This window comes from Acinetobacter sp. GW821-FHT01E09, from assembly GCF_059422385.1.
In genome coordinates, this window is the sequence record NZ_JBWKWU010000001.1 from 2,479,877 (window position 1) to 2,537,547 (window position 57,671).

General features: G+C 36.9%; 53 protein-coding genes and 1 pseudogene (2 of these 54 running past the window's edge). 28 read left to right on the forward strand and 26 right to left on the reverse strand.

Translation table 11 applies throughout. The annotated features are described in order from the left end of the window. From AC07U8_RS11385 to AC07U8_RS11395, 3 genes are all read right to left on the reverse strand, one after another. A protein-coding gene (locus tag AC07U8_RS11385; RefSeq protein ID WP_151803513.1) for a YheT family hydrolase crosses the window boundary here: on the reverse strand, positions 1-582 show its 5' portion. The gene continues 501 nt to the left of window position 1, outside the view; the window shows 582 of its 1,083 coding nt (coding positions 1-582); the start codon lies at positions 580-582; the stop codon falls past the left edge of the window. Between the two features lie 90 nt (positions 583-672). Next, positions 673-1,083: a nuclear transport factor 2 family protein gene (locus AC07U8_RS11390; protein ID WP_004821860.1), complete on the reverse strand. Its 411-nt coding sequence runs from the start codon at positions 1,081-1,083 to the stop codon at positions 673-675. 138 nt (positions 1,084-1,221) lie between these two features. Further along, positions 1,222-3,246, reverse strand: coding sequence for an NADPH-dependent 2,4-dienoyl-CoA reductase (locus AC07U8_RS11395; protein ID WP_151803512.1), 2,025 nt, complete (start codon positions 3,244-3,246; stop codon positions 1,222-1,224). Between the two features lie 168 nt (positions 3,247-3,414). Between AC07U8_RS11395 and AC07U8_RS11400 the strand changes: the two genes are divergently transcribed. Together AC07U8_RS11400 and AC07U8_RS11405 are read left to right on the forward strand one after the other, a co-directional pair. Then, positions 3,415-3,966 carry a PadR family transcriptional regulator gene (locus tag AC07U8_RS11400; protein WP_004719902.1) on the forward strand — a complete coding sequence of 184 codons (552 nt, stop codon included), beginning with the start codon at positions 3,415-3,417 and terminating at the stop codon, positions 3,964-3,966. 8 nt (positions 3,967-3,974) lie between these two features. Further along, the gene (locus tag AC07U8_RS11405) at positions 3,975-4,886 is read left to right on the forward strand and encodes an alpha/beta fold hydrolase (RefSeq protein WP_270382466.1); all 912 of its coding nucleotides are present in this window, start codon (positions 3,975-3,977) and stop codon (positions 4,884-4,886) included. 492 nt (positions 4,887-5,378) lie between these two features. Here AC07U8_RS11405 and AC07U8_RS11410 read toward each other — a convergent pair whose 3' ends face one another. The 3 genes from AC07U8_RS11410 to AC07U8_RS11420 all read right to left on the reverse strand — a co-directional run bounded on the left by AC07U8_RS11410 (position 5,379) and on the right by AC07U8_RS11420 (position 9,520). Further along, positions 5,379-6,644, reverse strand: a complete 1,266-nt coding sequence (locus AC07U8_RS11410; protein ID WP_151803072.1) for a DcaP family trimeric outer membrane transporter — start codon at positions 6,642-6,644, stop codon at positions 5,379-5,381. A 113-nt stretch (positions 6,645-6,757) separates the two neighbouring features. Further along, on the reverse strand, positions 6,758-8,131 hold the full coding sequence (locus AC07U8_RS11415; RefSeq protein WP_151803073.1) for an MFS transporter: 1,374 nt from the start codon (positions 8,129-8,131) through the stop codon (positions 6,758-6,760). Positions 8,132-8,593: 462 nt separating this feature from the next. After that, positions 8,594-9,520: a LysR family transcriptional regulator gene (locus AC07U8_RS11420; RefSeq protein WP_004821871.1), complete on the reverse strand. Its 927-nt coding sequence runs from the start codon at positions 9,518-9,520 to the stop codon at positions 8,594-8,596. Positions 9,521-9,802: 282 nt separating this feature from the next. Between AC07U8_RS11420 and catA the strand changes: the two genes are divergently transcribed. From catA to benE, 6 genes are all read left to right on the forward strand, one after another. Next, positions 9,803-10,723, forward strand: coding sequence for a catechol 1,2-dioxygenase (gene catA, locus AC07U8_RS11425; protein WP_004719897.1), 921 nt, complete (start codon positions 9,803-9,805; stop codon positions 10,721-10,723). A gap of 82 nt (positions 10,724-10,805) precedes the next feature. Continuing rightward, entirely contained in the window at positions 10,806-12,206 is a 1,401-nt protein-coding gene (gene benA, locus AC07U8_RS11430) for a benzoate 1,2-dioxygenase large subunit (protein WP_151803074.1), read from the forward strand. Beyond that, entirely contained in the window at positions 12,203-12,712 is a 510-nt protein-coding gene (benB, locus tag AC07U8_RS11435; protein ID WP_004821879.1) for a benzoate 1,2-dioxygenase small subunit, read from the forward strand. The genes benA and benB overlap by 4 nt, the downstream gene beginning before the upstream one ends. A 106-nt stretch (positions 12,713-12,818) precedes the next feature. After that, on the forward strand, positions 12,819-13,835 hold the full coding sequence (benC, locus tag AC07U8_RS11440) for a benzoate 1,2-dioxygenase electron transfer component BenC (protein ID WP_494737900.1): 1,017 nt from the start codon (positions 12,819-12,821) through the stop codon (positions 13,833-13,835). Between the two features lie 32 nt (positions 13,836-13,867). After that, positions 13,868-14,653, forward strand: a complete 786-nt coding sequence (benD, locus tag AC07U8_RS11445; protein WP_151803076.1) for a benzoate diol dehydrogenase BenD — start codon at positions 13,868-13,870, stop codon at positions 14,651-14,653. Positions 14,654-14,713: 60 nt separating this feature from the next. Next, positions 14,714-15,940: a benzoate/H(+) symporter BenE gene (benE, locus tag AC07U8_RS11450; protein WP_209826055.1), complete on the forward strand. Its 1,227-nt coding sequence runs from the start codon at positions 14,714-14,716 to the stop codon at positions 15,938-15,940. A gap of 136 nt (positions 15,941-16,076) precedes the next feature. Here the strand turns inward: benE and AC07U8_RS11455 are convergent, their stop codons facing one another. Beyond that, positions 16,077-16,241 carry a hypothetical protein gene (locus tag AC07U8_RS11455; protein ID WP_171497902.1) on the reverse strand — a complete coding sequence of 55 codons (165 nt, stop codon included), beginning with the start codon at positions 16,239-16,241 and terminating at the stop codon, positions 16,077-16,079. Positions 16,242-16,560: 319 nt separating this feature from the next. Here AC07U8_RS11455 and AC07U8_RS11460 point away from each other — a divergent pair, with 319 nt between their 5' ends. Then, positions 16,561-17,859, forward strand: a complete 1,299-nt coding sequence (locus tag AC07U8_RS11460; protein ID WP_494737901.1) for an MFS transporter — start codon at positions 16,561-16,563, stop codon at positions 17,857-17,859. Between the two features lie 109 nt (positions 17,860-17,968). Next, a complete protein-coding gene (locus tag AC07U8_RS11465) occupies positions 17,969-18,304 on the forward strand; it encodes a hypothetical protein (RefSeq protein ID WP_494737902.1) in 336 nt (111 codons plus the stop codon). A gap of 138 nt (positions 18,305-18,442) precedes the next feature. Here the strand turns inward: AC07U8_RS11465 and AC07U8_RS11470 are convergent, their stop codons facing one another. Beyond that, on the reverse strand, positions 18,443-20,473 hold the full coding sequence (locus tag AC07U8_RS11470; RefSeq protein WP_494737903.1) for a DUF4034 domain-containing protein: 2,031 nt from the start codon (positions 20,471-20,473) through the stop codon (positions 18,443-18,445). Next, on the reverse strand, positions 20,470-22,365 hold the full coding sequence (locus AC07U8_RS11475) for a DUF1266 domain-containing protein (protein ID WP_494737904.1): 1,896 nt from the start codon (positions 22,363-22,365) through the stop codon (positions 20,470-20,472). Before AC07U8_RS11475 ends, AC07U8_RS11470 begins: the two co-directional genes overlap by 4 nt. Before the next feature lie 170 nt (positions 22,366-22,535). On the opposite strand from AC07U8_RS11475, the gene AC07U8_RS11480 reads away from it, so the two are divergent. Further along, positions 22,536-23,237 (forward strand): SIR2 family NAD-dependent protein deacylase, encoded by a 702-nt coding sequence (locus AC07U8_RS11480; protein ID WP_151803079.1) that lies wholly within the window; start codon positions 22,536-22,538, stop codon positions 23,235-23,237. A gap of 54 nt (positions 23,238-23,291) precedes the next feature. Here the strand turns inward: AC07U8_RS11480 and AC07U8_RS11485 are convergent, their stop codons facing one another. Together AC07U8_RS11485 and aspA are read right to left on the reverse strand one after the other, a co-directional pair. After that, entirely contained in the window at positions 23,292-24,293 is a 1,002-nt protein-coding gene (locus AC07U8_RS11485) for a DUF4349 domain-containing protein (RefSeq protein WP_494737905.1), read from the reverse strand. 145 nt (positions 24,294-24,438) lie between these two features. Further along, on the reverse strand, positions 24,439-25,890 hold the full coding sequence (aspA, locus tag AC07U8_RS11490) for an aspartate ammonia-lyase (protein WP_494737906.1): 1,452 nt from the start codon (positions 25,888-25,890) through the stop codon (positions 24,439-24,441). A 374-nt stretch (positions 25,891-26,264) separates the two neighbouring features. Here aspA and putP point away from each other — a divergent pair, with 374 nt between their 5' ends. Then, positions 26,265-27,770 carry a sodium/proline symporter PutP gene (gene putP / locus AC07U8_RS11495; protein ID WP_096734276.1) on the forward strand — a complete coding sequence of 502 codons (1,506 nt, stop codon included), beginning with the start codon at positions 26,265-26,267 and terminating at the stop codon, positions 27,768-27,770. 51 nt (positions 27,771-27,821) lie between these two features. Here the strand turns inward: putP and AC07U8_RS11500 are convergent, their stop codons facing one another. Next, the gene (locus AC07U8_RS11500) at positions 27,822-28,319 is read right to left on the reverse strand and encodes an Lrp/AsnC ligand binding domain-containing protein (RefSeq protein ID WP_004821915.1); all 498 of its coding nucleotides are present in this window, start codon (positions 28,317-28,319) and stop codon (positions 27,822-27,824) included. A 120-nt stretch (positions 28,320-28,439) separates the two neighbouring features. Here AC07U8_RS11500 and putA point away from each other — a divergent pair, with 120 nt between their 5' ends. Beyond that, the gene (gene putA, locus AC07U8_RS11505; RefSeq protein ID WP_151803082.1) at positions 28,440-32,195 is read left to right on the forward strand and encodes a trifunctional transcriptional regulator/proline dehydrogenase/L-glutamate gamma-semialdehyde dehydrogenase; all 3,756 of its coding nucleotides are present in this window, start codon (positions 28,440-28,442) and stop codon (positions 32,193-32,195) included. Between the two features lie 140 nt (positions 32,196-32,335). Here the strand turns inward: putA and AC07U8_RS11510 are convergent, their stop codons facing one another. From AC07U8_RS11510 to AC07U8_RS11530, 5 genes are all read right to left on the reverse strand, one after another. Beyond that, complete coding sequence (locus tag AC07U8_RS11510) at positions 32,336-32,902, reverse strand: TetR/AcrR family transcriptional regulator (RefSeq protein WP_151803083.1); 567 nt, start codon at positions 32,900-32,902, stop codon at positions 32,336-32,338. Between the two features lie 29 nt (positions 32,903-32,931). Further along, on the reverse strand, positions 32,932-33,276 hold the full coding sequence (locus tag AC07U8_RS11515; RefSeq protein ID WP_004821920.1) for a DMT family transporter: 345 nt from the start codon (positions 33,274-33,276) through the stop codon (positions 32,932-32,934). Between the two features lie 915 nt (positions 33,277-34,191). Beyond that, positions 34,192-34,416 carry a hypothetical protein gene (locus AC07U8_RS11520; protein WP_151803534.1) on the reverse strand — a complete coding sequence of 75 codons (225 nt, stop codon included), beginning with the start codon at positions 34,414-34,416 and terminating at the stop codon, positions 34,192-34,194. Positions 34,417-34,493: 77 nt separating this feature from the next. Further along, a complete protein-coding gene (locus tag AC07U8_RS11525; RefSeq protein ID WP_151803535.1) occupies positions 34,494-35,489 on the reverse strand; it encodes an alpha/beta hydrolase in 996 nt (331 codons plus the stop codon). Positions 35,490-35,624: 135 nt separating this feature from the next. Further along, positions 35,625-35,834: a hypothetical protein gene (locus AC07U8_RS11530; protein ID WP_151803536.1), complete on the reverse strand. Its 210-nt coding sequence runs from the start codon at positions 35,832-35,834 to the stop codon at positions 35,625-35,627. 338 nt (positions 35,835-36,172) lie between these two features. Between AC07U8_RS11530 and AC07U8_RS11535 the strand changes: the two genes are divergently transcribed. Beyond that, positions 36,173-36,454, forward strand: coding sequence for a hypothetical protein (locus AC07U8_RS11535; RefSeq protein ID WP_004719854.1), 282 nt, complete (start codon positions 36,173-36,175; stop codon positions 36,452-36,454). A 273-nt stretch (positions 36,455-36,727) separates the two neighbouring features. Here the strand turns inward: AC07U8_RS11535 and AC07U8_RS11540 are convergent, their stop codons facing one another. The 3 genes from AC07U8_RS11540 to AC07U8_RS11550 form a co-directional block, all read right to left on the reverse strand. Continuing rightward, positions 36,728-37,954 carry an acetamidase/formamidase family protein gene (locus AC07U8_RS11540; RefSeq protein WP_494737907.1) on the reverse strand — a complete coding sequence of 409 codons (1,227 nt, stop codon included), beginning with the start codon at positions 37,952-37,954 and terminating at the stop codon, positions 36,728-36,730. Positions 37,955-38,369: 415 nt separating this feature from the next. Next, a complete protein-coding gene (locus AC07U8_RS11545; RefSeq protein WP_004719841.1) occupies positions 38,370-38,750 on the reverse strand; it encodes an MliC family protein in 381 nt (126 codons plus the stop codon). Positions 38,751-39,694: 944 nt separating this feature from the next. Further along, positions 39,695-39,820 (reverse strand): hypothetical protein, encoded by a 126-nt coding sequence (locus AC07U8_RS11550; RefSeq protein ID WP_004719837.1) that lies wholly within the window; start codon positions 39,818-39,820, stop codon positions 39,695-39,697. A 210-nt stretch (positions 39,821-40,030) separates the two neighbouring features. On the opposite strand from AC07U8_RS11550, the gene AC07U8_RS11555 reads away from it, so the two are divergent. Continuing rightward, positions 40,031-40,495, forward strand: coding sequence for a DoxX family protein (locus AC07U8_RS11555; protein ID WP_494737908.1), 465 nt, complete (start codon positions 40,031-40,033; stop codon positions 40,493-40,495). 93 nt (positions 40,496-40,588) lie between these two features. Here AC07U8_RS11555 and AC07U8_RS11560 read toward each other — a convergent pair whose 3' ends face one another. Beyond that, entirely contained in the window at positions 40,589-40,990 is a 402-nt protein-coding gene (locus AC07U8_RS11560) for a hypothetical protein (RefSeq protein ID WP_494737909.1), read from the reverse strand. Positions 40,991-41,485: 495 nt separating this feature from the next. Here AC07U8_RS11560 and xseA point away from each other — a divergent pair, with 495 nt between their 5' ends. Beyond that, positions 41,486-42,748 (forward strand): exodeoxyribonuclease VII large subunit, encoded by a 1,263-nt coding sequence (gene xseA / locus AC07U8_RS11565; RefSeq protein WP_494737910.1) that lies wholly within the window; start codon positions 41,486-41,488, stop codon positions 42,746-42,748. After that, positions 42,741-42,935, forward strand: coding sequence for an exodeoxyribonuclease VII small subunit (xseB, locus tag AC07U8_RS11570; RefSeq protein ID WP_034615548.1), 195 nt, complete (start codon positions 42,741-42,743; stop codon positions 42,933-42,935). Before xseA ends, xseB begins: the two co-directional genes overlap by 8 nt. A 114-nt stretch (positions 42,936-43,049) precedes the next feature. Here xseB and pepN read toward each other — a convergent pair whose 3' ends face one another. After that, a complete protein-coding gene (gene pepN / locus AC07U8_RS11575; RefSeq protein ID WP_494737911.1) occupies positions 43,050-45,659 on the reverse strand; it encodes an aminopeptidase N in 2,610 nt (869 codons plus the stop codon). A gap of 240 nt (positions 45,660-45,899) precedes the next feature. Here pepN and AC07U8_RS11580 point away from each other — a divergent pair. The 5 genes and pseudogenes from AC07U8_RS11580 to dsbG all read left to right on the forward strand — a co-directional run. After that, positions 45,900-46,106, forward strand: a pseudogene (locus tag AC07U8_RS11580) (DUF7660 family protein); the annotation flags it as partial. A 27-nt stretch (positions 46,107-46,133) separates the two neighbouring features. Beyond that, positions 46,134-46,565: a hypothetical protein gene (locus AC07U8_RS11585; RefSeq protein ID WP_151803429.1), complete on the forward strand. Its 432-nt coding sequence runs from the start codon at positions 46,134-46,136 to the stop codon at positions 46,563-46,565. Between the two features lie 68 nt (positions 46,566-46,633). Continuing rightward, complete coding sequence (gene dsbD / locus AC07U8_RS11590; RefSeq protein WP_494737912.1) at positions 46,634-48,664, forward strand: protein-disulfide reductase DsbD; 2,031 nt, start codon at positions 46,634-46,636, stop codon at positions 48,662-48,664. An 11-nt stretch (positions 48,665-48,675) separates the two neighbouring features. Continuing rightward, the gene (locus tag AC07U8_RS11595; protein ID WP_151803427.1) at positions 48,676-49,506 is read left to right on the forward strand and encodes a TlpA disulfide reductase family protein; all 831 of its coding nucleotides are present in this window, start codon (positions 48,676-48,678) and stop codon (positions 49,504-49,506) included. 57 nt (positions 49,507-49,563) lie between these two features. Then, positions 49,564-50,313: a thiol:disulfide interchange protein DsbG gene (gene dsbG / locus AC07U8_RS11600; RefSeq protein WP_004821961.1), complete on the forward strand. Its 750-nt coding sequence runs from the start codon at positions 49,564-49,566 to the stop codon at positions 50,311-50,313. A gap of 231 nt (positions 50,314-50,544) precedes the next feature. On the opposite strand, the gene hpaR is transcribed toward dsbG, so the two are convergent. The 3 genes from hpaR to AC07U8_RS11615 all read right to left on the reverse strand — a co-directional run bounded on the left by hpaR (position 50,545) and on the right by AC07U8_RS11615 (position 52,404). Continuing rightward, a complete protein-coding gene (gene hpaR, locus AC07U8_RS11605) occupies positions 50,545-50,976 on the reverse strand; it encodes a homoprotocatechuate degradation operon regulator HpaR (RefSeq protein WP_096734289.1) in 432 nt (143 codons plus the stop codon). A gap of 689 nt (positions 50,977-51,665) precedes the next feature. Continuing rightward, positions 51,666-52,046, reverse strand: a complete 381-nt coding sequence (locus AC07U8_RS11610; protein ID WP_004821964.1) for a hypothetical protein — start codon at positions 52,044-52,046, stop codon at positions 51,666-51,668. A 19-nt stretch (positions 52,047-52,065) separates the two neighbouring features. Further along, complete coding sequence (locus tag AC07U8_RS11615; protein ID WP_151802385.1) at positions 52,066-52,404, reverse strand: immunity protein Imm33 domain-containing protein; 339 nt, start codon at positions 52,402-52,404, stop codon at positions 52,066-52,068. 137 nt (positions 52,405-52,541) lie between these two features. Here AC07U8_RS11615 and AC07U8_RS11620 point away from each other — a divergent pair, with 137 nt between their 5' ends. Together AC07U8_RS11620 and AC07U8_RS11625 are read left to right on the forward strand one after the other, a co-directional pair. Then, positions 52,542-53,081 carry a LexA family protein gene (locus tag AC07U8_RS11620; RefSeq protein ID WP_151802384.1) on the forward strand — a complete coding sequence of 180 codons (540 nt, stop codon included), beginning with the start codon at positions 52,542-52,544 and terminating at the stop codon, positions 53,079-53,081. Positions 53,082-53,188: 107 nt separating this feature from the next. Beyond that, positions 53,189-54,391, forward strand: a complete 1,203-nt coding sequence (locus AC07U8_RS11625) for a winged helix-turn-helix domain-containing protein (protein ID WP_151802383.1) — start codon at positions 53,189-53,191, stop codon at positions 54,389-54,391. A gap of 100 nt (positions 54,392-54,491) precedes the next feature. Here AC07U8_RS11625 and AC07U8_RS11630 read toward each other — a convergent pair whose 3' ends face one another. After that, positions 54,492-54,710, reverse strand: a complete 219-nt coding sequence (locus tag AC07U8_RS11630; RefSeq protein WP_244012782.1) for a hypothetical protein — start codon at positions 54,708-54,710, stop codon at positions 54,492-54,494. A 351-nt stretch (positions 54,711-55,061) separates the two neighbouring features. Between AC07U8_RS11630 and AC07U8_RS11635 the strand changes: the two genes are divergently transcribed. The 4 genes from AC07U8_RS11635 to accC all read left to right on the forward strand — a co-directional run. After that, a complete protein-coding gene (locus tag AC07U8_RS11635; RefSeq protein WP_494737913.1) occupies positions 55,062-56,378 on the forward strand; it encodes a Y-family DNA polymerase in 1,317 nt (438 codons plus the stop codon). Between the two features lie 235 nt (positions 56,379-56,613). After that, on the forward strand, positions 56,614-57,069 hold the full coding sequence (gene aroQ, locus AC07U8_RS11640; RefSeq protein ID WP_494737914.1) for a type II 3-dehydroquinate dehydratase: 456 nt from the start codon (positions 56,614-56,616) through the stop codon (positions 57,067-57,069). A gap of 17 nt (positions 57,070-57,086) precedes the next feature. Then, on the forward strand, positions 57,087-57,506 hold the full coding sequence (locus tag AC07U8_RS11645; RefSeq protein ID WP_004719790.1) for an acetyl-CoA carboxylase biotin carboxyl carrier protein: 420 nt from the start codon (positions 57,087-57,089) through the stop codon (positions 57,504-57,506). 16 nt (positions 57,507-57,522) lie between these two features. Next, positions 57,523-57,671, forward strand: the start of a protein-coding gene (accC, locus tag AC07U8_RS11650) for an acetyl-CoA carboxylase biotin carboxylase subunit (RefSeq protein WP_004719789.1). The gene runs 1,216 nt beyond the window's last position; 149 of the gene's 1,365 nt are visible here — the first part of the coding sequence; it begins with the start codon at positions 57,523-57,525; its stop codon lies beyond the right edge, outside the window.

A 57,671-nucleotide genomic window follows, 5' to 3' on the forward strand; every position in this document is an offset into this window, starting at 1 on the left:
ACCAAGATAACGCACAAGTAGGCCTGTACCAGCGGAAGAACCTACTGCATAAAGATCAGATTGTGGAAATGTGTCTTGAATCGAAGCCAATTGCTCTTTTAAATCAGAAGTTGAACCAAAAATCGACATTAAAGGAACAGGCATAGGTAAGCCCGCATGCCCACGGCGCAAACATAATGCAATACGCCATCCCGTATATTCATGGAGATCTTTGACCAATTCACGCATACTGTCAGGTGTGCCTGTAATCGTATGCATAATCACGATAGTTGGGGTTTCTTGTGGTAAATCGTAGCCATACCAAGCAATTGCCGTAACACCGCCATCTTGCATGGTCAGCTGATCAATTCGATCATAGTCCAGCTTAACGGATTTTTTCTTAATTAAATCAAAATATAACAGGTGAGCATGGGTATTGCTGAGCCATGGTGTAGGACGATATTTATCCTGTAGTTGAGGCAGTTTCTTGATAATCTCAGACATTTTCCCTTGCTGATTAAAATAAAGCTTTGGTAATTCAGCACCTGTCACTTGATCCAATAAATCTTGGCTAATCTCAGTAAACTTATGTAATACAGACATTTTCCACCTCAACTCTTTTATCACTCATCATCATTTTAAAAATTAAGAAATTTTTCACGCTTAATTTTATTTATTGCAGTATATACGTAATTAGGCTTTAGGTATAAAGCTGGCCATACGTTGCCCCATTTGAGCTGCCAATGCTTCCAAACCACTTTTTGGTCGAATCATCACTTCAAAATCAACAATTTGACCCTGTTCATTAAAACGAATCATATCAATGCCTTTTAATTTTTTTTCACCAACATTGGCAGAAAATTCTAAAACTACACTTTGCTCATCTTCTGTAAAAAATTCTCGATGGTAAGTAAAGTTTTCAAAAATTTGAATCACGTTACTTAAAATGAAAAAGACCACTTGCTTACCTTCATAGGGGTTATAAGCCACAGGTGAACGAAAAACCACATCATCTGCCAGTAATTCATTTAAAAGACTCATGTCTCGACTTTCCAGCATGTTGTGCCATTTTTGGATTGCAGGTTTTGTATTTGTATAGCTCATTTTTATATCCCTTTGATTTGAAATACTTTGAATTCATGTCCATCATTTTTAAAGATCATTCATAAAATCCCTTCTCTCGCAGCATGCTTCGCACTACACATGGCTTAAAGAGAAGGAGTTCAAACAGCGTTAATCCTTTTAAATCACAGCTGCTAATTCAGCACCTTGGCGAATTGCACGCTTCGCATCTAACTCGCCCGCTTCTTTCGCACCACCAATCAAATGTACAGATTTTCCATCAGCTTGGAGTTGATCAAACATTGCTGTATAGGGTTCTTGACCTGCACAAATCACCACATTGTCGACATCTAAAATCATGGTTTTGTCGCCAACCGTAATATGTAAGCCCTGATCATCAATCTTGTCGTAACTTGCGCCAGGAATCATATTGACATGACGATGTTTTAAACCTGTACGATGAATCCAACCTGTTGTTTTGCCTAAACCAGCACCAACAGATTTGGCTTTACGTTGCAGTAAGTAGATTTCACGAGGAGATTGTTCGATCTCAGGTTGTTTCAAGCCACCCACATGTTCATAGGATGTATCAATTCCCCATTCATCATAGAATTTTTGTGGATTTAAGCTGCCACTCTCGCCTTCATGGGAAAGATATTCAGCAGTATCAAAACCAATACCGCCTGCACCAATAATTGCTACTTTCTTACCGACAGGTTTACGCTCACGTAAAACCTCGATATATGACAAAACTTTTGGATGATCGATACCTTCAATATTTAAATGCCGAGGTGTTACACCTGTAGCCACCACAACATCATCAAAGTCACCTGTCGCTAACTCTTCATAGCTTGCAGTATGGTTAAGTACCAGTTTGATATTCGGTTGTAATTCAATTTTACGTTTAAAATAACGTAAAGTTTCATAGAACTCTTCTTTGCCAGGAATGGTTTTTGCAATATTAAACTGACCACCAATCTGATTAGATGCTTCAAAGATTGTGACTTTGTGTCCGCGATCAGCTGCATATGTTGCAAAACTAAGTCCCGCTGGACCTGCCCCAATCACAGCAATATTTTTAGCAACTGGCGATTCTTTGAAAATAAGTTCAGTTTCATAGCATGCACGTGGATTGACCAAGCACGTTGCAATTTTCATTGAAAAAATATGATCTAAGCAAGCTTGGTTACAACCGATACAGGTATTGATTTCATCAGCACGGCCTTGTTCAGCTTTCAATACAAAATGCGAATCTGCAAGCATTGGGCGCGCCATCGAAATAATATCGGCATCGCCTTGAGCCAAGACATGCTCAGCCATTTCAGGTGTATTGATACGGTTTGAGGTCACTAAAGGAACTTTGACCGAACCTTTTAATTTTTTGGTCACCCAAGTAAATGCGGCACGCGGTACTTTGGTAGCAATGGTTGGAATACGTGCTTCGTGCCAACCAATTCCAGTATTGATAATGGTTGCACCAGCTTTTTCAATTTCTTTCGCAAGTTGAATCACTTCTTCAAGTGTAGAACCACCCTCAACCAAATCCAGCATAGATAAACGATAGATAATGATGAAGTTTTCGCCGACTTCCTGACGTGTTCTTCTGACAATTTCAATCGGGAAACGGATACGATTTTCATAACTTCCGCCCCATTCATCATCACGGTGATTGGTACGTGCAGCAATAAACTCATTGATCAGATAACCTTCTGATCCCATGATTTCCACACCATCATAACCTGCGATTTGTGACAATTTTGCACAATTGGCAAAGTCTGCAATGGTTTGATGAACTTCTGCTGAAGTTAAAGCATGCGGTTTAGTTGGATTGATTGGCGCTTGTATCGCAGATGGTGCAACATTTTCAGGCTGATATGAGTAACGACCTGTATGTAAAATTTGCAGTGCTATTTTACCGCCAGCATCATGCACAGCTTTGGTAATGACCTTATGTTTTTCTGCTTCTTCTAAATGATCCAGTTTTGAACCACCAAAGAATGTTACCCCATGATCATTGGGCGAGATACCACCCGTCACAATTAAACCAACACCACCTGCTGCACGTTCTGCATAAAATGCAGCCATACGTTCATATCCACCTTGGACTTCTTCTAGTCCAACATGCATTGAACCCATCAATACACGGTTTTTTAATGTGGTAAAGCCTAAATCTAAAGGCGCAAGTAAATGCGGATAATTAGACATGTGAACTCCCTTGGCGTGCTCTCGCTAGCTATCAATCTGTTAAATGACACTTCATATCTGTTTAATGCAACAAGTTGCATAGTGTGAGTATTTATAATCGAGATTTGATTTTTATGCAACATGTTGCATAATGACTTTATATTCATTTTGTTGATGTGATATTACACAATGTCATTAGCCCATGTTTTATTGACCAGTCTGATAGAGAAGCCAAGTACAGGTTTTGAATTGGCGCGACGCTTTGACCGATCTATGGGATTCTTCTGGAATGCAACGCATCAACAAATCTACCGTGAACTTAACGGCATGCAAAAGAAAGGCTGGATTTCCACCCTTGAAGATCAGTCTGATCATGGCCGTAAAAAAACTTATCAAGTTGAGCAACTTGGACGGGTCGAACTGGCAGACTGGATGGTCAAACAAGGCCAGCCTGCCCAGCTTCGTGAAGAAATTATGGTTCGCTTACGGGCAGAAGCACAATTTGGTGGAAATACTGTTTTACCTGAACTTGAGCGTCATTTAGAATTACATCGTGAAAATTTAAAACTATACCGCCAGATTTTTTCCAAAGATTTTGAACAAATCGAGCAACTGGATCGAACTTTATATATTCACAAAATGATTTTACAATTGGGTATAGACTTAGAAATGGGCTGGATCAATTGGCTCGACCAAGTCATTCCACAGCTTAAAGCGTTTGAGAATAAAGAGAATTCATAGGAAACTGCATGCCACACTATACAATGCCAGATGGTGAAAAATTATTTGTCCGTGAAATTGGTCAGGGTGAACCTGTACTGGTCCTGTCTGGTTTAGGTATGCATAGTTGGCAATGGCTTCCCTTTTTACTGCCTAATATCAAACATTATAAATTTTATATCCCAGATTGGCGTGGCTTTGGTGGCTCTAGAACCTGTAAGATCCCTCAAGAAATCGATGCGATTAGCAACCATTGGCGTGATCTTGAAAGCTTAATTGAGCAGTTAAATTTAGATCATTTTATCCTTATGGGTTATTCCATGGGAGCAACCACTGCCATGCATGGGATGCAATATGGCAATTTGGCTGAAAAACTCAAAGCTTATCTACACATTGATCAAACCCCTAAAATCCCAACGGATGAAACATGGGAATTTGGTTTATTTGGGAAAAAGTATTTTAAAATTAAAAGATTGCTAAAAGACTTCTCTGATTTTTTACATCAATATTCAAACTATCGTTTTGTTGATGAATTACCGATTGAGCCACGAACTGAACTGATTCAAATTTGGTTAAATTTTATTAAAATTCAAGGCAGTAATAAATTAAGCCCATTTATGTTTAATTTGGCGCTTAAACATCCACAATTACAAAAACATTTATTGCCTATTCGTCGAATGGATTATTTAACTTGGTATATCGATAATTATCTCAACCATGATGAAGATTATCGTCAGGCAATTTCACAATTGGAATGTCCGACTACATTCTTTATTGGGGAAAAGTCATCACTCTATCCTGCTGAAGGTCAAATGCAAATTTCTGACAGTTTAGCCAATGCGAAAAATATTATTTTTAAACGTTCAGGGCATACGCCGCTTATTACAGAACCCGTGAAATTTAGCCAAGCAATCCGTTTATTTTTAAAAGAATCCGCTTAATTTAAACGAATAACGAACAATATAAAAACCTCGTTTAAATCAAATTAAAAGAGGTTTTTCACCAAATTACTCATGTTATTTTTAAAAAATGCTTTTAAAGTCATTATTTAATAAAATTTTGTGTTAGTTAAAATGAATATTTAACATCAATCCATAAATTGATCATCATATAAATTAAACAGCTTTATACATTATTGAACCATACATGGTCATTCTATCGTGAGGCGACATGGATGTCGCCGTTGGGTGGGGGTACAGGACGTACCTCTCACCCAACAGAGGATTTTTGTCCCTTTTCATCCCTGAAAAGGGAGGCATCGCCTACGCAAATATATTTAAACTTTAAATGCAAGGTATGGCCGTACAAACTTTATCACCATATGAATTAACGTTTATAGAATGGTATAAGTTTGATATTTTTTTTAAAGACTTCACCTCATTTTAATATCCTCTAAAAGCCTACTTTCGTAAGAAGACTAATAGAAGTATTTATCAAAAATTATACATCGCAACCGCATTAAAACGATTGTCCTCACCTGTATCCTGTCCATTAGGCGCTGCAACAAAGGCTTTACGCTCACCATAAACATATTCCAGACCAAAACTTAACGGCTTTTTCGGGCTATAAAATACATTGGCCCAAGCTTGCCAAAGTGTTTTATTGGCTTTAGTCGGATCACTCAAATATCGAATATAATCCTGATTTTCATCCGCTTTCATATAGCCATATCCCAATGTTCCTCGCCATTGTGAGTTAAACTGTTGCGTCACCCCCACAGTGATTGAGTCAAATTGATTCAGCGCCATGATATTTTTATTGGCATCTATAGCAAAGCCTTGGTTCGTCCATGACACTAAACTGGAATCACCTTTAACATGATAATAATCTGCTTTAAGTGTGGTTTTTGCAGAAATATCGTATTTTGCTCCAAGTCCAACACCCCAAGCGAGTTCATTATCTGCCACAGTTCTCTTTTCACTAACCATGCCTCGCAAACTCAATGCACCCGCTCGATCAGCAAATGATTGATTTAGTCGAGTTGATAAAACCGGGATCCGCATATTCGATAAGGCATCTTTGGAATCTTCCAAAGCCGTTACCAGCTGTGTTTCTGCATTAAATTTATGGGTATAACGAATTTGTGCATCACGTTTAACAGCGCCCCCCACATAACCCAAAGCATCAATTGTTTCTGGCATATAATCGGGAACTGCAAAGTTAGACCATGTTTGACCAATCAACCATTGACCATAATTAAAATAGGCATGGCGAATTCTAAGTCCATCATTCGCGCCCAAGAAATCAACTTCAATTTTTCCCGAAATATCTTTGTCAGTAGTTTTAAAATCTAAACCTAAACGTGTCGCTGCAAGAGTCGATTTTAATTGATCACTACTTTCATTATGGCCTTTAAGCGGTACGCTATTGATCTGATTATACAGTCGATCGGCACTTCCACCTTCCGACTGATACAATAGATCCGCACGAATATTCCCATATAGTGTTACTTCTGCCCCTGCTTTTGTTCGTGCAAAGCTTTGATCCTTTGCCTGCGATACAACCTGTGCCGCTTTAACATTATTTTCCAATGCCACAATTTGCTTATTTTGCACCTGTTGCTGTTGTTCAATCATTTCACGTAATTGTTTAACTTCATTACGTAACTGTTCAACTTCTGTCATCGAATCTGCATGCGCCATGTTTAGGCTAAGTAATCCCATTGACACCAAAATGATGTTGTATTTAAAAATATGCATTGTAGAAATCATCCTATTCTCTACGGTTTAATTTTCGTACTTATTGAGCAGCCGTCATCCTCATGATTCGGGCTGAAATACCAAGTTAGTTTGTGTGAGTTTGGTTTACGAGCTTAGTTAATTGTATTTCCAACAATATTTTGTTGAGTTGTTGGTGCTTCTGCCGTTTGAGTTTTTTCTACTGAAGCATTTAAATTCACAAAGAATATCGCCAGTGCTGCAATAAATCCTGGAACAGCAATCACAAGGAAATTCATTTGGTGAGGTAACTCTAGGGTCAGCAATGCACCCGTTAATACTGGCCCAACAATGGCACCAATTCGTCCAATGCCTGATGCCCACCCCATGCCTGTAGAACGTACTGTTGCTGGATAAAATTGTGCAACAAAGGTATAGAGTAAAATTTGCGAACCAATGGTTGCTGCACCAGCAATTGCAATTAAGGTATAGAGAATGAATTGTGGGCTTTTAAAACCAAGGAAAATGAGCGCAATCGCACCAACCGTAAACATGATGGTCAATACGGGTTTAATATGAAATTTATCCGCCAAAGCACCACCACCAATTGCACCAACCATGCCACCAATATTTAATGCAAATAAGAAGATCATACTTGCACCCAGTGAATAGCCTGCTTGGATCATTAGTTTAGGCAACCAACTTCCGAGTGCATAAACCATCAATAAACACATAAAGAAAGCAATCCAGAACATTACTGTGCTTGATCGGCGACCTTGCTGAAACAATGCACGTAACGGTGCTTCATCACCAGCAGTGACTTCATTTAATTCAAATTGAGTCGATGCATGAATCTGTTGCTGTGGTGCAATTTTCTGTACCACTTCTCGTACTTGATCGGTCTTGCCTTGGTGAGTTAGAAACATCAATGATTCAGGTAAAAACTTCCAAATAAGGGGTAAAGCCAAGAATGGGATAATGGCGATATAAAACATGATTTTCCAACCATAATCGACCACCAACCAAGCACCCAGTAAGGCAGAGCTCATACCACCAATGGCATAGCCACTAAACATAACAGCGACCAGTGTGCTACGTATACGTTTAGGCGCATACTCAGTCATTAAAGCCACCACGTTCGGCATCACACCACCAATACCAAGTCCTGCTAAAAATCTGAGAATTCCAAATTCAACGGGTGTTGATGCAAATGCACCGAGAAAAGTAAATCCACTAAAAATAGCCACACAAATCATGATGGTTTTTTTACGGCCCAACTTATCAGACAGTGTTCCAAAACTCATTGCACCAAACATCATGCCAAAAAGTGCTGTACTGGCTAGCAAGCCTGCTTGTACAGCAGTTAATCCCCACTCTTGCATCAATAAAGGTAAAGCTACGCCATAAATAACCAGATCATATCCATCAAAAATAATAATTAATAAACACCACAATAGAACGCCCCAATGAAAAGGGGTGAATTTTGCTTCATCCACGATGCGATTAATATTTAGTTTGCTCGTTTGCACTTTTGCCTCCTGCGGTGAAACGCTACGAAATTTTTTCAAACAATGAGGCAGCTGTTATTTTTTGTCCAAAACCGATTGAATATATATCCATACCTTAAAAGTCGGTTTAATATTTTTTATTGAATAAACAAGGGATTAAAAATAATTAATAAAGAAATCGGGCTTTATATTTTCAATGATTTATTTTTTATTTTAATAATTATCTCGATATTTTTAGAGTATCAGAACAAATCAATCGACTTTTTCTGATTTTTCAATATGTTACTTTTCACATAAAATAACATCTATAAATAACTTTTTATTTAATGATTGAACTTAATGGATTTTTCATAAATCGAAAAAATGATCATATGAAGTGAATAAAATTAGTATTCAAAGTCCCTTCTCCCTTGGGGGGAGAAGGCTAGGATGAGGGGGATTTTATGTTGATTTATGATTTTAAAAAGAACTTAGGAAACAAGCCTAATATATCGTCGTAAAGCTCGCACGATCATATTGAAAGCCTTCTAAATCATAAACCTGATAAATACAATCAAATAAAGACCGAATATTTTCACTTTCATCCATACAACGTATTGCCATAAAAATTGGACTTTTTGCAGAGCTATCTAACAATGGGATATAGATTAAATTCGGCAATTGAATGGTTTTTGCACTCTCAGGCACAATACAAACGCCTTCACCAGCAGCAACTAATCCCAAAGCCAGTTGAATTTCTCGGACTTCTTTTAGATTTTTAGGATCTAGGCCATGCTCGGAAAACAGATGACGTACTTGAGTGGAAAAATTAGGCTTAGGGTGACTTGGGTAAAGGAATAAGTTCTCATCTTCAATATCGGCAAAATAAGTGCCTTTAGAATCTGTAGCGAGATGATGACTGATATGGACAGCCAACATTAACGGCTCCTCTCGTAACAAAACTCGCCTAATGGCAGGATCAGAAATTCTTAAACGTCCAAATCCAACATCAATACGCCCCTCTTTAAGCGCCTGAATTTGATCTTTGGTGCTCATTTCAATCAGCTCAATTTTTAAATGTGGCTGCTGTTGGCGGAACATATAAACGATTTTGGGTAATAAACCATACAATAAAGACCCCACAAACCCCATGGTTACGGTTTTTTCGATCAAGCCAATTCGCTTGGTCATAGACTTTACTTCTTCGGCATTAGACAAAAGTTTAACAGCGTGTTGATAAAAAAATTGTCCCGCTTCTGTGGTTTTTAACGGACGGCTTCCACGTTCAAAAAGCGCGATACCCAATTCACCTTCAAGGTTTTGAATCTGTCTGCTCAGTGGAGGCTGAGCAATATAAAGCTTTTCTGCTGCTTTGGTAAAACTTTGTTCTTCTACAACAGCAACAAAATAGCGCAAATGCCTGAGTTCCATCTCAAACTCCATACCTTTAAGATATAAAAAAATGCAAATTTGATCTTAGACAGCGATCATTCATTCTTTTAAGGTATATCAAAAGCAAGATGTAAAGCAAGACTGTAAAACTTTTGATATTCACAGCCAGCCAAAGAATCTCATTCTGTTAGCCCAATGAATCACTTTGATCAGTCCAATCTTTAAATCTCGCATATGAAAAACATGGAAAGTGGGCAGCAAAGTTTCAAACGATTTTTTTCGTATGCAATGCCAAACCACGCATACTGCAGGAGATCTAGTATGAACCGTCAAGAAATCGATACTTTGGTCAAACAAATGAATGTGGACACTGCAACAGGTGCAGTCGATACACGTGTACAACAAGTAGTGGTCCGTTTATTAGCTGACTTGTTTCAAGCCATTGAAGATTTAGACATTTCACAAAGTGAATTATGGAAAGGCCTAGAATATTTTACCGATGCAGGTCAAGCCAATGAACTTGGTCTTTTAGCAGCGGGTTTAGGTTTGGAACATTATTTGGATTTACGTGCTGATGAAGCAGATGCTAAAGCAGGTATCACAGGTGGCACACCACGTACCATTGAAGGTCCATTATATGTCGCTGGTGCGCCTGAGTCCGTCGGCTTTTCTCGCATGGACGATGGTTCAGAGAGCGATAAAATCGACACCCTATTTATTGAAGGTACAGTAACAGACACAGATGGCAATCTTATCCCAAATGCTAAAGTTGAAATTTGGCATGCCAACAGTTTAGGTAATTACTCTTTCTTTGATAAATCACAGTCAGATTTTAATCTACGCCGTAGCATATTGACTGATAGCAATGGTCAGTATGTTGCACAAACAACTATGCCCGTTGGCTATGGCTGTCCACCACAAGGGACGACTCAGTTTGTACTGAACAAATTAGGCCGCCATGGTAACCGCCCATCTCATGTGCATTATTTCGTATCTGCACCCGGCTATCGCAAATTAACCACACAATTCAACATCGAAGGTGATCAATACCTTTGGGATGATTTTGCTTTTGCAACACGTGATGGCTTAGTGGCAACAGCTATTGATATCAGTGATGAAGCTGAAATTGCTCGTCGTGGTCTCAACAAACCATTTAAACGCATTTCATTCAATGTAGCACTGGTAAAAGAACAATCTAAAGCACCATCTACAGAAGTAGATCGTCGTCGCGCAAGCGCTTAAACCCACACGCACGGAACCGAAATGTTTGCACTATTGCAGCACTTCGGGGACTTCCTCTCATTTGGAAAGTCGGAGAACCCATATGCCACGTATTCCTGTTATAAACACCAGCCATCTTGATCGAATTGACGAACTCTTAGTCGATAATTTTGAAACGGGTGAATTTAAACTTCATCGTTCTGTTTTCACAGATCAAGCCCTTTTTGACCTAGAAATGAAATACATCTTTGAAGGCAACTGGGTTTACTTGGCACATGAAAGCCAAATTCCAAATAACAACGATTATTACACCACCACTATGGGGCGTCAGCCCATTATGATTGCGCGTAATCGCAATGGTGAATTAAATGCCATGATCAACGCGTGTTCACATCGTGGTGCACAGCTTTGTCGGCATAAGCGTGGTAATAAAGCGACTTATACATGCCCATTCCATGGATGGACATTTAATAACTCTGGGAAACTACTCAAAGTTAAAGATCCAAGCGATGCTGGTTATTCAGACTGCTTCAATAAAGAAGGTTCACATGACCTGAAAAAAGTAGCACGTTTTGAAAGCTATAAAGGTTTCTTATTTGGCAGTTTAAATCCAGATGTACCAAGTTTAGAAGAGTTTTTAGGTGAAACAACCAAGATCATTGACATGATTGTTGATCAATCTGAGCAAGGCTTAGAAGTTTTACGTGGTGCTTCAACCTATACCTATGAAGGCAACTGGAAGCTGACTGCTGAAAATGGTGCAGATGGTTATCACGTTTCGGCTGTACATTGGAACTATGCTGCGACCACACAGCAACGTAAAGAAAAACAGCAAGAAAATGACAATGTCCGTGCAATGAGTGCAGGTGCTTGGGGCAAACAAGGCGGCGGTTCATACGGTTTTGAGCATGGACATATGCTGTTATGGACTCAATGGGCAAACCCTGAAGATCGTCCTAATTATCCAAAAGCTGATGAGTATACTGAAAAATTCGGTGCGCCAATGTCGAAATGGATGATCGAACGTTCACGTAACTTATGCCTTTACCCAAATGTCTATTTCATGGATCAATTTGGTTCGCAGATTCGTGTATTACGTCCAATTTCAGTTAATAAAACTGAAGTGACGATTTACTGTATTGCACCTGTAGGTGAAAGCCCTGAAGCACGTGCACGACGTATTCGCCAATACGAAGATTTCTTTAATGCTTCCGGCATGGCAACTCCTGATGACCTTGAAGAATTCCGCGCCTGTCAAGCCGGTTATGCTGGTATTGAGCTTGAATGGAATGACATGTGCCGTGGTTCAAAACACTGGATTCAAGGACCTGATGATGCGGCCAATGAAATTGGCTTAAAACCTAAACTGAGTGGTATTAAAACAGAAGATGAAGGCTTATATCTTGCCCAACATCAATACTGGTTAGAAATGATGAAACATGCCATTCAATCTGAAAAAAATCTTGCTCAACAAGAAACACCTCAGCAAGGAGCAACAGCATGAATGCAACTGCAAACATCGATCAAGTTTCTTTAGAAAATATTGCACAATTTCTCTATCGCGAAGCACGCTTTTTAGATGATGAACAATGGGATCAATGGCTCGCCTGCTACTCACCCTCGGCATGTTTTTGGATGCCTGCTTGGGATGATGACGATCGTTTAACCGAAGATCCTCAGTCTGAAATTTCCTTGATTTATTACCCTGACCGTCAAGGTTTGGAAGACCGTGTTTTTCGGATTAAAACTGAACGTTCTTCAGCAACCATGCCTGATACACGCACTTGCCACAATATTAGCAATATTGAAATTATCGAAAGAGATGGTGACAAAGTCACAGTCCGCTTTAACTGGAATACCCTGAGCTTTCGTTACAAAAACAGTTATAGCTATTTTGGTATGTCTCGTTATGTCATCGACTTTTCAGCTACACAACCACAAATTCTGAATAAATATGTGGTGTTAAAAAATGACTACATCAACCAAGTCATCGATATTTACCACCTCTAATTTTTTATCTCGAATTGTGTAAAAAATATGAGGTGTTTGCTTTAGCCAAATGGAAAGTTGGCTAAAGCACTCAAAAGTTTTAAAGATTTTTATAGGATTTTCAGCCATGTCAAACCACAATGTTGCTCTTCAATTTGAAGATGGCGTAACGCGTTTTATCTCAGTTACACAAGGTGAAACTTTATCTGATGCAGCATATCGCCAGAAAATCAATATTCCTTTAGATTGCCGTGATGGTGCTTGCGGTACATGTCGTGCTTTTTGTGAATCTGGTTCGTTTGACATGCCTGAAGAAAGTTATATTGAGGATGCTTTAACACCAGAAGAAGCTGAACAAGGCTATATCTTGGCCTGCCAATGTAGACCTACTTCTGATGCCGTATTTCAGATTCAAGCTTCATCTGAAGTATGCAAAACCGAAATTCATGCATTTCAAGGTACATTATCTCGTGTGGAAAAGCTCTCTGATTCCACCATCACTTTTGATATTCAATTAGATGAAGGCCAACCCGATATTCATTTTCTTGCAGGTCAGTATGCCAATGTGGCAATTCCACAAACCACTGAAACGCGTTCTTATTCATTCAGTTCAAAACCTGGAAATCGCTTAACAGGCTTTGTGGTACGTAATGTTCCAAATGGAAAGATGAGTGACTTTTTAAGTGCAAATGCCAAAGCGGGCGACAAAATGACCTTTACTGGTCCATTTGGAAGTTTTTACCTTCGTAATGTGGTTCGCCCTGTTGTTATGTTGGCAGGCGGTACAGGTATTGCACCATTTATGTCGATGTTACAAGTGCTTGAAGACAAAGGCTCACAACACCCTGTACGCTTAGTATTTGGAGTAACCAATGACTTTGACCTTGTGGCACTTGAAAAGCTCAATGAACTGCAAAATAAACTGCCATGGTTTGAATACCGTACAGTCGTTGCACATGCTGAATCAACACATGAACGCAAAGGCTATGTGACAGGTCATATTGACAATGACTGGTTAAATGGCGGTGACGTCGATGTTTATTTATGTGGTCCTGTTCCTATGGTTGAAGCTGTTCGAGGCTGGTTGGATACTGAAGGGATTAAACCTGCAAACTTCTTATTTGAGAAATTCTCTGCAAACTAAAATCGTACTGTACTGTTCAGGAGCTGAGAAGAATGTCAGATCGCCAAAGATTTAAAAATAAAGTTGTCATTGTTACCGGCGCAGCACAAGGTATTGGTCGCGGTGTCGCCCTACAAGTGGCAGCAGAAGGTGCGCATGTGGTTATGGCCGACCGTTCAGAATATGTCGAAGACGTGCTTGTTGAAATTAACAAAACTGGCGGTGATGCAATCACCGTCAATGCAGATCTGGAAACTTTAGCGGGTGCCCAAGCTGTCGTTGCTAAAGCTATTGAACGCTATAAGCGTATTGATATTTTGATTAACAATGTCGGTGGTGCAATTTGGATGAAACCGTTTCAAACGTTTTCTGAAGAAGAAATTATCAAAGAAGTGCATCGCTCACTATTTCCAACCTTATGGTGTTGTCGAGCAGTCCTGCCCGAAATGATCAAAAATCAAAAAGGTACCATTGTTAATGTATCCTCTATTGCAACATGTGGGATTCATCGAGTGCCCTATTCAGCCTCAAAAGGTGGTGTAAATGGTCTAACCACAGCACTTGCATTTGAACATGCCAAAGATGGTATCCGGGTTAATGCTGTTGCGACTGGTGGTACAGAAGCACCTCCACGTAAAGTCCCGCGCAATACTACAGCATTGACCGAAAATGAAAAACAATGGATGCAAGATGTGGTAGATCAAACCATTGATCGTACTTTTATGGGCCGTTATGGTTCGATTCAGGAACAGGTCAATGCAATATTATTTCTTGCGTCTGATGAATCCTCTTATATGACAGGTACTATTGTCCCTGTAGGTGGTGGTGATCAGGGTTAAAACTGGTCTCTTTTTTATGTAGCAGGATCATTGAAATTCAATGCATGGAGGCTTTGCCCAATGGCATCCCTGTTCAAAATGTTAAAACAAGATTGGTCTTTATCAGCGACAGTTGCAGGATTTTTAGCTGTACTGATTTCTTATGCAGGACCAATGATTATTTTTTTTCAGGCAGCTCAACAAGCCAATGTTTCCTCAACCATGATGGCATCATGGATCTGGGGGAGCTCTATTGGTGCAGCAATCACTGGAATCATTTTATCCATTAAGTTTAAAACGCCGATTATTACCGCATGGTCAGCACCGGGAACGGCGCTCTTGGTGGCTTTATTTCCGCATATTTCTCTCAATGAAGTCGTTGCAGCCTATATTACTTCTGCAATCATTATTTTTATCATTGGGATTACTGGTTCTTTTGACAAACTTTTAAAATGGATACCACAAGGGCTGGCAGCAGGAATGATGGCCGGAATTCTGTTCCAGTTTGGTTTAGGTCTGTTTAAAGCTACCGACACAATGCCCTATGTGGTTTTTGGTATGCTGATCTGTTTTTTACTGGCAAAACGCTTTTCACCTCGCTATGCCATAATTTGGGTATTATTTTCAGGGATTGCGCTCAGTTTTATCTTTGGAAAAATCAATCCAGTACCAATGGATTTTTCATTGGCAGTTCCTGTTCTGATCAGTCCAGAATGGACCTGGTCTTCTACATTGAATCTTGCAATTCCACTTACAATTGTCAGTTTAACGGGTCAGTTCTTGCCGGGTATGGCTATTCTCAAACTGAATCATTACGATACACCTGCTAAACCGATTTTAAGCATAGCCAGTATCACCTCTATTGCTGTAGCGTTTACCGGTGGAATCACGATTGTGTTAGCAGCGATTACTGCTGCACTTTGCACGGGTAAAGATTCACATGAATTGAAAGAAAAACGCTATATCGCAGGTATTGCAAATGGCATCTTCTATATTCTAGGAGGATTATTTGCAGGCAGCTTGGTGATGCTATTTAGCATACTTCCCAAAGAGTTGATTGCGGCACTTGCTGGATTGGCCTTACTCGGAGCAATTACCACCAATCTTGGTATTGCAATGAAAGATGAAACACAACGAGATGCTGCCATCATTACTTTTCTTGCCACTGTATCAGGTATGCATTTTTTAGGATTTAGTTCGGTTTTCTGGGGAATTTGTATTGGCATGATCGCACACTTGATTTTAACTCGACAACAATCAAAGGCTACCATTCCAACTCCAGTACATGACTCACCGCAAAGTCAATAAACCAGCATATTCACTTAATAATCAGCATAAAATCCCATGCAGTTCGATGGGGTTTTTATGTAATAAGACATTCTGGAATATAGCCAAGTTTCACTTTATGAAAGCACTATTTCTTGCGGTTAAATCTTAAAATATTTCACTGTAGTTTATTGGTGATTTCTAAATACCAAATCGTTTCACCCCAATCACTATTTTCAATTTTTGGAAAAATTTCTCCTTGTTCAAAATAACGAGATTGAGATTTGTTTGCTGGGCCTTCCCAAGCGTATAATTTTTTACCTTTTGGAACAGTGTATTCCAAATATTCACCATTACTATTCCAACTTGCCCATACAGCAAATCTATCTAAACCCAGTTTGATAATTGATTATTTTTTTCATTTTCACAATATGCAATTAACCAATAAATTCTCATATTACGCAAATTAAAACAAGAACATTCGTGCATTAATTTATAGATATAGCTGTATTAAGCTGTGTATTTTTTGTACCAATTTCGCATTTGTATAATCGTTTAATCTTAAAATCAAAATGCAAAATCCAAACAGTTTGAAATGCAAAAAATTTGATTTTTCACATTTTCAAGACATAAAAATCGCAGCAGCATAATAAGGATATTTTATGACTGAAACACATATATATCAGCCACATGAAAAACGTAATCGTGTCATGGCCATCGTTGGGGCTGCTTCTGGTAACTTGGTGGAATGGTTTGATTTTTATATTTATGCAGCATTCGCAACCTATTTCACCCACGCATTGACCGCTCCAGATATGGATGATTCCACAAAAGCAATTTATGTGTGGGGTGTCTTTGCTGCTAGTTTTTTCATGCGGCCCATAGGCAGTTGGCTCTTTGGCTGGATTGGCGATACCTATGGACGTAAAAAATCCATGATCATTTCTATTACCTTAATGGCAATCAGCTCATTTTTATTTGCAGCACTCCCGACTTACGATCAAGTCGGTATGGCAGCACCATTTCTATTATTGGCTGTACGACTGTTGCAAGGACTTTCAGTAGGTGGTGAGTATGGTACTGTTGCAACCTATATGAGTGAGGTTGCTTTAAAAGGTCAACGTGGTTTTTATTCCTCTTTTCAGTACGTGACACTGTCGGGTGGGCAACTTTTAGCAAGCCTTTTAGGTGTGATTATGTTGGCTCTGATGTCCAAAGAACAGTTAATGGACGGAGGCTGGCGTATTCCATTTATTATCGGTGGTATCGTTGCCATTCTTTCATTCTTTGCACGTCGACATTTAAAAGAAACCTTATCTGAAGATGATAGTGCAAAAGAAGGTTCAGGCAGTTTAAAAGAATTACTCAGCAAAAACTGGAATACTTTCCTACTGGTTGTTGGTTATACCTCTGCGGGCTCATTGTGTTTTTATATCATCACAGTATATTCAAAAACCTATATCACCAGTCTTGGTTTCGCCGACAAAACGGTCGGCTATATGATGACCATTGCCCTATTTGTATTTATGTGTGCGCAACCTTTGTTCGGGATGCTGGCAGATCGAATTGGTCGTCGTGCTTCAATGATGCTCTTTAGTAGCAGCTGTGCCATTTTTATCTATCCTGTCATGGTCATTGCAATGCCGTACTTTAGTGGTTCAGCTTTTATCGTGACATTATTACTGATCTTCTTAATGATGTTACTCAGTTTCTACACCTCGATTAGTGGTTTAGTTAAAGCAGAAATGTTCCCACCACATATTCGAGCCTTGGGTGTTGGTTTTGCTTATGCAGTCGGTAATGCAATCTTTGGTGGTTCTGCTCCGGCTGTTGCACTAAAGTTAAAAGATCTTGGTCATGAGAATAGCTTCTTTGTTTACGTGATTGTCATGCTGATTATTTGTCTTTTCTGTAGCATGCAACTCCCTAAACAGCCGAAATATTTACATCATGATCATTAAGCTCAGTATTTTAAGGTCTGTTTTTACAGACCTTTTCTTTTAATACATGCCATTTGTTGTAAAATAACCGCGTATATACAATAAAGTCTTATTAAATCTTGAGGAAAAGATGAAAAAAATATTGTTTGTTCTTACCTGTATTTCAATCAGTCATTTTGCCAATGCTAAAACACAAAACTATATACTGGCCAATGGTGGTGGTGTTGATGACAACGGCTTGCTGTTAAAAAATACCCAAGGCAAAACCATTTACGCATATTGCAATCAAAAGTGCGGGCCATGGTTTGACCATGATGAAGAAACAGGCGGTCAAATTTTAAAAAAGCAATATATTGAAAAAAAGGTCCAAGCAGATATTCAATTTGAAAAAAATGCAGATCGAGTTGCTGGTCCTAGTGCAGATGAATCTTTTTATTTCATTAAACAAATCAAATTTATCGAATAATTTAAAAATAAATCATGACATTAGAATCCACTCACCCTTCTAAATGTCATGCACTTTATGCCCTTATTTTGATACTCTAAATTTAGAGGGATCAAATCCTTAGACTTTATGTGTTAATAATAAATCAATAGAAATCGACTAAATTAAAACATCTTGGCGTCCAGGTATGTCTGAAGCAGTAATATTGGCAATTGTTTGGTTATACTTTTTGATACTGCGCTTGGTATTTCCCATGATTTCATATAAAACCTCTTTGACAAGGTCATGCTCTGGATCTTGTAAATAAGCCGCCTGACACCATTTAACTGCTTCAGCATAGTCATAATAATGTGGGCGATTTTTAAGATCAAAATGCAGTCTTGCTATCGCGCACATTGCAGCAATGTGGCGTTTATGCGCTTTTGTTTTTAAAACTGCAATCATTTGCTTTGCAATTTCAGGGTAATAGCTAAAATTAAACAAGCGCGTTACATAAATATCAATCAGATCATTCAGTAAATCAGAATTAATATAACGATGATCTTGTTGCGACTTTTCTAAGCCTAATCGACTCTGTTCAAAATACCCTAAGCTCTTTTTTAAATATTCTTTAGGTTGAGATTGGTTTTCATCCATACTTAAATTTAGATAGTGTATGCCCATATTATACATAGCAATATAATGACCTTGGTCTGCTGCTTTTTTTGCATAATACAGTTCTTGATTTACATCATATAAGGCATGCTCAGCCAAAGCGTGAATATAACCTGCATTAAAACAACAATATACAAAACCTAAATCTGCACCTTGATGTAATAAATCAATGATAAAAATATAGCCGAGATCATCATCAAAATTGTTTGCGACACGGTAAAAACAACAGTAGCGCCCTTCAGGATAAGCTTTTGGTGCTTCCAATAATTTTGCCTGTTCATACCAAGATTGAGCAACCAAGGGATTTTTTTCAACACTTGACCAACCATGTTGACATAGAAAACCATAAAGAACAGCAGCACTGGCAAGATGCTTCCGATTGGACAACGCAATTCGGCCTAGAAAGTCTGAATCTTGAGCATTATGTCGCCAAAAATAAACTGCTCGATCAAGATCATACTCATCGAATACTGGGTAATCTGCAGCATTTTGAAAACAAGATAAAATTCTTGGATCATTTTCATCTAACAGATAATAGAAATATGCCAATTTTAAATAGATGACTGCTCGATTACGTTCCGTTAAGGGGCGTTTTAAGATTGCTTGGGCTTTTTGAATATATTTTTTTATTTCAAGCATTTGATCTTTATCAAAACTTGTATCAAGCGTATCAAACCACACGATATAATTTAATTCACTTTTTTCGATTTCACTAAAATGTTGACACCAATCCGACTGAGCAAAATCAATAATGGCCTGATGATCGTGTCCCCATCTTGGCAAGAGATACCAACAATAATCTCTTACTGCAAGCAAGCCAAAACCTGATTCTTCTATAAATATTTTTAACCAAAAAGCGGCATCAGCTTGTGGTAAATCAATTTCTTCTTTCAAATTTAGATATTTTTGTAAAAGCTGAGGTACGTCTTGGGGCAAATCAATTTTTAAATCTTGATTTAAGCCACTTTTTTGCGCCATTGCTTGGGCTAAGGGCTTTATTTTATGGACTAAATTTGAAGGATATCGACGCTTAAGCATCCACTCAGCAAACCATTCAGGTTCATCCAAGTGAACTGTCGAATTTAATAAATGCAATGCAATTGTCCATGTCTCCGTACTGAATGCAAAAGCTTGCATTGCAGAAGCATACAACTGCTTTTGCGCCTCTCTTGCACAATCCCACATTTCATCAGTAACATTGCTAGACCATTCTTGCCCACGATATTCAGCTGCCCAAAAAGCCCAATAACGCACACGAACAATATAAGGGAAAAAGCTTTCTGGAAAAGCCAAATGCCATTCATTGATATGTTTTAATGCTGTTGTGCCGTGATTAAAGAATATGTCCTTAAACATTTGTTTGGGCTGATCAAACCATTCATTTTCCCAAAGCTGCTGCGATTTATGACTTCGACTTTGCCATAACACATTGAAAAATTTTTCCAATTCTGCATAGTTTTTATTTTCCAATAAACCTTGCGGGCAATGGATATCTTTACGAAATACTTCATGGGTATATTCAGATTTAATCATCATTCAGCTACTTTGTTTTTATTATGGGTTGAGAATAAATCAATATTCCATGAATAACGTGACCAATTATTGGGATATATGGATTGATATAACTGTAAGTCTTGCTTTGCAGAGCGATCATAATTTTCAAAATCTGAATGTTTAAACATCAAATACAGCTCACGCCCTGCGACATATTTCTCGCCCATATCCTGCCAGCTAGAACAACAATCTTGAATAATATTCGATGAGGCAATAATGTATTGCCATGCATCATATTCCTGTAATTCATAGAACTGCACCAATAACCGTATAGTAAATATTTTTTGAATATGGCTAAACACCAAAATATCTCTTAAATAACTTGCAGTACCAAATTCACTACTTGAATAAAGATTTTCTAATTGAGCAATTTGAAAATATTGATTTAAAAAATAACGAATCTGTTTCTCTTTAGAGCCGGCTTTTTTCTGTTTAATATTTAGCAATTGATTTAAATGATTTTTATATATTTCTGGATACTGTTCAAAATGCGCTAAGGTTAAGCTATCCACCTGATACCATTGAATATGATTACGAAAATAAATCAGATCACCAGTTGCAAGCATCCATTGCTTACGATTGTCCTGCTTTAAATTTAACAACATCCAAGGCAAAGCAATGATATAGACGATAATTTTAATCATCCAGCCAAGCAATGGAATCTTGCTTAAACCATATAAAGTCTGAATCAACCAGAAATAAGGCCTAAAGATCACGCTCCACAGCGATTTCTTTGACTTTACTTGACTTAACTCAACCTTTAAATCAAATTTTTTCTCAGTTTGCTTTTGATTTGTATAAGCAACGATCTCTTCTATATATTTTTCTGATGGGTGCTTGATATGTTCTGGACGATTTAGTCCCAGTAAGAGATGCTGAATCACATGGGTTTGATGATCATATTGCGCCAATAGATGCTGATTTTTCATCAACAGCGTTTCAATTTTACAAGGATCATCCAATTCATGAAAATAGAAATACAAGGCTTGATTGACATGATCTGTTGAACCCTCATTTATCTCAGGTTGATAGACGATCCCCATACTTAAACAATCTGGGTTATGATTATTATTTGGTTGAATATGATTTAAAAATAATAAGACATCATCTGCATATTTTTTAACTGGTGCTTGATTCTGCTTACCTTTAATCTGCTCAATACACCACGCCTCACCATCCCATTCTAAACTGATGGTAACATGTGGCTTATTGCTTGAATCCCTTAAGCTAAAATAACGAAATATTCCCTGCTCTTTTTGCGTTACATAGTATTCACCATAGCCATCTTTCAATTCAATCAGGTTGCTAAACTGCCCTAAACAGTGCTGCATATAACGTGATTCAAATGCCATTTCCTTACGCAACAACATTCCTGTTGCCGTAATTTCAATAAACTTACCTGTATGTACAGTTAAAACTTCATCAATTGCCTGTTCACTGCTGTCCCATTGCCCTTTTTCTAGGCGCTTTTTCATTGCTTCATGATCTTTATGCCAAGCGTCTAACACTTGCTCATAGGTCATTTTCATGAATTTGCCTTTTAAATTGCTTTTTAAACGCGAATTAAAAAACTCTAAAATGGGTTTTTCCAGCTCCAAAATCTGTTCATGTAAAGGATCAACATACAACATCTGATGTTCTGGCTGTTGTTCAAGCTTGTTCAAAAACCATATAGGAATGGGCTGCGGAAGTTGGCAAATTTTCCAAGCGGAGACCGAATTTACATGAAAAACTGGATTGAATTGTTTAATCACATATTCAAAGAATTTTTTTTCAAACCACTGAGTAATTTCTGGATCATCTTTACGGCGTTGACTACGCTCTACAATTGTTTTTTTCACTTCAGGGGCATTGACAATATCACGTGTTTCCATGCTGTTCCATTTTGACTTATTTCTAGTGCATTTGATTTTTATAAAAAATTTCGAAATGATCGAAGTATGACTTGCTGTTATTTTATAACAAATTAATTCCAAGAAAATACGTTTCACTCATATTTCACAATATTTATGTTAGGATTTTAAAAATTTTAATTTTTTATGCTATGAAAAAAATTGTAGTTTTCTCAGGTGCAGGAATGAGTGCAGAAAGTGGAATCAGCACTTTCCGAGATAGTAGTGGCTTATGGGAGAATTATGATATTCAAGAGGTAGCTACACCTGAAGCTTGGCGGCGTAACCCTGCCTTGGTGCAACGTTTTTATAATGAACGACGTCAACATATTCTCAAAGCCCACCCCAATCAAGCACACGATATCATTGCTCAACTCGAACAACATTTTGATGTCATTGTAATTACTCAAAATATTGATGATCTACATGAACGTGCAGGAAGCCAACAGGTTATTCATTTACATGGCAATATCCGACTTGCTAAAAGTTCTAAACCCAATGCGCAGTACACGACTGAGTTTTATTCTATAGATGGTTGGCAATTGGACCTAGAACAACATAAATGTCCTGAAGGGTATCCACTTCGACCTCATGTGGTTTGGTTTGGTGAAGCTGTTCCTGCTTATGATGAAGCCGTACAGACGATCCGCGATGCTGATATTTTTATTGTTATTGGCTCCACATTGACCGTCTACCCTGTGGCAGGTTTGATTCACGAGATTCCAGAACACTGTGATGCCTATTATATTGACCCGCAAGCCAGTTATGAGCGTGTTCCCCAGCAATACCAATGTTTAAAAATGAATGCGACTGAAGGGATGCAACAGCTTTTAGAAAAACTGACAACACATTAAAAAACCAGTGCAATTGCACTGGTTTTAAAAATTACAGCATAGCACTAAGCAAAATCATTCATTGTCATCTGTTGAATCAATCTGATCTTTTTTTACATCTTTAGGTGCTTTAGTCGATAATGAATCATTAAATAATTTGTTCATTACAGGCTTAACCACTCGATAGATAATCAAGCCAAGAAATACCAGTAAATAAAGTGGCCAAATGGTGACTAAAATAACCAATAAATCCAAAATAAATTGCCAGCCATATTGAATACCTTCCCAAGCACGCTTCCAAAAACTATCACCGTTTAAGCGTGCCACAGCAGCAACATCAACATCCAGACTTTCTCTCACCATCGCAGGTTGCTTAATGGTAAGACTAATCGTGCTAAAACGTACCCGATCTTGAACTTCAAGTTGAGTTAAACGGGAAATTTCATTCAGCTGTGATTGTTTGGTATCACTTGGTACAGTTTGAGTTTGTCCAATTTTTTCTTCTAAAAGCTTTAACTCAAAACGCTTTGCAGAATATTGTTGTTGATTTAAAAAATACATCAATGGCAATAACTGATTGACATATACCGCAGCTTTATCACTTGGTACTCTGACAATGATCTCTGCATGCGGATCAACTTTTTCAAAAACTCGGATTTTACCATCCGCAATTTTTTGTGTTTTTACATCGAGTACATCAAAACTGATATTTTTCTGTTCGATAAAGCCACCCGCTTGAAAAGTAAGCTTATCAATTTCTAAAGCAGTCTTCACCACATCTTTGGCTGTGAAATTAACCTGAGCTTCACGCACCATACGACGTGCTTTTTCTGCTTGACTGACATCGGTACTTAAAATAGTTTCAGGCTTTTGTTCAGTCACAGGTGTGGTATCAACAGAATTTTCAGCAGCTTGCTCAGCACTTTTTTCTGCTGCATCAGCCGCTTGTGCAGCATCCGGAGCAACGACTTGTGCATCTTGAGCAGACGCAGAACTTTCAGCAGCCTCTTCTGACTTTTTCGCACATCCAGAAAGAAGGACCAAACTTAAGGCGAGAATTAAATGTTTATTATTCATAGATTATTGACTTTTGTTGGTGATTTTAAATTTTGTTGAATTATAAAGAAACTTTACTTTTTTTACCATGCATAAAAATACAGCATCGAAATGCTGTATTTATCAAATTTTTTTATGCATGAATTAATAGGTCTGATGTAAACAATTAGCCCGCTTTACCAATTTCTTCATAGGGTTGTACTGCAATTTCTGAAATCATATTTTCAAAAGAGAAAATTTCATCTAGACGTTCTTGGCTCAATAAACCTTGTTCAAGTACAACCTCTTGAATGGTTTTATTTTCAGCAATACATTGCTTCCCAATTTCATCACACTTTGCATGACCTAAAATTGGATCAAGTAAGGTAATAATTCCCACACTACGCATCACTGCATCAAAACAGGTTTTTTCATTGGCAACCACACCTTGAATACACTTCTCATCCAAGGTTTGAATCGCATTGATCAGTAATTCAATTGATTCATTCATAGTAAGCGCAATCACAGGCTCCATCACATTTAACTGTAATTGCCCTGCTTCTGCTGCAAAAGTAATGGTTAAATCATTGCCAATCACTTTAAATGCAATTTGATTGACGACCTCGGGAATTACAGGATTGACTTTCGCTGGCATGATCGATGAACCAGCTTGTAATTCAGGTAAGCGAATTTCCCATAAACCTGTTCTTGGGCCAGAACTTAATAGACGTAAGTCATTACAGATTTTAGAGAGTTTTACAGCCAAACGTTTCAAGGTGCTTGAAAGAATAATAAATACGCCACAGTCACTGGTCGCTTCAACATAATCTTCTGCACCAATTATATTTAAACCAGTTAAGGCTTTTAAGTTTTCATTGACCTGCGCAACATAACCATGTGGCGTATTTACCCCAGTACCAATCGCAGTAGCGCCTAAGTTAATTTCTAATAAAAGTTCACGGGTCTTTTTAATTAGACGAACATCTTCTTTGAGTAATGTCGCAAAGGCATGAAACTCTTGTCCTAATGTCATTGGGACAGCATCTTGTAACTGGGTCCGTCCCATTTTTAGCACATACTGAAACTCAGCAGATTTTAATGTCAGTGAACTAATCAAATTATTGATTTTTTCAAATAACAAATCCAATGAATAGTAAGTTGCTAAACGTAATGCAGTGGGATAGACATCATTGGTCGATTGAGATTTATTAACATGGTCATTTGGATGGATGATGTCATAACGTCCTTTCGCATAACCTAAAGATTCTAATGCGATATTGGCAATGACTTCATTGGTGTTCATATTAATTGATGTCCCCGCACCACCTTGGTAGACATCTGATGGAAATGCATCTTTCCAATTTTGCGGATTTTCAATCAGTTCATCACTTGCTTTTTGAATCGCTACACTGATTTCTTCAGATATCTTATTAAATTGCAAATTGGTTTGTGCCGAGGCCTTTTTTACCTGAGCCAAAGCGCGGATAAAAAAGCTTTGCTCACCGACGCTATGTTTAGAAATATTAAAATTTTCTAAAGCTCGGATTGTATGAATGCCATAATAACTGTTTATAGGAACTTCTTTACTTCCCAATAAATCTTTTTCTATTCTTGTAACTTCAGGTTGAACCGTTTCCATGTGATCTGCTCATTATATATTTATGCACTATAGTTGTGCAGTTATAATAATATTCCTTCTCATCTGCTTTTGTACTAGCAAAATATGTCATTTCGATAAACAATTTTATGGAATTATCAATTAAACGTTAACAATGTAACTTTGCGTAAAGTATAATCCCGCAGTCACTAAACACTCCCAGTAGAATTTTTTTGGATATAAATTGCTGATTTTTTGCATTTGTATCTAAAGTTACAATCGGATACATAAATCTTGCACAATCACCTTATAAAAATCACAGCGATATTTTTTAGTTGTGTGAAAGAATTCGCTCGTGAAACTTATGCGATAAAAAATAAAACTTGGAGATTTACTCCACAAGGACTGAATTAAATATGGACTCACTCAACCCCACAGTTGTCACGTTTATCTTTTATATCATTGCAATGGTTTGTATAGGCTTATATGCCTATAGAAAAACCACCGATTTCTCAGATTATATTTTGGGAGGTCGAAGCTTAGGGAGTTTTGTCACTGCACTTTCAGCAGGTGCATCGGATATGAGTGGCTGGCTACTCATGGGTCTCCCCGGCGCAATTTACCTGACTGGATTATCTGAATCATGGATCGCAATCGGGCTCATTATTGGTGCTTGGCTCAACTGGTATTTAGTTGCAGGCCGTTTACGTGTGCATACTGAAATACAAAATAATGCATTAACATTACCAGATTATTTCACTAGCCGTTTTGGTGATAAAAAGAAAGTGATCCGTATCATTTCTGCACTGGTCATTTTAATCTTCTTTGGTATTTACTGTGCTTCAGGCATGGTGGCAGGCGCGCGTTTATTTGAAAGTATTTTTTCAATGAACTACACCACTGCACTTTGGGTCAGCGCAATTGCAACCATCAGTTATGTATGTATCGGTGGCTTCCTTGCGATCAGTTGGACAGATACATTTCAAGCGGGCTTAATGATTTTTGCATTGCTGTTGGCGCCAATTATGACTTTCTTGGCAGTCGGTGATTTGCAACATGTCAATCAATTGATTGAAGCCGCACGTCCACATGCAGCAAATATGTTCCAAGGGGTTAGTTTTATCGCCATTATTTCATCAATGGCATGGGGCTTAGGCTATTTTGGACAACCGCATATTCTAGTCCGTTTTATGGCAGCAGATTCAGTGAAAACCATTCCTAATGCTCGTCGTATTGGTATGGCGTGGATGATTCTATGTTTAGCGGGCGCTGTTGCTGTCGGTTATGTGGGTATTGCTTATTTCCAAGCCAATCCTGACATTCCATCAGCTGCAATTGTGGCAAAAAATCCAGAAACAGTGTTTATGGAGTTAACCAAAATCTTATTTAACCCATGGGTTGCTGGTGTTGTCCTAGCCGCTATTTTAGCCGCTGTCATGAGTACCTTAAGTTGTCAGCTTTTGGTATGCTCAAGTACCTTAACTGAAGATTTATATAAATCTTTTCTTCGTAAAAAAGCCTCACAAAATGAATTGGTTTGGGTGGGTCGTTTAATGGTTTTAGCCATTTCGGTACTTGCGATCATTTTGGCATTTAACCCAGAAAGCAAGGTACTTGGCCTAGTGGCTTATGCATGGGCTGGTTTTGGTGCAGCATTTGGTCCGCTTATTATATTGTCTGTGTTCTGGAAACGTATGACTTTAAATGGCGCATTGATCGGTATTATTGTCGGTGCTGTAACGGTAATTGTTTGGAAAAATACTATGGCACATACGGGTTTATATGAAATCGTGCCAGGCTTTGTGCTTTCTTTCATCAGCATCATTGTGGTCAGTTTAATGGACAAAGCGCCTGAAAAAGAAGTAATTGATCGTTTTGAAAATGCTGAGCAAATTTATAACCGTGAAATGAAAAATATGTAAATTCACATGTTTGAATAAACCATTAGCGTTGGGGGCATTCATGCCCCTTTTCTATTTCTTTACTTTCGCTTTAAAATTTAAATGTAATTGTGAGCTGTCTTTAATCACTTCCATCACTGGATAACTACGCGTTTCCTTTACCCCAGGCAATTGCCACAGTACCTGCCCTGAAATACGACGAAACTCCTCCATATCAGCACATCGAATTTTCACTAAAAAATCAAAACCGCCACTGATCATATGACATGCCATGATTTCTGGATATTGTACGATGGCATCTGAAAAAGCATCTAAAGCATTGGGTGTGGTTTTGTCTAAAAGAATCTCAACAAATACCACAAAATTAGCGCCTAACATTTTCGGATTTAGTTTTGCTTCATAGCCCAAAATAAATCCTTCACCTGTTAATTTCTGCACCCGAGCAAGTGCGGCTGTGGGCGATAAATTAACTTTTTCAGCCAGCTTAATATTGGAAATTTTTCCATCTTTTTGCAAAATGTCCAAAATCCGAATATCTATACGATCTAAGCTTAAATAAGCACTTTCCATAGAATAATTCTCTAAATATTATTCAAATTATAGTGAGTTATTCACCAAATATTCTGTAATCATAAATTATATAAACCCATCTGCTCAACAAAAATATTTGCTAGTCACAGGACGTTGACAATGAATATGGATTCACCTCAAGTTTTAAATGCAAACCTACCTCCAAGTTTGGATTACATTACCGAATTTAAAGACAAAACTGATTTTGAAGAAGAAATCAATAACGCGTGGCGTCGTGCTGAATCGGAATGTGTTGAAAACTTACTTGAGCACAGTCAAATTTCTGAAGAAATGAATCAGAAAATCTATGACATTGCATTTAACTTAGCGCATAGCTTACGTGACCGTAAAAGTTCGTCAGGCAAAGCAGGTATCGTACAAGGGCTACTACAAGAGTTTTCATTGTCTTCACAAGAAGGCATCGCATTGATGTGCTTGGCTGAAGCATTATTACGTATCCCTGATAGTGCGACTCGAGACTTATTGATTCGCGATAAAATTAATCAAGGTAACTGGAAAGATCATTTAGGCCAAAGTAATCTCATGTTTGTCAATGCTGCTGCATGGGGTCTGATGCTGACTGGCAAACTGATGGAAACACCTAAACAAACCAGCCTTTCTGGGATTCTCACTTCGCTTTTAGCACGTACCGGTAAAGGCATCATCCGTAAAGCAGTTGATGCAGCAATGCGTATGATGGGTGAGCAATTTGTTACTGGCGAAACCATTGAAGAAGCTTTGGATAATGCCAAAACCCTTGAAGATAAAGGTTTCCGTTATTCTTATGACATGCTTGGTGAGGCAGCACTGACTGAACACGATGCAGATCGCTATTTCGAAGACTATACACAAGCGATTCATGCCATAGGTAAAGCGTCTGAAGGTAAAGATGTTTATACCGGTCCAGGAATTTCAATTAAACTTTCGGCTTTACATCCACGTTATCAACGTTCTCAAACCGAGCGTGTGCATCATGAACTTTATCCTCGTATTTTAAATTTAGCACTTTTAGCAAAGACCTATGACATTGGTCTTAATATTGATGCTGAAGAAGCAGATCGTTTAGAGCTGTCTTTAGAATTACTTGAGCGTTTATGCTTTGAGCCACAACTGGCAAACTGGAAAGGTATTGGCTTTGTGATTCAGGCCTATCAAAAGCGTTGTTTCTATGTGGTGGATTATATTATTGATCTGGCCAAACGTAGTCAAAAACGTTTAATGATTCGTCTGGTCAAAGGTGCTTACTGGGACAGTGAAATCAAAAAAGCGCAAATCGATGGTATGTCGGACTATCCAGTCTTTACCCGTAAAGTACATACAGATTTGTCGTATATTGCTTGTGCAAAAAAACTATTGGCTGCGCCTGATCAAGTGTATCCACAATTTGCAACCCATAATGCGCAAACCCTTGCCACAATTTATGAATTGGCAGACCCACAAAAATATTATCTTGGTCAATACGAGTTCCAATGCTTACATGGCATGGGTGAACCACTTTATGAACAAGTAGTAGGCAAAGTTTCAGATCAGAAATTAGGGATTCCATGTCGTATTTATGCGCCTGTCGGTAATCACGAAACCTTATTGGCTTATTTGGTCCGACGTTTATTGGAAAATGGTGCAAATACTTCATTTGTTAACCGTATTGCTGATAAAAATATTAAAATTGAAGACTTGATTGAAAATCCTGTTCAAGAGATTTTACATACTGCAGAAAAAGAGCATGCAGTCGGGCTAAAACACCCTGCTATTCCGCTTCCTCATGATTTATATCAAGGCATACGCCAAAACTCTCAAGGTTTAGACTTAGCCGATGACAGTAAATTAAAAGATTTAAATCAAACTGTTCAGCACTATTTAAAACACCAGTGGAACAGTTATAGCCTTGTCGATCAGCTTGATTTACAAGACTTAGCTGAAATAAATTCGCAAGAAATCCGTAATCCAGCTGATCATGCAGATCTAGTTGGTTATGTGATCGAAGCAGAAACAGCACAAGTCGATTTGGCCTTAGATAACGCTCATCAAGCTTTTGAAAATTGGAAAAATGCATCTCAAGATTTTCGTGCAGAGTTATTGCTCAAAGCTGCTGCGATTATGGAATCGCGTATTCAGGAACTGATGGTTTTACTGTGCCGTGAAAGTGGTAAAACTTATAGCAATGGTATTGCTGAAGTACGTGAAGCCGTTGATTTCCTTAGATACTATGCAGCACAAATGCAAAGCATTGAAGAAAATGGTGCACTCAGCCCACTGGGTACAATTTTATGTATCAGCCCTTGGAACTTCCCGCTTGCAATTTTTACTGGACAAATTTCGGCAGCACTTGTTGCAGGAAATACCGTAATTGCTAAACCTGCTGAACAAACCCCATTAATTGCAGCACAAGCAATTCAAATCTTATGGGAAGCAGGAGTTCCAAAATCAGTTGTACAATTACTTCCTGGTCGTGGTGAAACAGTTGGGGCAAAACTTAGCCAAGACGAGCGTATTCAAGGCATTATGTTCACAGGTTCCACTGAAGTTGCTAAGATTTTACAAAAAACCGTGGCACAACGTCTGAGTCCAACAGGTCAACCGATTCCGCTGATTGCTGAAACAGGTGGTCAAAATGCGATGATCGTAGATTCTTCTGCACTGACAGAACAAGTTGTGATTGATGCAGTAAACTCAGCATTTGATAGTGCTGGTCAACGTTGTTCTGCCCTCCGAGTATTGTGCGTTCAAGAAGACAATGCAGCAACCTTGATTAAGATGCTTAAAGGTGCCATGCAACAGCTCAATATTGGACAACCTATTTTGCTTAAAACAGATATAGGTCCAGTGATTGATTCTGAAGCACAACAGAATATTGAAAAACATATCGAAATGATGCGTAGCAAAGGCTATGCAATACATCAACTTGCTTATGAAACGCCAACATCTGATCTAAATGCAGGCACATTTATTGTTCCGACGGTGATTGAACTTCCAAATCTGAATGATTTAAAACGTGAAGTTTTTGGACCTGTATTGCATGTCATTACCTATAAATATGGTGAATTAAAGCAATTGTTAGAACATATCAATGCAAAAGGATATGGCCTAACCATGGGTTTACATACGCGTATCGATGAAACCATTCAAACCACCATTGAACATGCAGAAGTGGGCAACTTATATATTAATCGTAATATTGTAGGTGCTGTTGTCGGCGTGCAACCTTTTGGTGGTGAAGGTTTATCAGGAACAGGCCCTAAAGCTGGCGGTCCGATTTATTTATATAAATTGATGCAGCATACAGCGCTACCCAATCGCCCTTTTGGTACTGTAAAAAATATCTCTGAACAGCTCAATTTAAAGCCATCTGAAATTCAAACAGAATTTCAGACTTGGGCAAAACAGCATTATTCGCAATGGGCTATGCATCAGTATCAATCACCGATTGCTTTATATGAACTTCCGGGTCCTACAGGTGAATTGAATCAATACCATGTTGTATCACGTCATCGGATATTGGCAATCGCAGCGCAAGAACAGGCTTTACTGAATCAATTTAATGCAATTTTGTCTCTCAATGCGCAAGTGTGTATTTTAAGTGACGATGCGATTGCTTTAAAAATGATTCAAAGTATGCCAAAAGCGTTGCAACAGAAATTTTCGATGATCAATGATGTGGCTGTTGGAGAATTTGATGCCGTTTTACATCAAGGTGCTGGTCTAAAAGAATTACAGACTGTGATTGCGCAACGTGAAGGTGCAATTGTTGGTATTACTCATTTAGCGGATGCCAATACAATTATTCCACTTGCACCATTACTTATTGAACGTGCGATCAGTATCAATACTGCTGCTGCGGGCGGAAATGCAAGTTTGATGACTTTAGGCAGTGAATAAATCATAAGCCAATGATTTAATCCAGTTTAAAGAAAGTTTTCCATTCCAAGCCAATATCATTTGGCTTGGTTTTTTTATTTAGGATCTTTATATTAGTTTACAGCTATTGAGTTCGCTTAAAAATCTAAACAAATGAATCACTATTCAGGATAAGTCCTCAACAACAATTGCTGTTTAATTTCCTCATAATCATCCTGCATTTTTGGGGAGAGGCTTTCAACAAACCATGCCCCATCGGCTGCATAACGTAATATTTTTAATGTGACAGAATAATCCGTTTCAGCATGTTGAGATAACCGCCGTGTCAGCCATTGATCCCACTTCTCACTATAAGATTTATCTGTCATCAACGTCATGCTTAAAGCACTCCATACCGTGTTAACCCCAAATGAAGAACTTAAGGTGACATCAATATATGCACGAGTAAAACAGCCATAAGTAACTGGATCTTTTTCAATTGCCAGACTAACTTGCTGGTCTAATTGCTGGATTAATTCTTCCAACATGGCCTCAATCAAAACCTGTTTATTGGCAAAATGATGAAATACACCACCTTTCGTTACACCTGAACACGTTGCAATACTTTGAATAGATACGCCATTTACACCATGCTCAGCAACTAAACTCATCGTGTTAGCTAAAATTAATTTTTTAACACCTTCAGGATCTTTTTTACGTTGATAAGCATTTTCTACAATTTTATCCATACTCAAATCTTACCTGCTGAGTGCTTTTATCAATGTCCTGCTGATGTTGAAAATAAGTTAATCACCAATACACCTGAAATAATTAATCCAATGCCTGCAATTGCAGCAAAGTCTAAGCTTTGTTTGAAAATGAAGTACCCCACCAAAGCAGTGAGGATAATACCGACACCTGCCCAAATTGCATAAGCAATACCTAATGGAATTGTTTTAATTACTTGAGAAAGTAAATAAAACGAAATCACATAAAAAAATACCACCAGTAAACTCGGGACTAACTTGGTGAAGCCTTGCGATTTCACGAGGAATGTTGAACCAGTGACTTCAGCAATGATAGCGACCGCCAATAAACTATAGGCAAAAAGGATAGAATTCATAAATCCAACAAAAGATACCAGTTGGTTGGTATGTTATATAAATTCAATTTACAATACAATCTTTGACTATACAAAATCTCACGCATTAAATTTGAACACTAAAAAAGCAACAGCAGTTGAATAAAAATTATTCTTATAATAAAAAAAGGCGAGTTATCAATATGATACTCACCTTTTTTCTTCAATTTTCCACCCAATCAGGTAGGATGAATAAAGTAGAAAAATGAAATTATAAACAACAAGGCAATTATCGCCAAAATTAAATACGTGTTTACAGTGTTGAAACTCTTTATGAAGTTTAAAATTTCCATTATTTTTCGTCACAAAATAAACCAGCATTTATTTTAATATATCTTGTCACAATTTGTAAGATCATTAAGCCTGATTAAATTAAAAAATACTTAAAAAATGAGTCTAAACGACTACTTTTACAGCATGAATAACTATTTAAAAGATATACCCCTAAATGAAAATTATTATCATCTGATTGTTTTTATTCAATTATTCCTTATATTTTGATACCTATATCACAATAATCAGGTCAGCACCCTATTGATTAAAAAACCCCCAAACTCATTAGATTATCTTAATAAATTATGTTTTTAATGTTTTAAACACATGGTAAAAAAATTCAAAAAAATGAAACATTTAGATACACCATCAAAAAAAAATGGATAAAAAATGAAGAAGCCGGAAAAAAATGTTACAAGTTGTGTTTAACAATGGACGCACATATCAATATTCTATATGTGCTAAATTTTGATTTTAAAAGGCAAAAAAGATCACTAAAGGATCAAAAAGTGTTTTAAAGATATATTACTTTTTCTCTAGAAATATAATAAAAAATTTACACTCATTCCTTGAGTTGTAAATCTTAAAATATCAACAATATTATTATTCTATTTATAAAAATGCTTACTTCACCTCAAAATAATGTTTTTCTGTGACCAATTTAATTTTTATATCTTTATAGTAACGAACCATTGTATTGTTTGGATCTTTTTTGAGTGCATCTGCAAATTTATCTTCATTCATTAACTTAGCATAGGTTTTATAGCCAATTTCTAAAGTTGATGCTTTCTTACTTGATTCTTGAAATTCATCTATACGCTTGTTGATTTGCTTTACACTGATTTCCATCTTACATTTCTCGCTACAATTTTATTTTTTATAACACGCTTTTATGACAATTCAGTTTAAATCATGATTTTTTGAGTTTATTTTGAATCAGCATTTTTCTTCAAAAACAAAATAGTTTGATCAAACGTTTGCTGACTCGCCTTTTTGCCCAAGAAAAATTGATATTCATGGACCAACCATTCTTTTGATTCGGGGTAGAAAACAGCTTGAACAGGGATTTGCTTTTCTTGCAAGGCTTTTACAAAAGGAATGGACTGCGTATCTGTGAGAAAATCTTTATTCCCCCCACTGATAAAAACAGGCGGATAGTTCTTGGTAAGATGTTGTATCGGTGATAAACGTTTTAAATATTCAGGATTATCTTTTTGATTACCTGTATAAGCTTGAACAAGGTTATTTACCCCCCATTCAATGAGTTTGATTTCATCTGGTGCTGTATTGATAAAGGCATTCATATCATAAATTCCGCAATGCAGAATTAAACCCTTAAGTTGTGAAGCTTGAATCGAGGCTGTAAATCCAGATTGCATTGCGAAATTTGGGTTAGTGAGCAGTGCTGCATAATGACTGGCTAAATTGGCGCCAGCCGAATCCCCTGCTAAAAATAATTGATCAGCATCTATATGGTATTGTTTTGCATTTTGCTGGATAAATCGCAGTGCGTTATTGATTTGATACAACTGCGTTGGATAAGTTGCTTGCGGTGCAAATTGGTATTGCACCGAAACAACATTATAACCTTGTGCTGCAAGCAGTTTAAAATATCCTCTAGCATTATCTTTAGCACCTGAAATCCAACCACCACCATGAATCCAAATCACTGTGGGGCGTTTTTCAAACTGTTGAATATCTTTTGGCTGATAGAGATCTAAACTGAGTTTTGGTTGTTCTTGGTAAATAATATTATTGCTAACAATGACATTGTCTGGTGCATGTTTATCCATCAGATAGCGTTGAAAATGTGTTGAAGTATCAAATGCCTTGGCAATGACTTTGCTATTTTTTTGCACATTTTGACAAGCAGATAATGAGAATAGTGAAAGTGTACAAATAAGAATTTTCAGTTTATGCATTTTGCCCTCAAAATGTTCAATCATTGTGATTTTCACATTATCGACACATTCTAATATGAGCCTAATATAGCCTAAAAATGAAGTCCTTTTCTTTTAATTTTAATGCAAAAATAACTAAAAAACTTTAATTTATATTTACGCAATTTGTTGATGTAGACTTTGCAAAAATAGATCCGCTTCAGCTTTGGTTTGGCACTTTTTATGATATAGGCCATTGGCTTTTTGATTATGCGGTGTATATTCTATATTTATATAAAAATCTTTTGTAATCATATTTTTAGAAACATGTATCGCAATAATATGCAGTGAATTTAGATAAAAACCATCTTCTATTTTAACCAGCATTTTAAGCCTCAAACTTTATAACACAGAAAGAATAAGATAAAAAATCCAATCTTTTGATGAACTTATTGTTTAAATATTTTAAACTTAATCATACTTCAATTTAGCCAATATTTAAAATTTTTGGTTGTTTATTATGTAACAAAAGGAATATCCACTAGGAATTTTCTTGAACAATACAATAAAAAAATCTAACACATCATCAAAATTCAGCTTTAGATTGTCCGACATTTTTTCAATTGATCAAAATACTTTGATGTTAGATTGAATAAATCGTGATACTTATCACATTTCATAATAAAAGTTATTTTATCGAAATCTCTTTTATGGAGGTTGTTAATATGAATTATTTGATTATTCTAAATTCCTCACAAGTACATCATTTAGATGAAGTCCATAAGCTCATCTGTGACTATGATGCTTCAATTCGGGTGAACCCTTCCACTTGGCTGATCAACACAAGCTATGAAGCCAACATCATTCGCCAACATTTAGCGAGTATTATTAGCATTCATGACTCTCTGTTAGTCTTTAAGATTGATGGTGAACATTCTTTTACCAACGATTTGGATTTAAATGACTGGATGGAGGATATAAACAGTAAAAGTATGATTCGTGTTTAAAGCTCATTCCGCTAAATTGCTATAACTAAGGCTTAAATAAACATGATTTTTCATGTTTTAAGCGCTTTAGCATTGATGTCACATATCGAAAGCCACGATAACAAACGACTAAATATCGTTTGAAAACATAAATGAATAAATTGCAGGAAAACAATCAACACGAATAAAGACGAAAAGATTATAGCTTTATATCATTTCAAAGATAATGATGAATCCTTGAAAGCTGAATACACGACCTCACTTTCAAGGATATTTAATTAAGCAGCTTTAGTTTTACTTGGCGTCTTCAACAAACTCTTTAAAGTCAGCTTTACGTATTTTTGCATGGATCCCCTTGGTCTTATCGACCACTTGCGATACTTCAAAATCAGTAGCAGCGCTCAGATAAGCATAAGCGATCGCTTCATCAATACCATATTCTTGATTTAAAAAACGAATCGCGTCACGTGTAGATTTTTTCATTGCTTCGTCTAAATCTTCATCTAATCCTGGTGTAATCCAAAATTCAGCATTCTCTGCTAAGGGCTGTACAATTTCTTTACCCGGGATCTTATCTTTGCCTGTTTTTAATAAAGTGAATTTGAGTGTTGCTCTTGCTGAAGCCTCTAATGCAGTTAATGCAACTTCACCATCACCTTGAGCAAAATGACTATCACCGGTATAGAACAATGCACCGGGCACTTGTACTGGGTAATATGCAGTTGATCCTGCACCTAACTCATTAATATCAATATTACCGCCATACATCGCTGGTGGTACTGAATGAACTGGCTGTGATGTATTCGGTGCGACCCCCATAATGCCCATAAACGGACTTAGTGGGAAACGAATCGATTTACCTGATTGTGTTTTTAGTACCCCCTCATATTCACCCTTGGCATTTTTTTCTATTGGGGTAAAGACTGAAACATTCCCGTATCGCTCAGGATGTTCAGCCGAAGCATTTTCTTGTTGAGGTCTTTTAGGAAATTCGCCCACTAAAGCACCTTTACCATGACGATTTGAAATGACGCCATAGGGCACACGAGGCTCTACTTTAATGACTTCTACTTTTAAAATATCACCAGCTTGTGCACCTTGAATCTCAATTGGGCCAGTCACAATATGAGGTCCATCTTTATGAAAATCATGTTTTAGAGAAGATTTTGTAATATTTTTTGCTTCATCTAAAATGTATTCATCTTTCACCCCTTTTGATTTAAAGAATTTTTCCGCATCCCGCCCTTGATCTTCAAGTAAACCTTCATGTGAAACTGTATCAAAAGTCACCACACTCCCCGACGGAACAGAAATCACAGGCTTGGCATCTTTATTCGGTAAGTAACCCCAAGTAATCGTGTTTAAAGTCGAAGGTACATAATAATTGCCTTTGTATTCACCGTCTTTTAATTGAACTGGCTTATTGGATAATTGCTTAAGGACATTAAAACTTTCAGCATGAACGACTGAAGTACTGATAGCACTGAAAATAAACAGTGAAAGAACCGTGTGCTTAAACATAAAAATACCTTTAATAATTGAAAAATAAAAATATTGCAAAGGTGTTTTCAGCAAATTTCATGCCACGGTAAAATTACTTTAATCTGTTCATTTCAATAGCTATTGCGCCAATTGTTTACAATTAGTCGGTCTATTCAAGTGCATAAATAATGAAATGCCCATAAATATCTTATTTTTGAGTGGGTTTTAAAGTGTTTAATTTTAATCTGTACAGTTTTCTCTCAACCTATTCGGCTTCTTTCATAAGTCCTTTTTAGAATGATATGCCAACATAAATACCCCCTCATCCTCGCCTTCGCTCAAAGGAAATAAAAACTTTTAACATCAATATAATTCACTCAATATGATCATTTTTTGATTGATGAACTACGAATAAAAAACCCCACCAAATGGTGGGGCTATTTACGTCACAATTCTATTTAACTTCTTTCACTGTAAAAGATTTATCTTTAGCAAGTTCAATGGTTCCTTCATCGCCTTTAGAATGAATTGAAACACCATTGTCACCTTCTAAACGCATACCGCTTCCAGCAGGTACTTCTTTCAATGAATAGTTATTTCCATCGCTATCCGTTAATGTCGCTGTAACAAAATTATCACTGGTCTTAAGTGTAAATTGTTTCTTATCAGCGGTTTCATATTTTACCGTTTTTTCAGCTGACTCATTTGTATCAACAGCAACGGCACTACTACTTACCTCATTATCAGGAGATGTCGCTTTATCTTTGTCTTTTGCACTACACCCAGCAACAAAAACAACAGCTAAAAAAGATGAAATTAATAATAATTTTTTCATGTTTAATCTCGAATAAATATGGAAGTTAAGTTCTAACATAGCGCTTTAGAGCAATCCAACCACTTATTGCGAATAACTACTTGTTGCCTACACAAATCATAACAATCACTTAGAACCTTATACATTTTAAGCTTGAATTTTGTTTTAATTTAAATATTTAGTTTTATTTTTTGATCAATGAATAAGATGTATTAAGCCTATATGAGTACAGTCATTGCTGATTAAGACGAAACGGTTTTATATCATTAAAGAAAATTACTCGGCTATCTTAGCTTATGCCTACAGTATGATTTTTTATAGAGAAAGCCTAAAAATTACTTGAATTAGATATAAAAAATCTAAATAAAACTTTGCTTTAAAATTAATAACTCCCTCACTTTTCTATAGATTAAAACCTCCATTAAGAGGCTAATTTATTCATTATTTTGTTAAAATGTTAATTCAGCAATAATTTCGGAGCACTTCGTTTCATATAAAGGTAAACCCCAAATTGTAATACAACAAAATATCCCAAATTTCTCAAAATAACTTCAGTAATGCTTGAACTACCAAAAACCAAATCGGTTACAAAAAGAAATGCCACTAAAATTAAATGTAAATAAAAGGGTTGTTTGATTTTACTGCCTATTGCAGTAACAGCATTGAGATAACCAACGATCATCAATCAAAGAATCATGATCATTACCACAAGAAAAGTTAGCGCTTGCTCATATAAATTACTGCTGTATAGAAAGATAACTTTTACTATTCCAGTTAACGCACATAGCCCAATAAATGAGGCTAACAAATTTTTTATAAAGTATTTTAGATTCATAATTGCTCTATAGCTTTCTTAAGTATAAAAATTATACAGCATTATTTTGAAAAAAATCTAGGAATCTCATGCTATATCAATCGGCTTTTACACTCATATCAATCAGCCCACTGTATCAGTGGGCGTTAGATTAACTGTCCTTATCGACTGAATGTGGCGTTGTTGTTTGATCTTGCTTTTGTGTATCTGAATCTCTTTTTTGACACGCTGTTAAGCCGATCAGCATAGCTAAACTTAAAATTGAAAATATTTTCATAGTTCGCTCAGTTTTGCTTAAAAATACACCATATCAAAATATGGACTTCTTGATGTGTATTTTGTGAAACTTACGTAACATTTCCCACAGCCTTAGCAACATTTTAAATCTGTTTAGATGACAAATTATATACACTCACCAACAATGCTTACATTTAAAAAATCTACTCAGATTATTAAAATATTTTTTAATTTTCAGAATCATAGACACATGCTTGGTTTTCTCTTTAAAAATCCATTTAATTCGCCAAAATTTAGTCACTTCGTCTTAACATTAGCCAGAATTTCGATCGGTTTATTTTTCTTAACAACGGGTTATAACAAATTATTTGTAGAGAAAAATCAACAAATCATGTTGGAAACGATTGTTTCGGCAGGTATACCTTTTCCAGAAGTGACAGCTATCATTGTTTCTTTATTTGAATTTGTATTCGGACTATTGCTAACCCTAGGGTTATTTACTCAGTTAACCAGCCTTATATTGATCTTTATTTGCTTTGTAGCACTTGTAACCGTTGGTATTTATACAATCCCGCCGGGTCTTAATTTGATCACTTGGATAAGCTGGTTTTTCTATATCCATGATTTGCTTTATATTTTCATTTTACTTTTTATTTTTACAAACAAGCCAGATTCTTTCACGCTAGATAAACTTTTTTTCAAAAAATACTTTTAGAAAATAGCCACTTTTTGGGGAAGTGGGTTATTAAAATAATATATCAGTTGATTATGATGTATGAGAATTTATCTTTAAATGAAATTTTAAAGTTTACTTATCTAAACAAGCATCTTCAATCAACTTACTGCCCTGTGGAAATTTAGTTACAGTTCTATAAGTTTCAATAAGATCTGCATTGTAATCATAATATCCTGTATACAAGAAAATTTTTCTAGCTTCGCAGTCGTGATAACCAATCATTTTGATATAATTTTGAAGCTCATATTCCCTACCAAATATTATTCTAGTAACAATCACTTTATATTTAGGTTGATCTAAATCTGTTTCTCGTTCTGCGATTAATTTATCATTTTCAGGATACCGAGTATGATCACGATCAAAATATTCTTTGAATTTATCTATATTTAATTTTTTATCAAAAATTGGCATTATTGGATCTGCATAACAAAGCTGTGATATCCATAAAAGAAATAAAAAAAGGATTTTTTTCATAATTTATAATTTTTTGAATGCTCTATAAAAGAAGTTTAGCTTATATAAAATTAAAGCCCATCCATTGATGAGCCTTTCAGTTATTTGGTTTGTTTCGGGTCAATTTTATAACAATCGGTTCGCATCTTCGGTGAGAGTGTATTGCTGTTAAGCATACTCATCCCATTCTGACTCTGATATCTAAAGCGATCATAATCACTCATTGTTGATGTAATGTTACTGACATCTGCTCCATATCCCATACAATGCGAATGATTACTTTCTAAATCATAACTGGTACAAGATACCAAGAAAAAAAAGCTAATAAATATTAATGATTTCACTTGTGTTTTTACTTTAAAGGCTAAAAAATAATTTGGTTTAAGTAGATGTTGATAACGCCCGTCTACATCATAAAAATATGCCATATCCGATGTATAAGATCAATATATCTTCACCGTCTTGAGTCACCATGTTATATACTATTTTAGATAAATTTACCGTAATTACCTTTGTATGTCTGACTTACAGCTTTCCTTAAGCGAATACCTTGCAACTGTTCAAGAAGTTATACGTGTAACTTTTGATGAAGCAATATGGGTAAAAGCTGAGATTAGAAATCTAAGCATCAAGGGCGGCCACTACTACTTAGAACTTGCAGAAAAGGAAGAAGATTCAGATAAAGTCATTGCCAGTTGTAAGGCAACAATCTGGAAATTCTCTGCTGCCAAAATGGTATTAAAGTTTGAACGAGAAAGTGGTGTTGAACTCTCTCGTGATCTCAATGTACTGATTAAAGTGAAAGCTGTATTTAGTCCCCAATACGGTTTTTCAGTCAATATTGAAGCAATAGATTCAAGTTATACCCTAGGTGATATCGCACGGCGTTATCAACAAATTTTAGAAAGACTGACTAGCGAAGGTCTACTCAATAAAAATAAATTACTGCCTGCCCCATTTGATATTCAAAATGTGCTCGTCATTGCTCCTGAAAATGCTGCTGGCTTGGGTGACTTTAAGAAAGATGCTGATGCTCTCGATCAAGCTGGGGTTTGTCATTTTGTCTATCATTCAGCAACGTTTCAGGGGAACACTGCAGCGACAAGTATTTCTGAAGCTTTAGCAAATGCATTACGACAATGGGCTAAAGACCTCAATACACCACCAGATCTTATTGTGATTATTCGTGGTGGAGGTGCAGTCAATGATCTGGCCTATCTCAATGACTACAATCTCGCTGCACTACTTTGCAAACGCTCTGTTCCGATCTGGGTAGGTATAGGCCATGAAAAAGATAGAACCATTTTAGATGAAGTGGCAAACCGTTCTTTTGATACACCAAGTAAAGTGATTGGAGGTATTCGAAATCTAATCGTAGAGCGCACCCAAGACGTGCTAGATTCTCTACATAAGATTAAACTGTTATCTCAGCATCAAATTACTGCTTATCAAAGCCAGAATGATCAGTACATCAAAGTCATTAAAACGCTTTCTCAAGGGCAGATGAATGAGGCAAATAAAAGCTTAGATTTGATGAAAGGTACTGTTCAGTATTTGGCACAGCAACTGATTAAATTGGCATCCAATCAAGTTGAATCACTCATGCGTGAAACGCTTTTGCAAAATCCACGTCATGTGATGGCCAAAGGTTATGCTATTGTCCGTAGTGATGGTAAAGCCATTCGTTCTATTCAACAAATTTCAACTGATCACATCCAAGTAGAGTTATTGGATGGTACGATTAACGCAAATGTGACACAGGTATTAAGCAATGGCTAAACAAGATTTAACATTTAAAGAAGGTTATGACGTTCTAAAGAAAAATGCTGAACTATTAGAATCTCAAGAAGAACCTGATATTGATAATTTGATGAAGATTGTGGAAGAGTCCATGTCTGCATATAAAGCCTGTAAGTCACGTGTAGATGCGGTGCAACAGGCTCTAAATGAAACTTTTAAAGAATAGATAGATAATCAATCTAAATGTTCAATAACTTTATAACTTCTAAACATGCTATTTCTCCTATAAAAATAAGAGAAATAGCATTACAAATATAATTAAATAAAAAATTATTATTAATTAAACACTTAACATACTATTTAAGGTTTCACTAACATTTTTTGATTTCACTTGAGATTTTAATCCTTCAAGTGCGGCTTTTACTTCACTTCGTTGTGGTTCAGCTAATGTATACCAGCGTGTAAGGACTTGAAGTAAACGAGAGCCAACAATTGGATTCTTTTCATCCAAATATTTCGCCAAATCAACAAAATGCTGAACACCAAAACTCCATGCATTGACAGGATTGGCATTTAAACCACCACTTACCGAACGAATACGGTTAGGTGTACCTAAATCATAATCAGCATGTGAAGTTAAATACTGAATCGTTTCAGCCGTTGCTTTCGGATGCGCTGCTTGAATCATAAACCATTGATCTAATGACAATGCTTCATCTTTAAAGCGCTTATAGAAGTCCGCTAAGGCTGCTTTTGCTTGTGGTGCATCATTCCATACCAATACTTTAAGTGCCCCAAGTCGCTCTGACATATTCACAGAATTTTCATACTGTGCATAAGCCAAATCAAATACTGCGGTATCCCCCTGACGCGCCATAAAACTCAACATGATATTTTTTAGAGCACGAACACCCATTGCTTGTGAAAATTCATTTTGTGAATCTGGATCAAGTGATAAATATGTTTCTTTAACAAAGTCACCCAAGACTTTAGCCAATTGATTCAACAAAGCTTCACGTGCTTCATTTACAATCAAAGGATTATAATCTTGATCAATGCGACTACCCAAATAACCTTCACTTGGTACATCAAATAAGCGTGACGCCAATAGCGGATCTTTTTCAATTACATTTGGTAAGGTCTGTTTAATTGCATCTACATAAATTTGAGCATCATGACCATTAAGCAAAATACGCTCAAGCAAAGTCTGTGTGGCTTGCCACTGGTTAAAACCATTGGTTTCATATTGCAATAAGAATGCAAGTTCTTCATCTGAATAGTTAAATTCAAGATTTACCGGTGCTGAGAAATTACGTAATAAAGATGCTACAGGCTTTTCGGTCACACCTGTAAATTCAATGCTTGCTTCTGTTTGATCAAACAAATACACCCCATCTTTTACCCCATTTTCAAATAAAGCCTCAGAATGCAGGGTGTACTGCTCACCTGTTTCTGCATTAAACAATGCTAAAGCCACAGGAATAGGTACAGCTTTTAAGTTTGGATATTTAGGATGGGATTTTAAACTTTGTTTAAAGCTTAGACGATAAGTTTGAGTACTCGCATCATATTCACCTTTAGCTTCAAGCTTTGGCGTTCCTGGTTGGTTATACCAGATTAAAAATGCAGATAAATCGACACCTGAACCCGCAGTTAAGGCAGCAACCCAATCTTCAACAGTGACCGCTTGACCATCATGACGTTGAAAATATTCATCGGTACCCTTACGGAATTTTTCCTTACCCAATAAAGTTGACATCATGCGGTTAATTTCCGCACCTTTCTCATACACTGTCGCAGTATAGAAGTTATTGATTTCCACAAAATGATCTGGGCGTGGCGGATGCGATAATGGGCCTGCATCTTCTGGGAATTGATGCGCTTTAAGCACTGCAACATCGTCGATACGTTGTACTGCTGCTGATTGTAAATCTTCTGAAAAAGACTGATCACGGAAAACCGTTAAACCTTCTTTTAAACACAATTGGAACCAATCACGGCAAGTAATACGGTTACCTGTCCAGTTATGGAAATATTCATGTGCAATCACAGACTGTACACGCATGATTGCGGCATCAGTAGTATATTCTTCATCAGCAAGCACACATGACGTATTAAAAATATTTAAACCTTTATTTTCCATTGCGCCCATATTGAACTGACTGGTTGCCACAATCATATAATTGTCTAGATCGTATGCACGTCCATAATGTTCTTCATCCCAACGCATAGAATGCTTTAACGCTTCCATCGCAATATGACATTTTGGGATATCTTTTTCTTCTGCATAGATTTCTAATGCCACATCACGACCTTCTGAAGTGGTATAACGGTCTTTTAAAACTGCTAAATCACCAATCACACAGGCAAATAAATAAGCTGGTTTTTTGGTTGGATCTTCCCAAATGGTATAATGGCGCTCATCACCAGTTTTACCCGCTTCAATCAAGTTACCATTTGCCAAAAGCACAGGATATTTATTATCGGCTTCTACACGAGTGGTAAACACAGATAAGACATCTGGACGGTCAGGATAGAACGTAATTTTACGGAAACCTTCTGGCTCATTTTGAGTGACAAATAAATCACTCCCCGCAAGATATAATCCTTCGAGTTGCGTATTGGTTTCAGGATGAATGACCACAGATGTTTCAACGATGGCTTCATCTGGCGCATTGGCAATTATCAGTTGCTCAGAATCAAGCTTATACTCACTTTCAGTAAGCTGCTTACCATTAATAGAAATTGATTTAAGCTCAAGATCGCGTCCAAGCAATACCATATCTCCTGCTGCTTGGCGTTTCATGACTAATTTGCTGTTTACATTGGTATGGTCATCATAAACTTGAATATCGAGATTGATTGAATCTACAACATATGAAGGTTTTTGATAATCTTTTAAATATATAGTTTGATCTGCTTCAACTACTGGGTTTGCCGCGATATTCATATGATGTCCTAATCCTATTGTTGAGCTTCGACTTGTTATCGTGAGCTTGATCATCAATCAAATTTCACAAAGTGTCTGTTCTGTACTGTTGACTAATTTCTATATGGGTCTAGTTGAAATTAATTTCAATTGTTGGAATGCAAAAAACGTGCGAGATGGCCTATATTTATACAACACTTTATCCTGTAAATTAGAAATGATGCTTATGAAAATTAATGCAATAAAAACCAAACAAGATTTTTAACATTTTTAGATAATCTCAAACAAGATCATCTTGAAAATATTCAACAATGGGAAAATAAAGATCTGCAAAGCTTTTTAGCAGCAATGCACAATTGGGTGGAAGATATGGAGGGTTTTTATGCAAATACCCAACAGCCACAACCAGAGTGCATCCCATGGAAAATTTTTGCAGATATTTTAATGGCTGGAAAAATCTATGAATAATGACAAGGAAAACTTTGAGGAAAGAGTATGAAATTGCTTAGGCTATTTATAACTGTAATGAGTCTTCTCTCTTTGCCTGTTTATGCAAAGCAAACTATCCCATATTTTTGCTTTAAAGAAAGTCAAAACAATAATCTTCTGCTTATTTCTGAGGAAGAATTTCCAAAAGTCAAAACAGTTCAATATTATCCTTATATGAAAAAAATCTCGTTAAAATTTACCCACTATGATGCTGTTGATACAGCACAAGGTAGACCAAGTGAATTTCACGATTTCTATAAAGAAATACTCAACCAGAAAGAAACAGGAACTTATGAAATCGTTTATCAAGGTGCTGTGCTTTACAATGTCAATTACACCAGCAAAAAAACCAAGAAAATGACCCAATTCGACAGACTCTATCCTGATGATGGACAAATTTTTCAAAAACTTAAGCAAAATGGGGTTAAATGCTTTTAACGGTATTTTTACAAAGAAAAACTTAGAATAATGCCTTCTTTATCTGAAATTATGGATAATGGCTGTAAATGAAACAAAGATATGGAATTATGAAGTTGCGAACCTTGCTCAGTGTATGTGGTTTTACTTTGTTGAGTCTAAGTACCATCAGCCATGCAAATCCTGAGTTTCTCCCACCAGATCAAGCTTTTCAATTCTCTGCTGAATCAATTTCAGAAAATAAAGCACAATTGAAATGGACAGTTGCACCTCACTATTACCTTTATCATGATCAGTTTAAAGTAACAGTCAACAATAAAGCTGTACCTTTAAACCTCCCAAAAGGTCATATCAAAGATGATCCAACCTTTGGGAAAACAGAAGTTCATTATGAAAATGTCACCACACAGATTCAGGTCAAACCAAATTCACAATATTTAGTGATGTATCAGGGTTGTTCTGCGGATGGTTTATGTTATCCATTACAAAGAAAAACTATTGCAACTGATGCAGATGGCTTATTACCACAAAGCAATACATCGTCTAAGCATCTATTCAATAATAATTCAAATAGCACATTACTCAATCAGCCTGATACTGTCCCAGCTCAAGATAAAAAGCTCAAAGAAAACGCTGAAACTCAAGTCAATTCAACTGCTGAAAAACCAGTTACAAACAAAGTATTGGATGATCAAAGCACTCAGCTTGGACAAAAAACTGCCAATAAAGCAGACAACACTGCAAATCTAATCGACCCCACCGCTTCTGTTGCAAGTAGCAATGCAATTACAGATACGGAAAATTCTGCTGTTTTAAACAGCAATACGGACACTAAAAACACTACATCGTCATTACAATGGAATGATGATCAATCATTCTTTAAACTATTGTCTAAAGACTCTCTGTTTCTAAATTTATTGGTGTTCTTCGGTTTAGGTATTTTACTGGCGTTTTTACCCTGCTCGCTGCCACTTATTCCAATTCTCTCTGGCATCATCATTCAACGCGCAAAAGGTTATAAAGCTGTTGTGATTGCCTTGTGCTTTGTAGTGAGTATGGCTGTGGTTTACGCCATTATGGGGATTGTGGTTGCTGAAATTGGTTATAACTTTCAACGTTGGTTCCAAAGCCCTTGGATCGTTTCATTATTTGCAGTTTTATTTGTTGTATTAGCTTTAAATTTATTTGGTTTATATCAGTTAAACTTACCGCAATTCATCACCAATAAATTAAGTCATCTGCAAAATAATCAAAAAGCTGGGACAGTGCTCGGTGCTGTGGTTATGGGGGCATTATCAGCACTGATTGTTGGCCCTTGTATGAGTGCCCCACTTGCTGGTGCATTATTATTTGTATCGCAAACTCAAAGTGCTGTATTAGGTGGTTTGTACTTATTTATTCTCGGTCTAGGTATCGGTTTACCTTTATTTATCGCCAGTGTATTTGGTTCTAAATTATTACCAAAACCAGGTAAATGGATGGATCGGATTAAAGTCAGTTTTGGCTTTATTATGCTGATGGTTGCATTGTACTTTATTCGCCCTATGCTGCCTTCGACTGTGTATGCTGCTATTTTTGCCTTGCTGTGTATCGCATTGGCAATCTATCTCTTTATTGCTCTACGTGACAGTGAAAAAACGGTTAATAAAGTTATTCTTGCAATCATCGCGATTGCCAGTTTAGTGGCTGGTTTTTGGAATATTCAACAAAGTTATTCTGCTTATCAAATTCAACATAGCCAAACAGAACATTTAGTTTGGAACAAAGTGACCACCGCTGAACAATTAGAACAGGCTTTGGTCAATGCAAAACAGCAAGGCAAACCCATCATTATTGATGTCTATGCAGACTGGTGTGTGGCGTGTCAACCGATTGAAAAAGAGGTATTCCCACGTACCGATGTACAAGAGGCATTGAAAAACTTCACGCTTATCCAATTAGACTTAACCGAATACAACGCCTCACAAGACATCATTTTAAAACAACGTGAAATTTTAGGTCCGCCAACCATGCTGTTTTTAAATAGCAATGCAGAAGAAATCCGTGAATTGCGCTTTACAGGTACCTTCTCAGCGCCACAACTTATTCAACAAACTGAAAAAATACACATAGGACGTTAAGCACACTCTCCATGATCACTGCACAAGCAATTCATTTAGGACCGATTATGTTGCCATGGGGATTAACCATCCTCATGCTTGCGATACTGATGAGTGTGGTAATTGGAAAGTTTAGCTTTCAATATTTTGCTGTTTCAAATTTACAATGGGCTGCATTTAAAGACTCGATTTGGTCTGCATTCTTGGTCGGCTTGTTATCTGCACGACTTGGCTTTGTCTTACTCAATTTAGATGTTTATTTAGAGCATCCGATTGAAATATTGAAGATTCAAGATAAAGGTTTTCATCTTTATGTGGGAATTGCTTGTGCTGGGCTATGGATGGTTTGGAAAAATCGATCTCTAAAGAAAAGCTTTATTGCACTATGCTTTGCAGCTTTTGCTCTGTTTTTCATTTCAGGTCAATATTTCTATCAACAGGTACAACTGCAATACCAACAATTTCCTCAAGTCAATTTAGTGAATCTTCAACAAGAGCATGTTGAGTTGACTCAATTCCTCGGCAAACCCACCGTAATTAATCTTTGGGCCAGTTGGTGTCCACCATGCAGACGTGAAATGCCTGTGTTAAATGATGCTCAACAACGCTATCCCAATGTGCAATTTGTCTTTATTAATCAAAATGAAGATGCCAAAACGGTGCAAACGTATTTGCAACAACACAAACTTAATTTGCATTGGGTTCTACTGGACTTTGACGGTGTAACGGCACAAAAAATGGGAATGTTTGGCTTACCCAGCACCTTATTTTTTAATGCACAAGGCAAATTAATCGATACACATATGGGGGAACTTACCCATGCTGCACTTCACCAAAAAGTTCAAAGAATAGTTTCGGAATAATCTATTTCATTGGCATTGATTAAAGAATTATTGCTTTTAACCTAAGGAGTCATCTTGATGATTGATTTAAAAACACTCGGTATTTATTCGCTTGGTTTGGTGTTAAGTGGCTCTTTGTTTGCTGCTGATGCAAATTTCCTTAAAAATAAATTGGAAAAAGAAGGTTATAACTTTGTTAAGCAAATAGATGCACCCGAGGGTTTAGAAGGTTGGACGGGCTATAAAGATGAATATCCATCGACAATCTTTATTTCAAAAGATCAAAAGCACTATATCGTTGGTGACCTATTTAATGCTTCAGGAAAAAATTTAACCGAAGAAGCAATTAACACCCATGTTAAAGGTGCCGTATTAGATGAAATTTGGAAAAGCCTAGAAAAATCAACTTGGATTCAAGACGGCGATCGCAATGCACCAAAAGTCGTTTATGTGTTTAATGACCCAAACTGCCCCTACTGCCATACCTTCTGGCAACAAGCACGTCCCTTTGTAGATTCAGGAAAAGTTCAATTACGTCATATTATGGTTGGGGTCATTCGCCCAAGCAGCAAAGGACAAGCCGCAACGATTTTAAACAATGCCAATCCTGCAGAAATTTTCAAACAATACAATTTAAGCAACGGTAAGAATAAACTGGTGGAAATGAAAAGCATTCCTAAGGCGTTATCTGAAAAGTTAGATGAAAATACCAAACTGATGGATAAATACGGTTTTTATGCTACTCCTGCAATGGTATGGAAAGATGCAAAAGGTGAAATTCAAAGCCAGCAAGGCGCACCGAAAGACATTAAAAAGTTATTTGATTAAACAATGATAAAAATGAGTGATTAAAACCCACTCATTTTTGATTAGGGTGTTTTGCATATTTAAAATGAATTGAGTGACATACAGTTTTACTTTAATCCCTAAACTATATCAAACCACTTATTTAATCATACAAGCTATAGCTATCGCATGGCGACATGGCGACATGGCGACATGGCGACATGGCGACATGGCGACATGGATGTTGCCCCTTAATATTTAATGATTTAAAGTTTATCGTGGTTTTATTTTTGAGAGATCGTTTAACAATTCCATAAGCTGCTGGATTTTCTCTGCACCATATTGTGTTTGAATATCTGTATAGCTTTCTTCCATTTTCACCGCTTGCGTCTCAAAGTATCTTTTACCTTCATCGCTCAGCTGAATCAAACTCACCCGTTGATCATGTAGATCTTTTCGTTTCTTAATCAGATTTTGATCAAGCATACGATTTAAAATCCCCGTTAGACTGGGTCTTAAAATGCATGCCAAATCAGCCAAGTGGTTATTTTCAAGTTCATCATATTGATAAAGTACAGAAATCACACGCCATTGCTGCTCAGTCAAACCCATTTCATTTAAAATCGGTCTAAAATGCATCATTGTAGCTTCTCGCGCTTGTAACAAAGCTAAAGTCAGAGATGGCGATAGACGAATCGGTTTCATAAAAATCCTTTAAATAAAAATTTATAGAGAGATTAATTAAAGAATTTATTCAATACATATACAGCAACAACCTCACGCTTTAACTGATGAATGAATACATGTAAATCCATATTCTCTTAACTACAAAATAATAATAAAAAATTTATACTGCTCATGATAAAAATCTTACAGTAACAACATCTGCCCAAAATAAAAATATTGTGGCAATGCTTCTTGCATAAAATAAAAAATCATCAATAAAATGAATAACTCACTTTATTTATATGATTGTAGTATATAGCAAAATTTTCGGATTTTGTTCAAGTGCTTCAACCTGTTTGGTCTTATGTGTGATCTTGAATTGCCCTTTTCTTCTTTTTCAAATTCTGCGCAAAAGCGAACTTTTGTTGATTTGTCTGTTTCTTTTTGATTGGTTATTTTTCTTTTTAATCGGATTACTATCTTTTTTACGGTATTAAGGTAAATAAAATCCATAAAAAAATGCATTAAAAAACTCGCAATTAAGCGAGTTTAGGGTGCGTCAATCATACGATTGACGCTTAAAGCCATACAAAATACAGACCAGGGAAAATCAAATCTTGTACTGCTTTAATGCGTCTATTATTGATCATTTTTTTAAAAACAACTTATCATTTTCAGCCAATTAAATATCATTTTCTGACTAAAATAAGGCTTAAATGACATTTTGTTTATTTCTTAATCGAACAAAATCGCTCAAGCGTCATTCCTGACTGCTCAATACTTTGCTTTTGTCGATCTAAAAAATTATTGGCGATCACCAACATCATATTGGCCGTATCAAGTTCTAAATTTTCTTTCGAAATCCTAGCAATCGCTTGATAAGCATCTAAACGTGAACAAAATGCTTGATGCTGTTCAATCGCAGTGATCGTGCTATGCGCTTCATCCAAGATATGTTTAGTTGCATTGACTTGATCAGTATAGGTTTGAATACGTTGGTCATACTGTTCTTGGGTGAGTTTTTGCGTGGATGATTCAGCAAAACTTTGCGTACTCAATCCACTACTCAGAACAATACTGCAGAGGGTCAAAATAAATCTATAGATCATGCTTGAGCAAACCTTTTATTTATAAAATATCTGCTTTCCATACATCTTCGTATTCATCAGCATCTATCATAAATCTAAAGCCTTGTTCCAAAGCCAGATAAGGGATCGCATCAGGAAAAACCTCTTCAAGCTCTTTTACACTGATCACATCAAAAAAATCTTCACCCTCTTGCAACTCACCCCCATAAATAAACCATGACACGTTTTCAGCATCTGGCTGTTTACGTAAACCCACGATCGGTTCTTTACTTAAGGTTTGCTTAGCGATAGCCACGAGATCCGTTTCATTGACTTTGATATATCGAGAGTCAAATTCTTCACACACTAATTTCTGTTCTTCTACAAAATCTTGCAACATGTACATTTCCGAACGATTGGATTTTGTCAAATTGTAAGCTGACAGTTTAACAATCACAATCAATTCACCAAAAGAATCTTGCATCACGCGTTTATTTTGTTAAACTTGATTATGTTACATTTTCAAGGTGAATCGTGATGCCGCCAAATTTGACTCCGCCATCGAAGTTAAGTGATCGCTCTGTAAGAGAAAATTTTAAGACAATCAATTCTCTTATTTCTATTATTGAGCCTATCTCAAAGCAAGATTTACGTACAATTGAATTTCGTAGCAACATCTGTATTCCCTATCCTTTGGAAACCGTTGCAGCAGGTTTTCCATCACCCGCTCAAGACTATACTGAAAAGAAAATTGATTTAAATGAACACTTAATTCATAACCCTATTGCAACCTTTATGTTAAAAGTTAACTCCTTATCAATGAAAAATGCAGGTATTGAAATTGGAGATGAAATTTTAATTGACCGTAGCCTAGAAGCTGAACACGGCGATGTTGTTTTGGCATTAATCAACAATGAATTTACAGTCAAACGCTTTATGCAAGTTAAAGTATCTACAGGAATTTATGATATTTGGCTCAAAGCAGAAAATCCTGATTTTCCAGATATTCACCCACATAGTGAAGAACAAATTATGATTTGGGGTGTCGTTACTTGTATTCTTAAAAAATTAAAATGATCATTGAACGTCATAGCCTTTGTTTGTGCTACTCATCTTCAAGCTTCATTTGTGATACCCACATGGCAACCAAGACTCACTAAAAATAGGTTAAAAAAATAATTGTTATGATTGAATCATTAAGACGTCTGGCACTCTCTCATCAAGGCCTAATTTCACCTGCTTCCTTTGGTACAGGATTATCTGGAACGCGTCATGCGATTGAACATCTTGGCTATGTTCAGATTGATACAATTTCAGTGGTAGAACGTGCCCACCACCATATCTTATGGAGCCGTGTTCCAGATTATCAGCAAAGCCACTTAAATCAACTGGTCAAACAGCAGCATATTTTTGAATATTGGTTTCATGCAGCATCTTATTTACCAATGCAAGATTATCGCTATGCACTTCCTCATATGACATTGATTAGAAATGGTGAGCATCGTTATTTTAATCGCGGTGATCAAGCTTTTATGAATGAGATTCTAGCTCGAGCGAAAGCTGAAGGCAGTATTCGATTACGCAATATTGAACAAGGCAATAAGCAAAATTCGGGGGGCTGGTGGAACTCAAGTTTAGCGCGTCGTTCTATTGAGCAATTGTTTATGCAAGGCGATTTGATGATTTCTGAACGTAATGGTATGGAAAAAGTCTATCAACTGACCGAATATTGTATTCCAAGCCATCTTGATCTGAGTGTTCCTACACTAGAGGAATATGCCCGCTATTTGTTCAATACTACGCTACGTGCACATGGCGTGTTTGCATGGAAGCAATTGTTGCATTTAAAAGTTGGGCAAAAGATTCGTGAGGCAATGCGTGACATTGTCAATGAACAATTAGATGCGGGTGTGATCACCACTTTAGCTCAATTAGGCAGTAGTGACAAAGAGAGTCAAAATCTTTATATCCAAACCGATGCCTTAGAACAGATCCCCAATATTGAATTAAAAGTCAAAATTCTCTCTCCTTTTGATAATCTGGTGATACATCGTGAACGTTTAAATACCCTGTTTAAATTTGATTATCGGTTGGAATGTTATGTGACTCCACCTAAACGTGTATTTGGTTATTTTTGTTTACCTATTTTATATGGGGATCAAATTGTGGGGCGCATAGATTGCAAAGCACATCGGGCAAAAAATCAATTTGAAGTCATCAGCCTACATCTTGAACCACAGCATCTCAATCATACTATTACAGACCCAGCACATTTCTTTAGCGCACTAAACACTGAAATACACAATTTTGCCCAATTTAATCAATGTATAAATATAAATGAAGGTCTCCACAAAATCCTTGATCAAAGCAAGAAACGATTCAAGTGACCGGCAACGTAAGCTAAAAATCAAAATAGCTAAAATGACAAAACGCCTAAGTTGAGGCGTTTTGTCATTTAGAAGCTACGATTAAGATGAGTTCAAAGCCCTATTTTTGCTGAGGCTTGTGTTGGCTTTGCTGATTTTGTTGAGCCTGTTGGTTAGATTGTTGCTTTTGCTGGTTTTGTTGATTTGATTGTTGATCTTGCTGACTGTGTTGCTTCTGCTGCTGATTAGATTGATTGGGTTGACCTTGTTGGTCATTTTGCTGGTTTTGTTGCTGATTTTGTTGCTGATTTTGTTGAGAACTATGTTGTTGATTAGCCATTTTCATATCCATCCTTTTCAATATTGGGATATGCCGTACAAATCGACGACAACTGTTAATTTAGCCCTCTCAGTTTTCTATACAAGGATTGAGATGTTTCATTTTTCGACATTGTAAGCTGCAATTTAAGATATACCTTTTAAAAGAACCACTTCTCTATTTGCCCTTTTTACCTAAATTACTTAAACCACTACGAAGCTCAACAGTGCTTAGTCAGTTTTGCATTTCACCACACCGATTATTTAATCATCCAGCCCAAAGGATGAACAAATCCACACTAGATTTGATTTGAATTTATTTTAAACATCTTTTAATATTTCACTTGAATTTGTAACTTTTTCAAGACAGCCCATGAGCGAACAAATTTTTGCTTTGATCGACATTAACAATTGTTATGTCAGTTGCGAACGCGTATTTAACCCCAGTTTAAATAATAAGCCAGTTGTCGTGTTAAGCAATAATGATGGTTGTGTCGTTTCACGAAGCAATGAAGCCAAGGCGTTAAACATAGATATGGCAATCCCTTGGCATGAAGTTGAGCAACAAGCTAAAAAAGCTGGCGTGCTCGCCTTTTCAAGTAACTATGCTTTATATGGTGATTTCTCAGATCGTTTTTTTAAAATTTTAAAGATTTTTTTTAAAGATGAGGATTTGGAAGCCTACTCTATTGATGAATGTTTTATCAATCTCAGCTCTTACCAAGACTTATTCGATCTAGAGGATTATTGTAGAAAACTCATCAAAACCATTCAAAAATGGCTTGGTCTGCCCTGTTGCATTGGTATTGGCTATAGTAAAACCCAAGCCAAGCTTGCCAACAATTTTGCCAAGAAACGTAGAGGCTTTGATAGCGTCTGTGACCTGACTGGTTTAGATTTATGCAGTTTTGAAGGCCTAATGCTTGAAACCAGTGTTGCAGAAGTCTGGTGTGTTGGACGTAAAACCAGCAAACGCTTACAAGCTTATAATATTTATAATTGCTATGACTTAACTTTTGCCAATGAACATTACCTTGCACGCGAGTTTTCAGTGGTCATTGGACGCACCATTCGTGAGCTAAAAGGTCAATCCTGCATTGCTTTGGACGATGCAGACATTCCCTCCAAACGCATCCTTTCCTCACGCAGTTTTGCATCTGCTCTAAACAATGTTGAGATTATCAAACAAGCCATTATTTTCCATGTCAATCGTGCACATCAACGACTGAGCAAGCAACGACAGCTGTGTGCTGTTGTGCATGTTTCCTTATATGAAAAAGTTGCACAGGCGCCCTATAAAAAGGCACAAAGCAGTGTCATTGGCTTAATGTATGCAACAGACGATTTGATGATTTTAACCAAGTCAGCATTACAGCAAATTGATGTTTTATTTAAAGAAAATTTAAAGTATGTAAAAGTTGCTGTGATGTTCTCAGCACTGCATAGCAAAAGCCAGCACATCAATGACTTATGGCATCCTGTAGACTTTATTCAGCAACGTGATCAGCTTATGGATACGCTCTCAAGCATGAAACAACGCTTTGGTTCAGACTGTATACAAGTGGGTTATCATTCCAATCAAGAAACATGGAAAATGCGCCAGCAAAATCGGTCTCCAAGCTATACAACACGTTGTAGTGAGATCTTATCTATTGACGATAGCCATATGGCTGTTACACAAATCAAATGAATAGTTTTGGTCACTCAGTTTAAAATAAAGTCTCTGTAAAACATCTGCTAAAAATGTCATATTTTAACATTGCCATTTACAGACAAAATTAACATTATATAGCCCATACAAGGCACTGCGTTTCCGCGACGATTCAAAGAAAATATAAAGTATTTGTGGAAAAATATGCCATAATATGCAAACTTTGCAGACATCTTGCAATTTTTTTTGCGACTTTTGAATTGGAGCACTCTCAATGAGTTCGACCATTTTGGTCATTCACGGACCAAACTTAAACTTGCTAGGAAAGCGCGAACCTGAGGTCTATGGTCACCTCACATTGGATGACATTAACCAACAATTGAGTCTCCAAGCACATCAAGCCAATATAAGTTTAGATACTTTTCAAAGCAACTGGGAAGGTGCTGTGGTCGATCGTATTCACCAAGCACAACAAGACGGCATAAAATTTATCATTATTAATCCTGCCGCGCTGACCCATACCTCAGTCGCTATACGTGATGCCCTACTTGGCGTTGCGATTCCATTTATTGAAGTACATCTTTCTAATGTTCATGCACGTGAAGCATTTAGACATCATTCTTATTTATCAGATAAAGCCGTTGGCGTCATTTGTGGTTTAGGTGCCAAAGGCTATTCTTTTGCACTTGATTTCGCCATCGAAAAACTTAAATCTTCAACCCAATCATAATTTAGGAATACGAACCCATGGATATTCGCAAAATTAAAAAGCTCATCGATTTGATGATCGAATCTGATCTTCAAGCAATTGAAGTGAAAGAAGGCGATCAATCGATTGCTTTAACTCGCCGTAATCCTGTGGTTGCTGCTGGTGTAGCACCTATTGCCCTCCCAACCGCTGAAGCGCCTGTAGTTAAAGCTGCCTCTCGTGGTGCAGTAGAAACGTCTCCAATGGTTGGTGTGTTCTATTCAGCACCAAGTCCTGGTGAAGCACCCTTTGTAAATGTAGGTCAAACTGTTTCTGCAGGTGAAACCCTCGGGATCATCGAAGCAATGAAAATTATGAACCCGATTGAAGCAACTCAAAGTGGTGTAGTTGAAGAAATTTTAGTAAAAAATGGTGATGTAATCCAGTTCGGTCAACCTTTATTCCGCTACCGCGCGTAATACCTCGGGGGTTGATATGTTGCAAAAAGTTTTAATTGCAAACCGAGGTGAGATTGCATTACGCATCACTCGAGCTTGCAAAACTTTAGGAATCAAAACTGTCGGCATTTATTCAGATGCTGATAAAGATTTGATGCATTTACGTTTTTGTGATGAAGCAGTATG

Excerpts from the sequence above, each read along its gene's own strand:
- AC07U8_RS11390 (WP_004821860.1), bottom strand. The coding sequence starts at position 1,083 with ATGAGCTATACAAATACAAAACCTGCAATCCAAAAATGGCACAACATG.
- AC07U8_RS11395 (WP_151803512.1), bottom strand. The coding sequence starts at position 3,246 with ATGTCTAATTATCCGCATTTACTTGCGCCTTTAGATTTAGGCTTTACC.
- AC07U8_RS11400 (WP_004719902.1), top strand. The coding sequence starts at position 3,415 with ATGTCATTAGCCCATGTTTTATTGACCAGTCTGATAGAGAAGCCAAGT.
- AC07U8_RS11405 (WP_270382466.1), top strand. The coding sequence starts at position 3,975 with ATGCCACACTATACAATGCCAGATGGTGAAAAATTATTTGTCCGTGAA.
- AC07U8_RS11410 (WP_151803072.1), bottom strand. The coding sequence starts at position 6,644 with ATGCATATTTTTAAATACAACATCATTTTGGTGTCAATGGGATTACTT.
- AC07U8_RS11420 (WP_004821871.1), bottom strand. The coding sequence starts at position 9,520 with ATGGAACTCAGGCATTTGCGCTATTTTGTTGCTGTTGTAGAAGAACAA.
- catA (WP_004719897.1), top strand. The coding sequence starts at position 9,803 with ATGAACCGTCAAGAAATCGATACTTTGGTCAAACAAATGAATGTGGAC.
- benA (WP_151803074.1), top strand. The coding sequence starts at position 10,806 with ATGCCACGTATTCCTGTTATAAACACCAGCCATCTTGATCGAATTGAC.
- benB (WP_004821879.1), top strand. The coding sequence starts at position 12,203 with ATGAATGCAACTGCAAACATCGATCAAGTTTCTTTAGAAAATATTGCA.
- benC (WP_494737900.1), top strand. The coding sequence starts at position 12,819 with ATGTCAAACCACAATGTTGCTCTTCAATTTGAAGATGGCGTAACGCGT.
- benD (WP_151803076.1), top strand. The coding sequence starts at position 13,868 with ATGTCAGATCGCCAAAGATTTAAAAATAAAGTTGTCATTGTTACCGGC.
- benE (WP_209826055.1), top strand. The coding sequence starts at position 14,714 with ATGGCATCCCTGTTCAAAATGTTAAAACAAGATTGGTCTTTATCAGCG.
- AC07U8_RS11460 (WP_494737901.1), top strand. The coding sequence starts at position 16,561 with ATGACTGAAACACATATATATCAGCCACATGAAAAACGTAATCGTGTC.
- AC07U8_RS11465 (WP_494737902.1), top strand. The coding sequence starts at position 17,969 with ATGAAAAAAATATTGTTTGTTCTTACCTGTATTTCAATCAGTCATTTT.
- AC07U8_RS11470 (WP_494737903.1), bottom strand. The coding sequence starts at position 20,473 with ATGATGATTAAATCTGAATATACCCATGAAGTATTTCGTAAAGATATC.
- AC07U8_RS11475 (WP_494737904.1), bottom strand. The coding sequence starts at position 22,365 with ATGGAAACACGTGATATTGTCAATGCCCCTGAAGTGAAAAAAACAATT.
- AC07U8_RS11480 (WP_151803079.1), top strand. The coding sequence starts at position 22,536 with ATGAAAAAAATTGTAGTTTTCTCAGGTGCAGGAATGAGTGCAGAAAGT.
- AC07U8_RS11485 (WP_494737905.1), bottom strand. The coding sequence starts at position 24,293 with ATGAATAATAAACATTTAATTCTCGCCTTAAGTTTGGTCCTTCTTTCT.
- aspA (WP_494737906.1), bottom strand. The coding sequence starts at position 25,890 with ATGGAAACGGTTCAACCTGAAGTTACAAGAATAGAAAAAGATTTATTG.
- putP (WP_096734276.1), top strand. The coding sequence starts at position 26,265 with ATGGACTCACTCAACCCCACAGTTGTCACGTTTATCTTTTATATCATT.
- AC07U8_RS11500 (WP_004821915.1), bottom strand. The coding sequence starts at position 28,319 with ATGGAAAGTGCTTATTTAAGCTTAGATCGTATAGATATTCGGATTTTG.
- putA (WP_151803082.1), top strand. The coding sequence starts at position 28,440 with ATGAATATGGATTCACCTCAAGTTTTAAATGCAAACCTACCTCCAAGT.
- AC07U8_RS11510 (WP_151803083.1), bottom strand. The coding sequence starts at position 32,902 with ATGGATAAAATTGTAGAAAATGCTTATCAACGTAAAAAAGATCCTGAA.
- AC07U8_RS11515 (WP_004821920.1), bottom strand. The coding sequence starts at position 33,276 with ATGAATTCTATCCTTTTTGCCTATAGTTTATTGGCGGTCGCTATCATT.
- AC07U8_RS11520 (WP_151803534.1), bottom strand. The coding sequence starts at position 34,416 with ATGGAAATCAGTGTAAAGCAAATCAACAAGCGTATAGATGAATTTCAA.
- AC07U8_RS11525 (WP_151803535.1), bottom strand. The coding sequence starts at position 35,489 with ATGCATAAACTGAAAATTCTTATTTGTACACTTTCACTATTCTCATTA.
- AC07U8_RS11530 (WP_151803536.1), bottom strand. The coding sequence starts at position 35,834 with ATGCTGGTTAAAATAGAAGATGGTTTTTATCTAAATTCACTGCATATT.
- AC07U8_RS11535 (WP_004719854.1), top strand. The coding sequence starts at position 36,173 with ATGAATTATTTGATTATTCTAAATTCCTCACAAGTACATCATTTAGAT.
- AC07U8_RS11540 (WP_494737907.1), bottom strand. The coding sequence starts at position 37,954 with ATGTTTAAGCACACGGTTCTTTCACTGTTTATTTTCAGTGCTATCAGT.
- AC07U8_RS11545 (WP_004719841.1), bottom strand. The coding sequence starts at position 38,750 with ATGAAAAAATTATTATTAATTTCATCTTTTTTAGCTGTTGTTTTTGTT.
- AC07U8_RS11550 (WP_004719837.1), bottom strand. The coding sequence starts at position 39,820 with ATGAAAATATTTTCAATTTTAAGTTTAGCTATGCTGATCGGCTTAACA.
- AC07U8_RS11555 (WP_494737908.1), top strand. The coding sequence starts at position 40,031 with ATGCTTGGTTTTCTCTTTAAAAATCCATTTAATTCGCCAAAATTTAGT.
- AC07U8_RS11560 (WP_494737909.1), bottom strand. The coding sequence starts at position 40,990 with ATGAAAAAAATCCTTTTTTTATTTCTTTTATGGATATCACAGCTTTGT.
- xseA (WP_494737910.1), top strand. The coding sequence starts at position 41,486 with ATGTCTGACTTACAGCTTTCCTTAAGCGAATACCTTGCAACTGTTCAA.
- xseB (WP_034615548.1), top strand. The coding sequence starts at position 42,741 with ATGGCTAAACAAGATTTAACATTTAAAGAAGGTTATGACGTTCTAAAG.
- pepN (WP_494737911.1), bottom strand. The coding sequence starts at position 45,659 with ATGAATATCGCGGCAAACCCAGTAGTTGAAGCAGATCAAACTATATAT.
- AC07U8_RS11585 (WP_151803429.1), top strand. The coding sequence starts at position 46,134 with ATGAAATTGCTTAGGCTATTTATAACTGTAATGAGTCTTCTCTCTTTG.
- dsbD (WP_494737912.1), top strand. The coding sequence starts at position 46,634 with ATGAAACAAAGATATGGAATTATGAAGTTGCGAACCTTGCTCAGTGTA.
- AC07U8_RS11595 (WP_151803427.1), top strand. The coding sequence starts at position 48,676 with ATGATCACTGCACAAGCAATTCATTTAGGACCGATTATGTTGCCATGG.
- dsbG (WP_004821961.1), top strand. The coding sequence starts at position 49,564 with ATGATTGATTTAAAAACACTCGGTATTTATTCGCTTGGTTTGGTGTTA.
- hpaR (WP_096734289.1), bottom strand. The coding sequence starts at position 50,976 with ATGAAACCGATTCGTCTATCGCCATCTCTGACTTTAGCTTTGTTACAA.
- AC07U8_RS11610 (WP_004821964.1), bottom strand. The coding sequence starts at position 52,046 with ATGATCTATAGATTTATTTTGACCCTCTGCAGTATTGTTCTGAGTAGT.
- AC07U8_RS11615 (WP_151802385.1), bottom strand. The coding sequence starts at position 52,404 with ATGTTGCAAGATTTTGTAGAAGAACAGAAATTAGTGTGTGAAGAATTT.
- AC07U8_RS11620 (WP_151802384.1), top strand. The coding sequence starts at position 52,542 with ATGCCGCCAAATTTGACTCCGCCATCGAAGTTAAGTGATCGCTCTGTA.
- AC07U8_RS11625 (WP_151802383.1), top strand. The coding sequence starts at position 53,189 with ATGATTGAATCATTAAGACGTCTGGCACTCTCTCATCAAGGCCTAATT.
- AC07U8_RS11630 (WP_244012782.1), bottom strand. The coding sequence starts at position 54,710 with ATGGCTAATCAACAACATAGTTCTCAACAAAATCAGCAACAAAATCAG.
- AC07U8_RS11635 (WP_494737913.1), top strand. The coding sequence starts at position 55,062 with ATGAGCGAACAAATTTTTGCTTTGATCGACATTAACAATTGTTATGTC.
- aroQ (WP_494737914.1), top strand. The coding sequence starts at position 56,614 with ATGAGTTCGACCATTTTGGTCATTCACGGACCAAACTTAAACTTGCTA.
- AC07U8_RS11645 (WP_004719790.1), top strand. The coding sequence starts at position 57,087 with ATGGATATTCGCAAAATTAAAAAGCTCATCGATTTGATGATCGAATCT.